At 66.5% G+C, this 57342-nt stretch carries 47 protein-coding genes (1 of these 47 only partly in view); 21 read left to right on the top strand and 26 right to left on the bottom strand.

The window, feature by feature from the left end:
- The 5 genes from GRF61_RS00230 to GRF61_RS00210 form a co-directional block, all read right to left on the bottom strand.
- On the bottom strand, positions 1-5082 hold the 5' portion of the coding sequence (locus tag GRF61_RS00230; RefSeq protein ID WP_169148738.1) for a hemagglutinin repeat-containing protein. Its footprint begins 1743 nt before the window's first position; the window shows 5082 of its 6825 coding nt (coding positions 1-5082); it begins with the start codon at positions 5080-5082; its stop codon lies beyond the left edge, outside the window.
- A 16-nt stretch (positions 5083-5098) separates the two neighbouring features.
- Positions 5099-6823 carry a ShlB/FhaC/HecB family hemolysin secretion/activation protein gene (locus tag GRF61_RS00225; protein ID WP_169148737.1) on the bottom strand — a complete coding sequence of 575 codons (1725 nt, stop codon included), beginning with the start codon at positions 6821-6823 and terminating at the stop codon, positions 5099-5101.
- A gap of 183 nt (positions 6824-7006) precedes the next feature.
- Positions 7007-7705 (bottom strand): response regulator transcription factor, encoded by a 699-nt coding sequence (locus tag GRF61_RS00220; protein WP_169148736.1) that lies wholly within the window; start codon positions 7703-7705, stop codon positions 7007-7009.
- Positions 7702-9618: a sensor histidine kinase gene (locus tag GRF61_RS00215; RefSeq protein WP_169148735.1), complete on the bottom strand. Its 1917-nt coding sequence runs from the start codon at positions 9616-9618 to the stop codon at positions 7702-7704. Before GRF61_RS00215 ends, GRF61_RS00220 begins: the two co-directional genes overlap by 4 nt.
- A 331-nt stretch (positions 9619-9949) precedes the next feature.
- On the bottom strand, positions 9950-10528 hold the full coding sequence (locus GRF61_RS00210) for a flavin reductase family protein (RefSeq protein WP_169148734.1): 579 nt from the start codon (positions 10526-10528) through the stop codon (positions 9950-9952).
- 81 nt (positions 10529-10609) lie between these two features.
- Between GRF61_RS00210 and GRF61_RS00205 the strand changes: the two genes are divergently transcribed.
- Both GRF61_RS00205 and GRF61_RS00200 read left to right on the top strand, forming a co-directional pair.
- Complete coding sequence (locus GRF61_RS00205; protein WP_169148733.1) at positions 10610-11677, top strand: PHB depolymerase family esterase; 1068 nt, start codon at positions 10610-10612, stop codon at positions 11675-11677.
- A gap of 247 nt (positions 11678-11924) precedes the next feature.
- Entirely contained in the window at positions 11925-12875 is a 951-nt protein-coding gene (locus tag GRF61_RS00200; RefSeq protein WP_169148732.1) for an AEC family transporter, read from the top strand.
- Between the two features lie 10 nt (positions 12876-12885).
- Here the strand turns inward: GRF61_RS00200 and GRF61_RS00195 are convergent, their stop codons facing one another.
- Complete coding sequence (locus GRF61_RS00195; RefSeq protein WP_169148731.1) at positions 12886-14715, bottom strand: SLC13 family permease; 1830 nt, start codon at positions 14713-14715, stop codon at positions 12886-12888.
- Between the two features lie 384 nt (positions 14716-15099).
- Here GRF61_RS00195 and GRF61_RS00190 point away from each other — a divergent pair, with 384 nt between their 5' ends.
- From GRF61_RS00190 to GRF61_RS00180, 3 genes are all read left to right on the top strand, one after another.
- Positions 15100-15453: a hypothetical protein gene (locus tag GRF61_RS00190; RefSeq protein WP_169148730.1), complete on the top strand. Its 354-nt coding sequence runs from the start codon at positions 15100-15102 to the stop codon at positions 15451-15453.
- 325 nt (positions 15454-15778) lie between these two features.
- Complete coding sequence (trmA, locus tag GRF61_RS00185; protein ID WP_169148729.1) at positions 15779-16867, top strand: tRNA (uridine(54)-C5)-methyltransferase TrmA; 1089 nt, start codon at positions 15779-15781, stop codon at positions 16865-16867.
- Between the two features lie 255 nt (positions 16868-17122).
- Positions 17123-17677 carry a flavodoxin gene (locus GRF61_RS00180; protein ID WP_169148728.1) on the top strand — a complete coding sequence of 185 codons (555 nt, stop codon included), beginning with the start codon at positions 17123-17125 and terminating at the stop codon, positions 17675-17677.
- A gap of 106 nt (positions 17678-17783) precedes the next feature.
- On the opposite strand, the gene GRF61_RS00175 is transcribed toward GRF61_RS00180, so the two are convergent.
- A complete protein-coding gene (locus GRF61_RS00175; protein ID WP_169148727.1) occupies positions 17784-18425 on the bottom strand; it encodes an RluA family pseudouridine synthase in 642 nt (213 codons plus the stop codon).
- A gap of 212 nt (positions 18426-18637) precedes the next feature.
- On the opposite strand from GRF61_RS00175, the gene GRF61_RS00170 reads away from it, so the two are divergent.
- Together GRF61_RS00170 and GRF61_RS00165 are read left to right on the top strand one after the other, a co-directional pair.
- The gene (locus tag GRF61_RS00170) at positions 18638-19090 is read left to right on the top strand and encodes a YaiI/YqxD family protein (RefSeq protein WP_169148726.1); all 453 of its coding nucleotides are present in this window, start codon (positions 18638-18640) and stop codon (positions 19088-19090) included.
- Between the two features lie 108 nt (positions 19091-19198).
- The gene (locus GRF61_RS00165; RefSeq protein WP_348982322.1) at positions 19199-19588 is read left to right on the top strand and encodes a GNAT family N-acetyltransferase; all 390 of its coding nucleotides are present in this window, start codon (positions 19199-19201) and stop codon (positions 19586-19588) included.
- Positions 19589-19644: 56 nt separating this feature from the next.
- On the opposite strand, the gene GRF61_RS00160 is transcribed toward GRF61_RS00165, so the two are convergent.
- Positions 19645-20253 carry a type I restriction endonuclease gene (locus GRF61_RS00160; protein WP_211165646.1) on the bottom strand — a complete coding sequence of 203 codons (609 nt, stop codon included), beginning with the start codon at positions 20251-20253 and terminating at the stop codon, positions 19645-19647.
- A gap of 31 nt (positions 20254-20284) precedes the next feature.
- On the opposite strand from GRF61_RS00160, the gene GRF61_RS24510 reads away from it, so the two are divergent.
- On the top strand, positions 20285-20482 hold the full coding sequence (locus GRF61_RS24510) for a hypothetical protein (protein WP_211165645.1): 198 nt from the start codon (positions 20285-20287) through the stop codon (positions 20480-20482).
- Between the two features lie 63 nt (positions 20483-20545).
- On the opposite strand, the gene GRF61_RS00155 is transcribed toward GRF61_RS24510, so the two are convergent.
- From GRF61_RS00155 to dnaA, 7 genes are all read right to left on the bottom strand, one after another.
- Positions 20546-22051 carry a hypothetical protein gene (locus GRF61_RS00155; protein WP_169148725.1) on the bottom strand — a complete coding sequence of 502 codons (1506 nt, stop codon included), beginning with the start codon at positions 22049-22051 and terminating at the stop codon, positions 20546-20548.
- A gap of 182 nt (positions 22052-22233) precedes the next feature.
- Positions 22234-23781 carry a hypothetical protein gene (locus tag GRF61_RS00150; protein WP_169148724.1) on the bottom strand — a complete coding sequence of 516 codons (1548 nt, stop codon included), beginning with the start codon at positions 23779-23781 and terminating at the stop codon, positions 22234-22236.
- A complete protein-coding gene (locus GRF61_RS00145; RefSeq protein WP_169148723.1) occupies positions 23778-25178 on the bottom strand; it encodes a toll/interleukin-1 receptor domain-containing protein in 1401 nt (466 codons plus the stop codon). The genes GRF61_RS00150 and GRF61_RS00145 overlap by 4 nt, the downstream gene beginning before the upstream one ends.
- Positions 25179-25418: 240 nt before the next feature.
- Positions 25419-29975: an AAA domain-containing protein gene (locus GRF61_RS00140; RefSeq protein ID WP_169148722.1), complete on the bottom strand. Its 4557-nt coding sequence runs from the start codon at positions 29973-29975 to the stop codon at positions 25419-25421.
- A gap of 377 nt (positions 29976-30352) precedes the next feature.
- On the bottom strand, positions 30353-32842 hold the full coding sequence (gene gyrB / locus GRF61_RS00135; protein ID WP_169148721.1) for a DNA topoisomerase (ATP-hydrolyzing) subunit B: 2490 nt from the start codon (positions 32840-32842) through the stop codon (positions 30353-30355).
- Between the two features lie 176 nt (positions 32843-33018).
- Positions 33019-34131 carry a DNA polymerase III subunit beta gene (gene dnaN / locus GRF61_RS00130; RefSeq protein WP_169148720.1) on the bottom strand — a complete coding sequence of 371 codons (1113 nt, stop codon included), beginning with the start codon at positions 34129-34131 and terminating at the stop codon, positions 33019-33021.
- A 41-nt stretch (positions 34132-34172) separates the two neighbouring features.
- Positions 34173-35660: a chromosomal replication initiator protein DnaA gene (gene dnaA / locus GRF61_RS00125; RefSeq protein ID WP_348982321.1), complete on the bottom strand. Its 1488-nt coding sequence runs from the start codon at positions 35658-35660 to the stop codon at positions 34173-34175.
- A gap of 292 nt (positions 35661-35952) precedes the next feature.
- Between dnaA and rpmH the strand changes: the two genes are divergently transcribed.
- From rpmH to mnmE, 5 genes are read left to right on the top strand one after another with little or no spacing between them, the layout of a single operon-like run.
- Positions 35953-36087: a 50S ribosomal protein L34 gene (rpmH, locus tag GRF61_RS00120; RefSeq protein WP_002926183.1), complete on the top strand. Its 135-nt coding sequence runs from the start codon at positions 35953-35955 to the stop codon at positions 36085-36087.
- The gene (gene rnpA / locus GRF61_RS00115) at positions 36047-36451 is read left to right on the top strand and encodes a ribonuclease P protein component (protein WP_342773529.1); all 405 of its coding nucleotides are present in this window, start codon (positions 36047-36049) and stop codon (positions 36449-36451) included. The genes rpmH and rnpA overlap by 41 nt, the downstream gene beginning before the upstream one ends.
- Positions 36448-36657, top strand: a complete 210-nt coding sequence (gene yidD / locus GRF61_RS00110; protein WP_133594944.1) for a membrane protein insertion efficiency factor YidD — start codon at positions 36448-36450, stop codon at positions 36655-36657. The genes rnpA and yidD overlap by 4 nt, the downstream gene beginning before the upstream one ends.
- 26 nt (positions 36658-36683) lie before the next feature.
- Positions 36684-38339: a membrane protein insertase YidC gene (yidC, locus tag GRF61_RS00105; RefSeq protein ID WP_169148718.1), complete on the top strand. Its 1656-nt coding sequence runs from the start codon at positions 36684-36686 to the stop codon at positions 38337-38339.
- On the top strand, positions 38308-39660 hold the full coding sequence (mnmE, locus tag GRF61_RS00100) for a tRNA uridine-5-carboxymethylaminomethyl(34) synthesis GTPase MnmE (protein ID WP_169148717.1): 1353 nt from the start codon (positions 38308-38310) through the stop codon (positions 39658-39660). The genes yidC and mnmE overlap by 32 nt, the downstream gene beginning before the upstream one ends.
- Before the next feature lie 33 nt (positions 39661-39693).
- On the opposite strand, the gene GRF61_RS00095 is transcribed toward mnmE, so the two are convergent.
- From GRF61_RS00095 to GRF61_RS00070, 6 genes are all read right to left on the bottom strand, one after another.
- Complete coding sequence (locus tag GRF61_RS00095) at positions 39694-40254, bottom strand: flavin reductase family protein (protein ID WP_169148716.1); 561 nt, start codon at positions 40252-40254, stop codon at positions 39694-39696.
- A complete protein-coding gene (locus GRF61_RS00090; RefSeq protein WP_169148715.1) occupies positions 40251-41612 on the bottom strand; it encodes an MFS transporter in 1362 nt (453 codons plus the stop codon). The genes GRF61_RS00095 and GRF61_RS00090 overlap by 4 nt, the downstream gene beginning before the upstream one ends.
- Before the next feature lie 167 nt (positions 41613-41779).
- A complete protein-coding gene (gene ada, locus GRF61_RS00085; RefSeq protein ID WP_169148714.1) occupies positions 41780-42874 on the bottom strand; it encodes a bifunctional DNA-binding transcriptional regulator/O6-methylguanine-DNA methyltransferase Ada in 1095 nt (364 codons plus the stop codon).
- A gap of 31 nt (positions 42875-42905) precedes the next feature.
- Positions 42906-43583, bottom strand: coding sequence for a DNA-3-methyladenine glycosylase (locus tag GRF61_RS00080; RefSeq protein WP_169148713.1), 678 nt, complete (start codon positions 43581-43583; stop codon positions 42906-42908).
- Between the two features lie 15 nt (positions 43584-43598).
- Positions 43599-44258, bottom strand: a complete 660-nt coding sequence (gene alkB / locus GRF61_RS00075) for a DNA oxidative demethylase AlkB (RefSeq protein WP_211165642.1) — start codon at positions 44256-44258, stop codon at positions 43599-43601.
- Positions 44243-44797 (bottom strand): methylated-DNA--[protein]-cysteine S-methyltransferase, encoded by a 555-nt coding sequence (locus GRF61_RS00070; protein ID WP_169148712.1) that lies wholly within the window; start codon positions 44795-44797, stop codon positions 44243-44245. Before GRF61_RS00070 ends, alkB begins: the two co-directional genes overlap by 16 nt.
- Positions 44798-44982: 185 nt before the next feature.
- Between GRF61_RS00070 and GRF61_RS00065 the strand changes: the two genes are divergently transcribed.
- The 8 genes from GRF61_RS00065 to GRF61_RS00030 all read left to right on the top strand — a co-directional run bounded on the left by GRF61_RS00065 (position 44983) and on the right by GRF61_RS00030 (position 53291).
- Positions 44983-45753, top strand: a complete 771-nt coding sequence (locus GRF61_RS00065; protein ID WP_169148711.1) for a methyltransferase domain-containing protein — start codon at positions 44983-44985, stop codon at positions 45751-45753.
- A gap of 24 nt (positions 45754-45777) precedes the next feature.
- Positions 45778-46545 carry a TSUP family transporter gene (locus GRF61_RS00060; protein ID WP_169148710.1) on the top strand — a complete coding sequence of 256 codons (768 nt, stop codon included), beginning with the start codon at positions 45778-45780 and terminating at the stop codon, positions 46543-46545.
- 100 nt (positions 46546-46645) lie between these two features.
- Entirely contained in the window at positions 46646-47038 is a 393-nt protein-coding gene (gene speD, locus GRF61_RS00055) for an adenosylmethionine decarboxylase (RefSeq protein ID WP_169148709.1), read from the top strand.
- Complete coding sequence (gene speE, locus GRF61_RS00050; RefSeq protein ID WP_169148708.1) at positions 47035-47922, top strand: polyamine aminopropyltransferase; 888 nt, start codon at positions 47035-47037, stop codon at positions 47920-47922. Before speD ends, speE begins: the two co-directional genes overlap by 4 nt.
- Positions 47923-48071: 149 nt before the next feature.
- Positions 48072-49322 carry a 16S rRNA (cytosine(967)-C(5))-methyltransferase RsmB gene (rsmB, locus tag GRF61_RS00045; protein WP_248281040.1) on the top strand — a complete coding sequence of 417 codons (1251 nt, stop codon included), beginning with the start codon at positions 48072-48074 and terminating at the stop codon, positions 49320-49322.
- The gene (locus GRF61_RS00040; protein WP_133594930.1) at positions 49282-49905 is read left to right on the top strand and encodes a DUF4390 domain-containing protein; all 624 of its coding nucleotides are present in this window, start codon (positions 49282-49284) and stop codon (positions 49903-49905) included. The genes rsmB and GRF61_RS00040 overlap by 41 nt, the downstream gene beginning before the upstream one ends.
- Positions 49902-52040: an ATP-binding protein gene (locus GRF61_RS00035; RefSeq protein ID WP_169148706.1), complete on the top strand. Its 2139-nt coding sequence runs from the start codon at positions 49902-49904 to the stop codon at positions 52038-52040. The genes GRF61_RS00040 and GRF61_RS00035 overlap by 4 nt, the downstream gene beginning before the upstream one ends.
- A 3-nt stretch (positions 52041-52043) precedes the next feature.
- Positions 52044-53291 (top strand): response regulator, encoded by a 1248-nt coding sequence (locus tag GRF61_RS00030; RefSeq protein ID WP_169148705.1) that lies wholly within the window; start codon positions 52044-52046, stop codon positions 53289-53291.
- 38 nt (positions 53292-53329) lie between these two features.
- Here GRF61_RS00030 and GRF61_RS00025 read toward each other — a convergent pair whose 3' ends face one another.
- The 5 genes from GRF61_RS00025 to GRF61_RS00005 form a co-directional block, all read right to left on the bottom strand.
- Positions 53330-54682, bottom strand: coding sequence for a tetratricopeptide repeat protein (locus GRF61_RS00025; protein ID WP_169148704.1), 1353 nt, complete (start codon positions 54680-54682; stop codon positions 53330-53332).
- A 73-nt stretch (positions 54683-54755) separates the two neighbouring features.
- Complete coding sequence (locus tag GRF61_RS00020) at positions 54756-55253, bottom strand: hypothetical protein (protein ID WP_169148703.1); 498 nt, start codon at positions 55251-55253, stop codon at positions 54756-54758.
- Positions 55250-56374, bottom strand: a complete 1125-nt coding sequence (locus GRF61_RS00015; RefSeq protein WP_169148702.1) for a M35 family metallo-endopeptidase — start codon at positions 56372-56374, stop codon at positions 55250-55252. The genes GRF61_RS00020 and GRF61_RS00015 overlap by 4 nt, the downstream gene beginning before the upstream one ends.
- Positions 56375-56540: 166 nt before the next feature.
- On the bottom strand, positions 56541-57017 hold the full coding sequence (locus tag GRF61_RS00010; protein ID WP_169148701.1) for a hypothetical protein: 477 nt from the start codon (positions 57015-57017) through the stop codon (positions 56541-56543).
- An 8-nt stretch (positions 57018-57025) separates the two neighbouring features.
- The coding region (locus GRF61_RS00005; RefSeq protein WP_169148700.1) for a hypothetical protein at positions 57026-57342 on the bottom strand (317 nt) is incomplete at its 5' end.

Genomic DNA, 57342 nt, shown 5'->3' with positions numbered 1-57342 from the left:
CGCGGTAGTGGTCTGGTCAACACCCGAGGTCTTGGAGTTGCTGGCGGTGAGGCCCACACCCACGCCGACTTCGGCCTTGGCTTCGGCGCTGCCCTCGGCGCCGCCCGCCTGGCTGGCCGAGCCCTTGGCACCGGCGCTCGCGCTGGCGCTGCCTTCCACGTAGAGGCCGGCGGTGGTGGTGTTGCTGCTGTAGGTGCTGGTGTGCACATCCTGCGCGGCGGTCACCGAGATGTCCTTGGCGTCGACGTTCATGTCGCCGCCGGAGGCCACGTTGGAGCCCTGCACGTTCACCTGGTTGGTGGCGGTGATGTTCATGTTGCCGCCGGACTTCAGCACCGAACCCTGGTTGACGATGTCCAGTTCGCTGCTCTTTTCGGACTGGGTGCGCAGGCCGATGGTCGTGGACGACGAGGCGTTGGCCGAGGCTTCCGCGCTGGCATCGCCGCTGGCGCCGGCCAGCCCGGCACTGCCATTGGCACCCGCCTTCGCGCCCGCATCCGCCTGGCTGTCGGTGAAGAAGCCGAGCGAGGTGGTTTCGGTGGTGGTGGTGCTGGTGTGGATGTCCTGCGCGGCGAGGATGTTCACATTCTCGGCCTTCACATCCAGGTTGCCGCCGGCGGACACTTCGGCGCCCTTCAGGGTGACGTCCTGTTCGGCCTTGATGGTGGCGTTGCCGCCGATGTTCAGCGTGGCGGCGCGGTTGGTCACGTCCAGGGTGTTGGTCTGGGTGACCTGGGTCTGCATCAGGTTGACCTGGCTGCTGTTGCTGGCCGAGGCCGCCGCGCTGGCGCTGGCCGAGGCTTCGGTGCCGCCGGCGCTGGCGCCCGCCTTGGCCGCCGCTTCCGAGTCGCCGGAAGAGCTGGTCGACAGGAAGGTGGTGGTCTCGGTGCGGGTGCTGCTGGTGTGCACATCCTGGCCGGCCAGCACCTGCACGTTCTTGGCTTCGATGTTGCCGTCGCCGGCGACGTTCACATCCGAACCCTGGATGGTCATCGTCTCGCCCGCCTTCAGGTTGGCGTTGCCGCCGACGTTGAGGGTGGAGGCGACGTTGGTGCCGTCGAAGGTGTCGGTGGTGGTCTTGGTGCTGCCATACACGCCGCCGCCGACGCCCACGCCGGACTGGGAGCTGGAGGTGCTGGTGGACACCGTGTCCTGGCGGGAGACGATGTTGAGGTTGCCGCCGGCGTCGATGTCGGCATCGCCGCCGATGTTGGCGGTGCTGCCGGCCAGCGTGGTGTCGCCGCCGCTCTTGATCTTCAGGTTGCCGCCGGTCTCCAGGTTGGAGCCGATGTTGGTGACGGTGGTGGTGCTGGTGCTGGAGCTGGAACTGCTCAGGAAGCCGCTGGACTTGCTCGCGCTGGAGGTGGTGGTCTTGTCCTGCACGGTGTCGAAGGTGACGTCGCCACCGGCCGCCAGCGAGGCATCGCCGCCGGCCTTCACGTCGGCGCCGAGCACGGTGATGTTCTTGGCCGCGTCCAGCGACAGGTCGCCAGTGGCTTCGATGCCGCCGGTCTTGCCGATCACCGTGTTGTAGGACTGTTCGTTGCCGGTGCCCTGGGTGTAGGTCTGGTTGACGATGTTGCCTTCGGTGGAGGTCACCGAGACGTTGCCGCCCTTGATCGTGCCGCTGGTGTTGGTGATGTCGCCGGTGGCCTCGATGTTCAGGTTGCCGCTGCCGGCGATGGTGCCGCCGGTGTTGGCGACGGTGTCGGCCTTGATCTTGGTGTTGGTGGCGACGATGACCGCGCCGGTCTCGATGCCCTCGCGGGTGCTCTGCGCCAGGTAGACCTGCGGGGTCAGCACCTTGACGCCGTTCACCACGGTTTCGACCATCCACACGATGTCTTCGGTGAGTCCGGCCAGTTGCGCCGCGGTCGGCGCCACGCCATAGCTCAGGCCCAGCTTGGTGCCTTCGTTGTACGCGTTGTCGTACAGCGCCTGCAGCTGCGCGGCTTCGTTTTCCTGGCCCTTGAGCAGGTTGTTGCCGGTGGCGGCGATCAGCTGCTGGCGGACGAGGTTGGCTTCGTAGTTGGCGTCGCCCAGCTTCTTGGTGGTGACGTCCGGGTTGTAGCCGTAGCGCACCGACAGGTAGTCGGAGGCGACGAAGTTGGAGCCGACCGCGAACAGCGGGTTGGTCTCGATCAGGTACTCGGAATCCGGATTCTTGCTGGTGACGAAGTAACCGTTCGGATTGGTCGGCAGGCTGAAGACAAGGCCGCCGAGGTTCACCGTGCCGGGGCTGCTCGCCGTGGAGACCGTGGGCGCGGTGGCCGCGCCGCGCACGGTATCGCTGACCGAGGTCGGGAAGGGCGAGCCTTCGTTGTTCAGCGCGCCGCCGGTGAAGGTGAGGTTGGTGGCGTGGATGCCGGCGCCGTAGTTGGCGATCACCGTGTAGGAAACCGGCTGGCGGCCGGCGTCGGCGACCGACTTGGCGTCGCCATAGCTGCCGACCTGCACCCAGCCGGAGCCCGGATTGTAAGTGTCATAGTTCTCGCCGCCGGCATCGTTCGGATGAGGCGCAGAGGCGTTGCCATTGATGCGTGCCCAGTAGGCGTACTCATAGTTGGCGCAGCTGACCAGGACGGTGAAGGTGCAGTCGGAGATGTAGATCCACTGCTTCTTGAAGTCGTACTCGTAGAGCGAGAAATCCTGGTTGGTGAAGGTGCCGGTACCGGTGATGGCGACGGTGGGCGCGGAGATCAGCGCCATGACGTTGGAGCCGCTGGCGCCGTAGTTCAGGTCGATGCGGGTGCCGGAGATGATCTGCGCCTTCTGCGTCGGCACGGTGCCGACCAGGGACTCGACCACGTGCACCGTGCTTTCCTTCACCGCGATGTCGGAGCCGCCATAGCCCGGGCCGCTCTCTTCCCACAGGTAGGCCAGGGTGCTGTCCCCGCCCACGTCCGTCAGCGTCTCGCTCTTGGTCGGCAGCGCGCCGCCGGTGATGTTCTGGAAGCTGTTGGTGACGCCAATGTCGATGTTGCCCAGCGCGACGATGGCGTTGGCGTTGATGAAGTCCTTGCTGCGCGCGGTGAAGCTGCCGTTGCTGTCTATCGTGCCGCTGGCGGTGTTGTTGATGGTGCCGTTGTTGGCGGTCAGGTTCAGCGCCTGGCCGGCGTAGAAGGCGCCGTCGTTGATGATGTTGAGGCCGCTGGTGACGCCCAGGGTGCTCAGCGAGGAAATGCCGCCGGTGCCGGTGTTGGCCAGGCTGCCGGCGTTGATGGTGAAGTTCCCGGCGTTGTGGATGGCGCCGCGGTTGATCAGCGCGCCGCTGACGGTGATGGTGGAGGCGGCGTTGGCGGCGCTGCCGAGCAGCATCACCGCGCTGGCGACGTCGTTGGTCAGCGAGGCCAGCTGCAGGGTGGAGCCGTTGGTGGCCTGGATGCGGCCGGCGTTGGTCAGCGTGGTGCCGCCGTTCAGGATCAGGGTGTCGCCGTTGATGCTGGCGCTGGCTTCGTTGTTCAGCGTGGTGGAGGTGAGCGCCAGCTCTGCATCCGAGGAGATCAGGCCGCCGCTGCGGTTGGTGACGGTGACCAGGTCGAGGTCGGCATTGCCCGTGGCATAGACGGTGCCGTAGTTGTTCAGGCTGTTGCCGTCGAAGTCCAGGGTGTTGGCGCTGCTGATCTTGCTGCCGGCGTCGATGCGGGTGCCGCCGGTGACGGCGATCTGCGCCGCGTTGCTGGAGCTGATTTCGCTGTTGCCGGTGAGCACCAGGGCTTCGCTGCCGCCGCTGGAGACGGTGAGCGTCAGCTTGCGGGTGGCCGCGCTGCTGTCGCTGCCGGCGTAGAGCTTGGCGCCGTCGGCGCGCACGGTGGTGGCTTCGGCGCTCAGGTTGTTGCCGGCGCCCCAGCTGGAGCCGGTGATGTCTGCGGCGTTGGCGATGTCGATGGTCGCATCGCGCTTGGCGAAGCGGCTGCCGCCGCTGGAGATGTCGTTGAGGCTGGCGGCGACGAGGTCGAGGTCGCGGCCGGCATAGAGTTCGGCGGAGGCGAGCTTGACGCCGCCGGTGATGTCCAGCGTGAGGTCGCGGTCGGCGCTCAGCTTGGCGTTGTCGCCGTTCAGGAACAGCGCATCGGCGTTGGCGGCGGTGGTGGTGACGGCGAGGTCGCGCGCGGCGCTGATGGACGACTGGATCTCGATCTTGCCGGCGGCGGTCAGGGTGAAGTCGTCGCCGGTGGCGGCGACGTCGCCGCGCATGTTTACCCCGATGCCGTCTTCGGTGGCGACCAGGCGGATGCGGTTGGCGTACATGCCGCCGAGCGCGGTGGAGTCGATGGCGTAGCTGGGCGCGTCGTCGGTGGCGGCGACTTGGCCGGTCACCTGGCGGTTCACATAGCTCCAGCGGTTGGTGCCGGTGAAGATGCCGACGTCCTGGCCGTTGAGCTTGCCGTCGAGCACCACGTTGCGGGTCACCAGGTCCAGCACCTGCTGGGCGGTGGCGTCCAGGCCGTTGCCGGACACCAGGATGTCGCCGCGGCTGACGGCGAAGCCGGCGACGCTGCCGTCGGCGTTGAAGCCCGGCGTGCCGGTGGTCAGGGTGACGCGGTCGGTGTTGATGAAGCCGCAGCCGGAGCAGGTGATGCCGTAGGGGTTGGCGACGATGACATCGGCCTTGCCGCCGACCACTTCGGTGTAGCCGGCCAGCGTGCTGCGGCGGGTGGACACCACCTCGTTCAGGATGACGGTGGCTTCCTTGGCGAGGTTGAGGTTGGCCATGACCTGGCCGGCGAGCTGGGACTGGCGGGCAACCTGGTCGGAGTTGCCGTTGTTCAGCACCAGGCCGTTGGTTTCGACGTCGTAGCGGGTGTACTGGTTGTGCGACACGCCGGCGGCGTTGGCGGTGTTGATGTTCACCACCGGCACGCCGTTGGGCGAGATGAAGGCGTTGGTGTTGCCGCCGGTGGGCACCACCGTGGTGGCGGGGTTCACCTGGGCGAGCACGGTGCCGGCGCTGCCCAGCAGCACGGCGGCGGCGAGCAGCTTCTTGGCGCTCTTGCCCTTGCCGCGGCCGCGGGCGGTTTCGGCGGCGACGACGAAGCAGCGGTGGAGTTCGCTCCAGATCAGGCGGTAGGCGTGGTTCATGGCGAGTTCTCCGTTATCAGATGGCGTAGGTGAGGCGGAACCAGGTCTGGTAACCCTCGCTATGGAATTGGTGCGGCGCGGAAATCGGGTGGGTGGTGAACAGTTCCCAGTTCAGGCCCTTCCACGCCACCGAGGCGCCGACGGCGGCGCCGGTCATGCTGCCTTCGGGAATTTCGGCGGTGCGGTTCCACACCCGGCCGGTGTCGAGGCCGACGAAGAAGCGGGTGTTGAAGCTCTGGTTGCCGACGGCAACCGGCTTGCGCATCGACAGTTCGTTGCGCCAGTAGTAGCCGTGGTCGCCGGACAGGTTGTTGTCGGTGAAGCCGCGCACCGAGTAGAGGCCGCCGATGGTGATCTGCTCGGAGCCGTACAGGGTGTGCATGGCCACCTGGCCGGTCACCGAGCTGGTGAACAGGAAATTCTCTTCCAGCGCGCGGAAGGGGCGGGTGTAGTCCAGGCTGTAGCGCCACTTGTCGAACTGGGCGCGCGGCGCCCAGTCGGGCAGGTTGTCGGCATCCTGCAGCGCGCTGAGCTGGTGCAGGCCCTTGGAGTAGCCGATGGTGATGGCGAACACGCCGCCGGCCAGGGCAGTGGAGAAATTGGTGTCCAGGTCGAGGATGGTGAGCTTGCGCGAGCTCACGCCCAGCAGCTGGCCGGCGAGGTAGCTGCGGGTTTCCTTGGCGGTGATGGCGGCGCCGACGCCGAAGCGGCTCACCTGGTCGCGGTAGGCGACGTGGTCCAGCCGCAGCGAGGTGTTGTCGCTGATGCCGTTGGCCTTGAGCACCTGGCCGCCGGCGGTGTAGAGCCGCGAGGTGTATTCGGACTGGCTGGTGGTGAAGGTCAGCAGGCTGTAGCCGAAGGGGATGGAGGCGAAGAAGCTGTCGCTGATCGACTTGGTGCGGGCATCCGGGTCCGGCACCGCCTCGCGGTGGGTGGCCATGATGAATTCGTTGAGGCCGAACAGGCTGTCGGCGCTCACGGTGAAGCCGTACTGGTGGCGGCCGGTGGAGCGCGAGCCCTGGTTGTCCACCGTGAAGCTGGCGTGCAGCGGGTAGCTGGAGGCGTTGCGGATCACCACCGTGCTGGCGCCGCTCTCGCTGCCGGGGCGGATGTCCATGCTGGCGTTGTTGGACTGCAGGCGGTTCAGCTGGTCTATGCCCTGTTCCAGGTCGCGCAGGTCGAGGATGTCGCCTTCGACGCCGGGAAAGGCGGTGACCAGCGAGGCGCGGCCGTTCTCGTCCTCGAACATGATCTTCTCGACCTTGCCTTCCACCACCAGGATCTCGAGGCGGCCCTTGGTCAGGTCCTGCGGCGGCAGGTAGGCGCGGGTGGTGACGTAGCCGCGGTCGATGTAGTCCTTGGTGATCTCCGCCAGCAGGCGCTCGATCTCGACCACGCCCAGGCACTGGCCGACGAACTGGCTGGTGATCTCGTCGCGCTTCATCGCCCACATCTTGTCGGCGCCGGTGATGACGATCTCGTTGATGTCGCGGCACTTGGCGCCCAGCGCCGGCACCTTGATCTCCGGCGTCAGCTGGCGGGTGTCGGTGCCGCCCGGCGGCAGCTGGCGCAAGGCGTCCTCACGGTCGCGCTGGATGCGGTCCTGCTCCTGGCGCTGCAGCTGCTCCGCCTGGCGACGGGCGTTCTCCAGGTCGGCGGCCGACTGGGCGTAGGCAGCGGTGCTGCCGAAGGCGCAGCAGATGGCTGCGGCGATGGTGATGCGCTTGGCGGTGAGTTGCATTGCCCCTTGCTTCCTCGTGGCGAATTCGAGCGGCTCCCGGAAATGGAAGCCTGCGGTCTGCGGGCAATGCTAAGGAGTCAGAATTTGTCAAAGCTGACCAAATCTGACGAATTGCGTGAATTATTGTCACGGTCGCCGGAAAGGCGACGGATGGGGCGCCGTCCGGGGGCGGGAAGCCTCCCCTCAGACGCGTTGCAGCGGCGCGGCGAAGATGTAGCCCTGGCCGCGCAGTGCGCGCAGCGGGTTGTCGCCCCCGCTGCCGGCCTCGGCGCCGGTGGCGAGGCAGTCGGCCAGCTTGCGGCGCAAGCGGCTGATGAGGGTTTCCAGCCGGCGTTCGTCGTAGGCGAGGTAGTCCGCCCCCAGCGCTTCGATGAGGCTGCGGCGGCTGGCCTTGTGGTCCTCGGCGTCGGCCAGGGTGCCGAGGATGGCGCACTCCAGGCCGGACAGCGCGATCTCGCCGGCCGGCCCGTGCAGGCGCAGCTGGCGGGTGTTGAGGCGCCAGCCGGGGTTGCGCTCCAGGCCGAGGCGGCGGGCCAGGCTCTTGATCGCCGCCGCCAGCTCGCGCATGTCCACCGGCTTGCCCAGATACACGTCCGCACCGCCTTCCAGGCCGGTGATGCGTTCTTCCGTGCCGCTGCGGGCGGTGAGCATCAGGATGCCCATGGCCGGCCGGCTGCGGCGCAGGCGGCGGGCGATGGAGAGGCCGTCTTCGCCGGGCAGGCCGAGGTCTAGCACCAGCACGTCGCAGCCGCGGCCGGCGAGGCTGGCGTCCAGCTCGACGCCGTTGCCGACGCCGGCGACGTCGAAGCCTTCGCGTTCGAGATTGAAGACGACGTCGTCGAGCAGGTCGGCGTTGTCCTCGACCACGGTGATGCAGATCATGCGTTCTCCAGGGTGGGATGCAGGGGCAGGCAGATGCGGAACAGGGCGCCGCCGCCGGGCCGCGTCTCCACCGCGGCGCTGCCGCCATGCACGTTGGCGATGCGGCGCACCAGGTAGAGGCCGAGGCCGGCGCCGGGAATGTCGCCGAGGCCGGTGCCGCGCACATAGCGCTCGAACACCTCCTCCCGCAGGTTCTCGGCGATGCCGGGGCCGCGGTCCATCACCTCGACGGCCGCCATGGCGCCGGCACCGGTGCCGGACAGCCCGGTGGCGATCACCACCGGGCTGCCGGGCGGGCCGTATTTGAAGGCATTGTCGATCAGGTTGACCAGGGCCACCCGCAGCAGCGCCGGGTCGCACTGCAGGGGCGGCAGCGCACCGCTGCGCAGCTGCACCCGGCCGTCGGCGGCGCCGTACTCGGCGGCGATGCGCTCCACCAGGGCGTTGAGGTCCACCGCCTCGCGGCGCGGGGCGAGGCGGTCGTCGTCCACCCGGTCGTGGGTCAGGAACTGCTCCACCAGGCCGTTGATGCGGCGCACCGCGCGGCGGATGCGGTCGTGGCGGCGGGCGACGTCCGGCGGGGCGCCGCCCAGCAGGTGGGCGAGGGACTGCACCGCGCCGTCTATCATCGCCAGCGGCGTCTTCAGCTCATGCGACAGCATGGCGAGGAACTTGCCCTGCTCCTGGCGGGCGTGGCGCTCGTTCTCCAGCTCGCGCTGGGTCATCGCCACCCGCTGCAGGGCCTCGCGGCGTTCCTCGTCGATGGCGCGGGCGCGGGCGGCCACCGCCAGGTGCATCACCAGCACGCTGCACATGATGCCCATCTGGTTGCCATAGACGATCCACAGATTGCCCGGCAACACGCCCAGCATGGTCAGGGTGGCGGCGAACACGCCGAACATGCCGGCGCAGTAGGCGAGGAAGACGAGCACGCCGCCCACCTGGCCGCGCCGCCACATCCGCGCCGCCAGCCAGGTGCACAGCAGGCTCATCGCCGTCACGTACCACAGCAGCTTGCCGGCGAGCAGGGTGTAGTGGCCGGTGAATACCGCAGGGATGACCAGCAGCGGCAGCAGGCACAGCCCGTGGAACAGCCAGTTCAGCACCGGCCGGTTGCGGTCCACCAGCAGCAGGCGGCGGAAAAAAGGCGCGCCGGAGGCGATCACCAGCGGTCCGCCGGCGCTCACCCAGGCGTCGGTCACCGCCGGATGGCCGGGCAGGAAATACTCCGCCGCCAGGCCGTTGGAGCCGTAGAAGAACACCCCGGTGACGGCGAGGTAGAGCAGGTAGTGGCCGGTGAGGCGGTCGCGCACCGTCGCCCACTGCAGCAGGTTCAGCAGCAACACGGCGAACAGCAGGCCGTAGTAGATGCCGAGGGCGCCGTACTCGCTGCGCTTGGCGAGCTGGAATTCGTCCGGCTGCCACAGCTCCAGCGCCACCAGCGAGGTGCTGGTGGTCTGCAGCCGCAGGTAATACACCTGCCGCCCGGCCTCCGGCGGGTGAAGGCGGAAGACGAAGCCGCGGTAGGCCACCTCGCGGGCGGCGAAGGGCTGGCGGTCGCCGGCGCGGCGCTCGCCATAGCCGCCGCCGGGCAGGGCTTCGTACAGGCGCAGGTCGTCCAGGTAGGGCGGCTGCACTTCCAGCCATTGCTCGCCGCCGGCGGTGGTATCCACCGCGATGCGCAGCCAGCGCACCTCCATGCTGTAGCCGGCCGACAGGCTGGTGCCGCGCAGCAGCTGGAAGCGGCCGGCGGCGGCCGGAGCGCTCACCGTGTCTATGGTCTCGCTGCCGGCGCTGTCCACCAGCACCGCCACTTCCGCGATGCGCCCGGCCGCCTGCGCCTGCGCGCCGCCGAGCAGCAGCGCCAGCAGACAGGCAGCGAGCCAGGGGCGGAAGTTGAGGGCGGAGCGCACGGGACGGGTAGCGGGGCAGGATGGAGGAAGGGCAAAAGCGGGGCGTAATTTACCCGAGCGTGTAAGGATTTCCATCCAACTCCGACACGCAGGATGCGCTGCGCTAGCGGCGGAAATCGCCCGGCCCGCCGTGGAGCTGGGGCCCCACAACCGCCCAGCTCCGCGGACTTACCTCCCCTCTCCCCTCGCGGGAGAGCGGCCGGGGGAGAGGGGGCCGCCGCGCGGGACTACAACGTCGCCGCCCCTTGCAGGAGAAGCCGCGCTTCGCTTTCTCCGCCTACGCCCCACGAGGGGAGAGGCAGTCCGCCTCGCCGCTGGTCCGCGGTTCAACTCAGCTGCGCCCAGGCACTTCGAAGGCTTCCCCGGTGACGAAGAAATGCCCTCCGGCCACATGGTGGATGGTGCGCTGTGCCGGGCTGGGAAATTGCCAGTGGCTGTCGGGGAAGACTTCGGCCTCGGCCCAGGCGGCGATCACCTCGCCGAGGAAGAGGTCGTAACGCTGCTGGATGTGCGGTTCGGGAATGAGTCTGCATTCCAGCCAGGCCACGCAGCCGGCCACCAGCGGCGCGGCCACCTTGGCGGCGGGGTAGCTCTCCAGCCCGAGTTCGGCGAATTTGTCGCCGTCGTGGCCGGTGGTGGAGCCTATTTTCACCACGGTGGCGGCCATCGCCCGCGACGGCAGGCCGATGACGAATTCGCCGGAGGCTTCCAGCAGCTCGCGGGTGTAGGTGCTGCGGTCTATCACCACCGCGATCTTGGGCGGCTCGAAGTCCAGGGTCATGTTCCAGGCCGCCGCCATGACATTGCGGCGACCGCCGTGGGCGCTGGACACCAGCACCGTGGGGCCGTGGTTGAGCAGGCGATGGGCCTTGGGCAGGGGGACCGGAACGATGTTGGAGGGAAGCGACATGGGCGTGGCCTCGGGCGGGGGTGATGGGAGCGGATTATCAGCGGAAAGCGTGCCCGGCGCGGCGCTCGCGGGGGACTGCCCATGAGGCGCAAGCGCGGCCGCTGGATAGGCGCCTGGTTCGACCTCGCCCGCAGCGGCGCGCGCGCCGCCGAACAGCTGAGCCGCGTCGGCGGGCGGGCAAGCGCCAGCCGCGGCAAGGCGCTGCGCAAGGCGGCGACGCACCTGGCCAGCGGCGTGGTGACGCCGTCCGCGCCGGCGCCCGCCACCGCCAAGGTGCGCGGCGGCGGCCGCTGGGTGGAGGGCCGCTGGGGCCTGGGGCCGCTGGCGATGCGCCACTACCGCCTCTACCTGCCGCCCGGCGCCAGCCTGCGCCGGCCGCTGCCCCTGCTGATGCTGCTGCACGGCTGCGGCCAGGACGCCGCCAGCTTCGCCACCGCCACCGGGGTGGCGGCGGTGGCGCGTGCCGCCGGTTTCGCTGCGCTACTGCCGGAGCAGGCGCGGGAGGCGAATCCGCAGCGCTGCTGGAACTGGTTCCGCGGCGAGGCGGTGCTGCGTGCCGAGGAGGCGATGCTGATGGCCATCGTCGACCATGTCTGCAACCTGCATCCGCTGCGGCGCGACCGCCTGTTCGTGCTCGGCCTTTCCGCCGGCGGCGCGATGGCGGCCAGCCTGGCGCTGGCCTACCCCGGCCGCATCGCCGCCGCCGGCAGCCATTCCGGTGCCGCGCCCTGCGCCGCCGGCAATTCCACCGAGGGCCTGCAGGCGATGCGCGGCCGCCGCGCGCCGGACCTCGCCCGCGCCCGCCGCCAGCTCGCCGGCAAGCTGCCGCCGCCGCTGATCCTGATCCACGGCGAAGCCGACCGCAGCGTGGCGCCGGCCAACGCCGAGGCCACCGCCCAGCTGTGGCGGGAGCTGGCAGCGGCGCAGCGGTTGAAGGTGAGCGCGCCGCGCACCGCCCGCAGCGGCCGCCGCCATCCTGCCACCGTGGCCGACTGGGGCTGTGCCGGCCGGCCCTATCTGCGCCTGGTGCGCATCGCCGGCCTGGGCCACGCCTGGAGCGGCGGCCACCGCCAGCAGGCTTTCTCCGATCCGCAGGGGCCGGATGCGCTGAAGCTGGCGTGGCGCTTCTTTCAGCGCTGCGTGGACTGAGGGCGGGGCGGCCTGAACGGCGGCCAGAGCATCGCCGGCGCCAGGCGGGCAGAGAGCAGGGGCGGTTTGCTTGCTTCCACGACGCACAGATTGCGGCACGGGGCGGAACAGTGCCGGCAAGTGGCCGCCATGCCGTCTGGATGAACGCGGTTTCGCCGCGTCTTTTTCCCAGGCCGCCGAGCATTGTTCCCGCCGGAGCCGGCGCGTAGAGTTGCGCCCTTTGTCGCAGCGGCGGGCGGTAGCGGTCATGGCGGAGTTCTTCGGCGTCCTGGGTTTTTCCTTCACCGTCACCGGGCCCATCTTCGTGCTGCTGGGGCTGGGCGTGCTGCTGATGCGCACCGGCATGCTCACCGATGCCTTCGTCGCCGTCGGCTCGCGGCTGGTGTTCACCATCGCCCTGCCGACGCTGATGTTCCTCGCCATCGCCCGCACCCGCATCGAGGATTCCGCCAACCCGGCGCTGATCGCCTTCGGCCTGGGGATGACGCTGGCGGTCTATCTGTTCATGGAATGGGTGGCCAGGGTGTTCGTGCAGCCGGCGCGCGACCGTGGCGTGGTGGTGCAGGGCGCCTTCCGCTCCAACATGGGCATCATCGGCCTGGCCTATTGCGTGAACGCCTATGGCGAGGCCGGGCTGGCGGCGGCTTCGCTGTACATGGGCATGGTCACCATCCTGTTCAACGTGCTGGCGGTGGTCACCCTCAGCCGCTCGCTGCACAAGAGCCAGGGGGTGGGGCGCATGCTCAAAGGCATCGTCACCAATCCGCTGATCATCGGCATCGTGCTGGCGCTGCCGGTGTCCTGGCTGCAAGTGCCGCTGCCGAAAGTGATGATGCAGGCCGGCAAGTACGTGGGCGACCTCTCTCTGCCGTTGGCGCTGCTATGCACCGGCGCCTCGCTGGACTTCAAGAGCCTGCGCGCCGAGATGGGCAACACGCTGATCTCCACCCTGGGCAAGCTGGTGCTGGTGCCGCTGCTGTTCACCCTGGGCGCGATGGCGCTGGGCTTCCGCGGCATCGAGCTGGGCATCGTCATGCTGATGGCCTCGGCGCCCACCGCGGCGGCCAGCTATGTGATGGTGCGCGCCATGGGCGGCAACGCCACGCTGGCGGCCAACACCATCGCCCTCACCACGCTGGGCTCGCTGCTGTGTACCAGCGTGGGGGTGATGGTGCTGCGCGGGCTGGGAATGATGTGAAGGCGTTGCGCTAGAGCGGAAACAGCCACGGCAGCACCAGGATGCTCAGCGCCATCACCAGCGCCGTGAAGGGCACGCCCACCCTCACATAGTCCATGAAGTGGTACTTGCCCGGCCCCAGCACAAGGGTGTTCACCGGCGAGGACACCGGCGTCATGAAGGCGGCGGAGGCGGCGATGGCGACCGTCATCGCGAAGGGCAGCGGCGAGGCGCCGACCTGGCTGGCGGTGGCGACGGCGATGGGTGCCATCAGCACCGCGGTGGCGGTGTTGGAGATGAACAGGCCGACCACCGCGGTGAGCAGGAACAGCGCCGTCAGCAACATGCGTGGCGAGCCGTCGCCGGCGACCTCCAGCAGGCCGCCGACGATGAGGTCTATGCCGCCCGTTTTCTGCAGCGCGGTGGCGAAGGGCAGCATGCCGACGATGAGGATGAGGCTCTGCCAGTTGATGGCGCGGTAGGCGCTGTCCAGGTCGATGCAGCGGAAGGCGCCCATCAGCAGGCAGCCGAGGAAGGCGGCGATGACGTTGGGCACCGCGCCGCTGATCATCAGCGCCACCGTGAAGGCCAGCGTGGCCAGGGCGAAGGGCGCGCGGCGGGCGGCGGGCGCGGCCTCGTCGATTTCCGCCGGCAGGCTGAGCACCAGGAAGTCGTGGCCCTGCGCCTGCAGCAGGCGGATGGCCTTCCAGGTGCCTGCCACCAGCAGGGTGTCGCCGACGCGCAGCTTCTTGCCGAGGAAATCCGCCACCGCGCCGCGGCGCCGGCGCAGGCCGACGACGTTGAGGCCGTGCTGGGAGCGGAAGCCCAGCTCCAGCACCGTCTTGCCGATGAGGCTGGAGTCCGGCGGCACCGACACTTCGGCCAGGCCGAGGTCGCGCGACTGGTCGGTGAAGTAGTCGCCCTTGAAGGCGCGCGGCTGCAGGTGCATGGACTCGCAGAAGTGGCTGAGGTCGGTCTCCGCCTGCAGGAAGTCCACCAGGATGACGTCGCCGGCGAGGATCTCGCGGCTGGCGCCCGGGTTGAGCAGGATGGGGCGGAAGTGGCGCTGGCGTTCCACGCCGACCACGTTGGCGCCGAAGCGGCTGCGCAGGTGCAGCTCGCCCAGGGTATGGCCGACCAGCGGCGAGCCGTGGCCCACATGCAGCCGGCGGGCGCGGCCGGCGAGGCCATAGTCGCGCACCAGGTCGCGCAGGCGGCGGCGCGGGCGGGCGGCGGCGCCGGCGCCGTGGCGGCTGCGGTCCAGCCAGCGCCGCGCCACCAGCATGTAGCCCACGCCCATCACCAACACCAGCAGGCCCATCGGGGTGAAGGAGAAGAAGCCGAAGCCGCTGTGGCCGGTGCGCGCCAGCTCGCTGTTCACCACCAAGTTGGGCGGCGTGGCGACCAGGGTGAGCATGCCGCTGATGAGGCCGGCGAAGGAGAGCGGCATCATCAGCCGGCCGGGGGAGATGTCCAGCCGGGCGGCGACGCTGAGCGCCACCGGGATGAAGATGGCGACCACGCCGGTGGAGCTCATGATCGAACCCAGCCCGGCCACCGCCAGCATCAGCAGCACCAGCAGCCGGGTTTCGTCGCTGCCGGCGCGCGCCACCAGCCAGTCGCCCACCCGGTAGGCGATGCCGGTGCGCACCAGCCCTTCGCCGATGACGAAGAAGGCGGCGATCAGCAGCACGCTGGGCTCGCTGAAGCCGGCCAGCGCCTCCGGCACCGTCAGGATGCCGCCCAGCACCAGCGCCACCAGCGCGATCATCGCCACTACGTCCATGCGCGGCCGGTTGACGATGAAGGCGACCACGCAGGCCGCCAGCAGACCGAACACCAGCAGGATGTCGGTGCTCATGCGGCGGTCCTCCGCGGGGGCGGCGATTGTCGGGCCGCGTGCGCCGGATGGCTGGCACGGGAATGGCCGCCGGTTCCAGGCAGGGGTTCGGCGGCGGCCGCAGGGGCGGAGAGCGGGGCAGGGAGCAGGGCGCGATGCAGCGTCATGGAGGCGGAAGGTGGAAGGCGGGAAAAAGGCGGAGCCACGGGGCGGAACGCCGCATATTGCCGGCGCCCGGCTGGCCCAGGCAATGCCCGGCGAATCCGCCGCCGGGGCGTCTGGCGGCCGGCCGCGCGCCGATGCGAGCATGGCGGCAATCGGTTACGGTAGGAATCTTTTCCGCCGTCAGGGCTCTGACTCCTTACATTTTTTCATCGCAGCGCTGACGCTGCCGCAAGGAAACCCATGTATTCACAGCAAAGAAACGCCTTCTACGAACGCCTCTCCCGTCCCCAGGGCGGCCCGCCCAGCCTGCTGCAGAAGATCGTCGCGGTGCTGAGCACGCTGGCCCTGTTCGCGGTGTCGCTGATGTTCTCGGTGGTCTTCTTCGCCATCGTCCTCACCCTGGGCGCCGTCGCCTGGGGCTACCTGTGGTGGAAGACCCGCGCGGTGCGCCGCCAGATGCGCGAACGCGCCGCGGCGGCCGGTGCAGCAGCGGGCAGCGCCCAGCGTGGCCGTGGCCCGGCGGATGGCGCCGGCGGCGGCATGGTGATCGAGGGCGAGGTGATCCGGGAGGTGCGGGAGGATGAGCGGCGCTGAGGCCGGCGCCGGCTTCGCGCCGTATCCTGATGCACCAGGCTGAGCGCCGCGCCCGCGGCGCTTGTCTTTTCCCCGGACGATGCGCCTGCTTCCTTCCCCGCCAGGCGTAGCCCGCCCCAAAGCTTTCCGGCGCGTACTTCTCCTTCCGCCCGCAGCGGCACGGAGCTCCCGGACGCGGTGAAACCCTGGCGCCGGGGCTTTCCTCCCGCCGCGCCATCCCTGAGCAGTTCTTCCGCGGCCGCCGCGCCGCTACGCGGTATAGTCCGCCCCTCGCCGCGCCGGCCTCGCCTCGCGCGGCGCCCTCTTCTCATCTTCCTGCTTCGCCATGCCGCTGCCCCAGATAGATCCCGCGAACTACGCCGCCCAACTCGCCGACAAGGTGTCCCGCTACAAGCAGGATTTCGCCGCTTACGGGCTGCCGGAGCCGGAGGTGTTCGCCTCCGCGCCGCTGCACTACCGGCTGCGGGCGGAGTTCCGCATCTGGCATCACGATGGCCGCATCGACTACGCCATGTTCGACCCTGCAGCGCCCAAGACGCCGGTGCTGCTGGCGGATTTCCCGCCCGCGGCGGCGCCGATCGCGCGCGCCATGCCCCTGCTGCGCGACGCGGTGCAGGGCGTGGAGGCGCTGAAGCGCAAGCTGTTCCAGGTGGAATTCCTGGCGACGTTGAGCGGCGAACTGCTGGTGAGCCTGGTCTATCACCGGCCGCTGGACGAGGCCTGGGAAGCGGCGGCGCGGGCGCTGGCGGCGGAGCTGGGCGTGCTCATCATCGGCCGCAGCCGCAAGCAGAAGATCGTGCTGGAGCGGGACTGGCTGCTGGAATCCTTCGAGCTGGATGGCCGCCAGCTGCGCTACCAGCAGTTCGAAGGCAGCTTCACCCAGCCCAACGGCGAGGTGAACCGCCACATGCTGCGCTGGGCGCGCGCGCAGGCGGCCAACCTCGGCGGCGATCTGCTGGAGCTGTACTGCGGCAACGGCAACTTCACCGTGGCGCTGGCGCCGCTGTTCGGCCGCGTGCTGGCGACCGAGATGAGCAAGACCTCGGTGGCGGCGGCGCGTTACAACCTGGAAGCCAACGGGGTGGACAACGTCACCCTGGTGCGGATGGCGAGCGAGGAGCTGAGCGACGCCTTCGCCGGCGGCCGCGAGTACCGCCGCCTGCAGGGCGTGGAGCTGGCCGGCTACCGCTTCTCCACGCTGTTCGTCGACCCGCCGCGCAGCGGACTGGACGCGGCCACGCTGGCGCTGGCGGCCGGCTTCGACCGCATCCTCTACATCTCCTGCAATCCGCAGACGCTGCGCGACAACGTTGCCGCGCTGCAGGCCAGCCACCGCATCGCCGCCGCCGCCGCCTTCGACCAGTTCCCCTACACCCACCACCTGGAGTGCGGCGTGCTGCTGGCGCGGCGCTGAACCGGGCCTTTTCTCCGCCGGTGGGTGCCGGCTTCTCCCTGTTTCTCCGCGCCGGCGCGGGCCGGTACGCCTCTTGCGATGACCGGCTGGCAGACGCAGCCGGTCGAACGTCGACGCGCGCCAGCGCCGGCCCTGCCTGGCTTTCCAGCCGGCGGCGGGGCGCCCGCGCATGTGCGGCACGCGACAAAGCCGCCGGCGTGGTCGCATCCGCAACCCTGCGTCCTGCACCCGACCACTCAAGGGACGCCCACCACCATGGACAAGATCGGCATCTTCTTCGGCACCGAAACCGGCACCACCCGCCTCATCGCCAAGAAAATCCACAAGAAGCTGGGCGACGAGATCGCCGCCAAGCCGCTCAACGTGACCCGCATCGAACCGGCCGAGATGCTGCAGTACGACGCCCTCATCCTCGGCACGCCCAGCTACGGCAACGAGCAGATCCCCGGCCTCGCCGCCGGCTGCCTGGAGCCGAACTGGCAGGAATTCCTGGTGAAGCTGGACAAGCACACCGACTTCTCCGGCAAGCGCATCGCCCTCTTCGGCCTGGGTGCGCAGGAGCGCTACTCGGAACGCTTCTGCAGCTCGCTAATGCGGCTGTACGAGGTGTTCAAAGGCTACGGCGCCGAGATCGTCGCCGACGACTGGCCCACCGAGGGCTACACCTTCCAGCAGTCGGCGGCGGTGAAGGACGGCCGCTTCGTCGGCCTGGTGATCGACGAGCGCACCCAGGGCATGTACACCAACGACCGCATCGACACCTGGGTGGCGAAGGTGAAGCCGCTGCTGCTGGAGAAGGTGGCGGCCTGAGGGCGGATGCCGCCGCGCCCTTGGCGCGGCTTCGGTGCGCGCATGCCCTCACTTCAGCCCCATCGCTTCCGTACCGGGGTGGCGCGGCCGCCCTCCGCCAGTCCAGTCAGAACGGCGCCGGGCTGCTGAACTGCATCGGCGTGCGTTTTTCCGGGTGGATGAAGCTGATCGCGGTCGCGTGCAGGCACATCCGTTCGGAGTGCGCTGCCAGTTCGGGCGGGGCGTAGAGCGGGTCGCCGACGATGGGGTGGCCGAGGGCCTGCAGATGCACCCGTAGCTGGTGGGAGCGGCCGGTGAGGGGCTTCAGCGTGAGGCGGGTGGTGGCGGAGTCGCCCGCGCCTTGGCGGCTGTCCACCGTGTAGCGGGTGAGGGCGCTGCGGCCTGCGGCGTGGTCTACCCGCTGGCGCGGGCGATTGTCCGGGTCGGGGCCCAGCGGCAGGGCGATCTCGCCGCTGTCGGCGGCGACATGGCCGTAGACGCGGGCGATGTAAGTTTTGCCTATCACCCGCTGTTCGAAGGCGAGGCTGAGCCGGCGCAGCATCTCCAGCCCGCGCGCCAGCAGCACCAGGCCGGAGGTGGCGGCGTCCAGGCGATGGACGATGAGCGCGTCCGGGTATTGCGCCTGTACCAGCGTCACCAGGCTGTCGCGCTGGGCGGCAGCGCCACCCGCGGGCACCGACAGCAGCCCGGCGGGCTTGTCGGCGACGATCAGGGCCTCGTCGACATGGAGAAGGGCGAGCTCGGGCATCGGCGGGAGAGGCGTGGCGTGGCGAGGCGGCGGATTCTACGTTGCGGTGGCGTACCCGGCGAGGCACACGGCGCCCCGCCGGGTACGCCAGGGCGACCGCTGCTGCAAGGCCCGGCCGGCGCCTTTGCCCTCCGCCGCCTTCCCGTCGCACAATGCCGGCCCCGCCTGCGCAATGCCGGCGGCCCCCACTCCACCCGCACACAAGGCGCGCCATGCACATCTGGGTCGATGCCGACGCCTGCCCCGGCGTCATCAAGGACATCCTGTTCCGCTCCGCCGAGCGCACCGGCTACCCGCTCACGCTGGTCGCCAACCAGTTCCTGCGCGTGCCCTCATTTCCCCACGTCCGCATGATCCAGGTGCCCGGCGGCTTCGACGAGGCGGACAAGTACATCGTCGCCAACGTGCAGGCCGGCGAACTGGTGATCACCGCCGACATCCCGCTGGCCGCCGACGTCGTCGCCAAGGATGCCCACGCCCTCTCGCCGCGCGGCGAGCTCTACGGCAAGGAGAACATCCGCGAGTTGCTGGACATGCGCAACTTCATGGACACCCTGCGCAGCAGCGGCATGGAAACCGGCGGCCCACCCAAGTTCTCCACCGCCGATCGCCAGGCCTTCGCCAACCGCCTGGACGGCCTGCTGCGCAGGACCGCCCGGCGCTGAGCGGCGGCCCGGCCAGCCGGCCCCAGCACGATCCTGCTCATCCGCAAGGCCACGCCCGCCGACATCCCGGCGCTGTTCGAGATCCGCAGCAGCGTGAGGGAGAACCGCATGTCCCGCGCCGAACTCGCCGCCCTCGGCATCACGCGGGCGACGCTGGCAGACATGCTGGCCGGCGACGGCCGCGGCTGGGTGGCGGAAGCGTCTGGCCAAGTCCTCGCCTTCGCCATGGCCAATGCCGCCCAGGCCACCGTATTCGCCCTCTTCGTCCATCCCGACCACGAAGGCCGTGGCCTGGGCCGCCGGTTGATGGCAGAGGCGGAGCGCTGGCTGTTCGCGTGCGGCTGCGCGGAAATCTGGCTGGTGACCGACAGCAACCGGGAGGTGCGTGCGAACGGCTTCTATCGGCGGCTGGGCTGGCTGGAGGGCGGGATGGAGGAAGACGGGCAGGTGAGGTTCATCAAGCGCCAGCCGGCGGTGGGTTTATGTGCGGGCCGGTGAGCTCGCGCGGGCCTTGAGCGATTCATAGAGTTGCGCTGGCCCGAGCAGGATGTCTTTCAGCCCCTCGCGTAGGCGGTGGCGAAGCCCTGGGGGTTCGGCGCGTTGCCCGCCCCGCCCGCGTTGCCACGGTTGAAGGGCAGGAAGAAGCTATCCTTGCCGGCCAGCCGGGTGCTCATCATCACCTCGGACTGGCTCACCGCGAAGTGCACCAGCGCCCCGCCGGGGAAGCCCAGCAGCGGCTCCAGCATGCCGCCCTTGGGCTGCGGGTGGCGGTCGTAGCGGTACTGGTCGTCCGCATCCCGCACGCTCTGGGTGAAGTTGCTCTTCAGTTCGGCCGTGGCCACCGCGATGCCATTGAGGAAGAGCACCAGATCCAGCGCTTCCTTCGGGTTGTTGGGCGAGTGACACACCTGGCGCACCACGCGCAGGCGGTTGGCGGCGTACTTCGCCTGGGTTGCAGGGTTGATGGCCAGTGCCGGCTTGAACTGCGCCAGCATCAGCGGCTCCTTCAGCCCCAGCATTTCCACGCCCCGGCGCAGCACATCCAGCGTGCCGCGGTCCGGCAGGTTCAGGCTCTTGCGCATGCGCTCGGCCAGCACCTGCGGCAGGGCTGCGCCGTGGGTCTTGGTGAGCCGCTGGAAGCTCTCTGGCTGCGTCTCTTCCACCCAGGCCAGAAGGTCGGGCAGGAAGAGGCCGTTGGCGCGGTCGAACTGTGCCGCATTGCCTTCGGGCGTACAGCCAGCCGTTGGCCGCGAGGTGGGCGCAGATTTCGGCTTCGAAGTGGTGTTCCTGATGCAGATCCATCAACACATCTCCCTCAAGCGCGCCAACACCACACCGGCACGCTCCGGCTTTGCGATCAGGCCGGGCAAGACATCAAGAAAAGCGCTCTGAGTTAGCAGGCCTGCTTCTTCCCTTAACTCCTGACTTCGCCAAGTTAAGGAAAAGTTGTTTCCCTTAACTTACACTGAGTGGGTGGCGGAGGAAGTGTTGCTGCAATGTGTCAGCCACGGCCTTCTCCTTGAAACGGTTTGCGACCGCCAAAACATCCTGCCCGTTTTTCCATCGAATCGGAAATTTTGTACGCCTTTTCTGTTCAGCATGAAGTAGCTGGAGGGCTTCTTCAGTAAATGTCCCCGAGGTCCAAAGTTCGAACGAAATGGTTGCTTCGCTGAAGCGCTCTTGCGTCCGCAAATACGCCTGCATCACAGCCACTTTGCCCAACCAAACACGAACATCCTCATCCGTAATAAATCCGCCGGGCTCCTTGCCTTTGCATTCGATTGCTGTGCATTCAGCATTCATTGCCGCAACCTTGAGGACATCAATATCGGCTTGCTTACCACTCCCCGGGTCCTTTGCACGGACACCCATGCTGATAGAAACGGAGTCGCGGCGCACAAGATATGCCGCCAGCAGCTCAAACAGTGGGCCTCTCAAATTCCTCGCTCGACCTTCAATTTCACTCAGGCTACTGACCAGCCTTGTTAGGCGCTCAGGAGAGTCCGCAGAAGCATATGAAGCCGCACGATTCAATGTCTGTACCAAGGACTTCAGGCCATCACCAACGGCGCGTCCAAAAAGCCTACTTGGTGTTGCCATCATTATTCCTGCTGCATGACCAGTAGTAAGTGCGGGGCCTGTGAAGCCGTCTGCTACTAGAATCGGAAAAACGCTCCCTCCTGTTAGCGTTGCATGAAGAGCATGTGCTTTCCTGATGAAATATCGAACCTGATGCTCATCAAGAATCCCCTCAGAAAATACGTCCGCTACCATGAAGCCAAGAGGCCGATTTCCTTTTGTTCCACGCCGAAGAGGCAAGAGGTAACTAGGGCCAGCTAGGTCAAATTTGAATTGCTGGATTGGCTCAAGACCTTCCTCGCCGCGAATGCGAATCTGGTTGTACGACGCCGTTCCTATGTTCTTTGCCCATTCTCTTAGTCCATCTAGAATGACTCCCTCTGCAATCCCACGAGCGCGAATACCGTCGATGTCGGCATAGCCAATTTCAGCGCGCGCAATAGCTACAATGGACTGGTCATTGTTATCAAGATTAATGCTCAGCAAACCTGCTGAAACCAAACGCTCTAAAGCAGTTTCAGCTGTGACTTGCTTTTTGACAGGGCGCTCTGTGGCACCGCTTATCACTGAAAATTCCTGACGGCTGACTGCGCCACGCCGAGCCAGAACACCGTCTAAAGCGATGCCATATACCGAGCCAGTAGTGCGAAGAGCATTATGCAGCGCCTGCCAGAATCTCTCTTCCTTGCGCTGCTTCTCGAGGTAAATGAACCCCGCCCCTTTTGGAAACAAGGGAACTGGAAATGTGCGAACGGGAGGTTGTTTTCTAGACAACCGCTTACGTGCAGCATCAGACGATATTCCTTGCGTAGTCAGCCAGGATGCAACTTCTGAAGTCAGGTGCGGCCCTTCGGATTCGAGGTAGTCACTGATACTTAGCATGGTAGGTGTGTCACACAGCTTAATTTATAACCAATACTACCCACTTCCGGTCTGTTTTTTTGTTGTTCAGATAGGTTGAATAAATTCAATGAGTTAAGAAGTGATTTTGGAAAAATTTCTCTATCCTCATGTCCAGAAACGTGTCCAACGGCTGGACCGAATGGCCGGAACCTATGGCGTACCTAGATGTAGAACTTGAATGGCAGCATCGGCTCGTGGTTTTGAGGTGCTGCGACCAAGATGTCACCGATGGCATCCGCAAATCGGATAGTTACTGGCGACCGGTCGTTAAAAAGACACGTATTGAAGTTGATTTTGGACAACGCCAACACATCGCGCAGTACCGTTTCAAGCTCAACTTCCCCACGGCGGATACTCACCTGCATGGGATTTGGGGTGTCGGGGCCCATATAAGTACCAAGCCGAGGCACAAATCCTGACGTCCACAAAAAGGCAGAGTTCTTGCTCGTTACCATTGCGGTTCCACGGATGACCGGATACTCGCCGGACCTGAAGAGCTTGAGATGGTCCCAGGCATCCGCAATCTGAACGCCGACAACATTCGTATTGGTGCCTTCACAGGCAGCCTCGAAGCCCGACCATTCGTCATCATTGAACGACGACTTGGCATGGATGAACAGTTCGGCCGGTTCACGCCCATGTTTGCGTTTGTACTCTGCAAGCACAGTACCGGCTAAGCGCGTGGCTGAAGCAGAATCGAGATGGTATTGCTTCGTGTCGGGATGAAACCACGGGCCAAGAGCGCCACGAAAAACCACTCCCTCACCGTCGGACAAAAACATTTGTGCGGCACACACAGAGTGGCGAGAAGCGTCTTCTTCAGTCTGTTTCTTGTAGACAAGGCCAACATAACAGACTCCCGGCCTCATGGACGCTATCTGCCAAGGTCGCCCACCACTCTTGTAGTACGAGCCGGAGCACAGCTTCCACGCAAGGGTGGCGGGGTCTTCTACTTGGCGTTTCGGCTGACCATTCGCCTTCAGAAAGTCTCCCGGCGCAAGAGTGCTTTCCCTCACTAGCTGCGTCACCACCTTGTGGTCCAGAAGGCGCGACTTTAGCTGCCGCCTGAAATTCTTCTCGTACTTGTAGACCTCTGCTTCTTCCTCGGCGTCACCGAACAATGTGGGCTGAGTCGTCAGTTTCAGAGCATCCCGCTCCCTCAGCAGTACCTTACCGGCGACCCGTTCTGACTTCGGTACCACCGATTGCGGTCGTCCGAGTTCGTAGATGAACTCGGGAATAACGACATACCAGAAGCTGGGAGGGTCTTCATCCCTTCGCTGCACGTCGATAAGGCGCTCCACATAAACATCTACAACTGCCTTAATGGCTTCATGACGGTTTGCGATATGAATGCGCCTATGTAGGTCATTTTCGTCGATGTCATCGATGACGTAACTGGGCGTTGCGGACCATACAGAATGAAAAGCTTCCGAGAAGCCCGGGAAAGGAACGTGGTGCGGTTCGATAAGTTTCGCCCCTCGCCGCGGAGGAGGCGCCGATATGAACGACGACACCTCTGTTGCCCAGCGGCTGAATCGCTCTAATCCGATTTTTGTCCCGATGAAACCATAGCGGATGGGGCGCGGGTTCTGCACAGCATCAACCGGGCCATACAGATAAAGGCCATCACGCGAATACTCTAGTTCTTGACCGTAGCGAAACTCCAACCGTGGTTCGTCAATATAGACAAGCTTAGGGCGACTCATTGTTCGTCCTCCCCAGCCCCATCGTCGCTCCAACTTTCCGGCGGAATGTCTGGGTCGTCCTCGTCAATTGGAATCTCTTCACCCTCAAGAACCGTGACTGGACAGCTGAATTGCATGGGAGGCACAGCAAGCGACAAAAACTCGTCGGCTGCGACTGACAATCGAAGCTCCGATTTTCCTTCAGACAGCCACCACAGGTATGCACAAAGCATGTCTCGCCAGCGCGCATTGCGCCATCCCTTGGCAAACGACCGCCGCAAGGTGTGCGAGCGCTTGGAGTCTTCAATTGCATCTAGACCGTTCTGGCTGAATACCAGGCGCGGCGATAAACGCAGGTGCCATAGGGGAGAAGCGCGAAGTTGCGCATTCAGTGCATAGTGCCAGTGGACCCCGCGTTTGCCAGAGTGTCCGACGATTTGGCGGGACCCACGTCGAAAATTCCAGTCAAACCGCACTTGGCCAATCGGTGCCGATTTGATGTCACCCCACCAACTAAGGCGTTTGTTAGCCCCCAAGACCCCCTTCAGCCCTCTGGTCTTACAGAAGGCATCAAACGCTTGGCTTCCGAGGTCCGAGTACATTCGTTTCGAATGGTATGCATCGATTCCGTATTCGGGCCACCCGTCCTGCAGAAATTTCGCCGTCGAAATCGAGCCCATTTCCTTAGCAGGTAGCTCCGGACCAAGACTTCCATCGCCGTCAGGCTTCGAAAATGTAATGACGCCAGTGCGAAACGGCACCACAGGAAACTTATGGCACAACCGATTTTGGAAGGGCTCCAAGGGCACGCCGACGGGCGCTTCGCAATAGCGGACGAGGTCAGGCTGATTTACCACCTCCAGCCAGTTAGAAACCAGCGGTTCCGAACGTTCGACGAGTTTGTCTGAACCCACTGTATGCGCCACGAGCCATGTATCCATCGCACCAGGAGTAGCTTGGGGAATGCCTTGGTCGCGAAGTAGCGCAACCAACTCGGCAAGTCCGCGTGCCCAGCTCGCCTTGAAGTCTATGTACTGTGCATGCGCGATTCGAAACGGAGCGTCGTAGGCTTCTAGCCTGAGTGGGATGATGAAGGCTGCGTCATCGAGCTTCTTGGACAGGTCGATGCCAATTTCAATTTCATTCCGAACACCTTGCTTTTCCAAGCCATTTGGCGTGCAGACCAAGAGCATCTTGACCGCTCTCTTTCTCAGCGCTGCTTCGAGTTCGCGGGCCCAGTCGATGCCTCCGTGCAAACGCATGACGTCAGCCCAGACCTCGTAGCCCATAGCTGTGAGCTTGGCGCCCAACCACCGTACGAAATGATTGTCCTCCGGCGTGGCATGGGAGATGAACAACGCAGTGCGGCTGGGTTCGGGAAGTTTGCCGTCTTCGGTATCCACATCGTGTGTAGCCATACAGCGATTCTCTCCTTAAGCTGACAAGCTTGTACCTAGGCTATTTGGCCGAAGAAATTGTCGAAAATAGTGCCGATGCGAAGGGCTGGAATATCGACCGACATCCCAATACAGAACCCGGAGAACTTGAAGCGCACGGCGCCGAACTTCACTCTGCGAGATAAGCGGGGACCCATACGTCCCCTTGATGTTTGTTGTACCCTTCGGTCGAGGGCTTTTTTTGACGGCATAGGGTGGGGTTCACGCTCTAGTTGAAGCAATGGCCGCCTCCAATGCGTCGACCACTGGGTCATTTGCAGCTTTCGCAGCCTGCTCAGCTCGCCACGTGCGAGTCTCGACAAGAGACGGAATGCGCTCGATAGCACCAATTGGCTCGATTCCCATGGCAGCCAATCGGTCGAGCAAGTCCCGCAGCACTTCATCCTTTCGAAGCGACCAGGTCGAAGCGAAGCAGCGCCAGAACACCCATCCGGCCCGCTCCAACACGCGCTGCCTGCTCATGTCGGCGGCCCAGCGGTCCGGCCCGTGGAACTCGTCTCCGTCGCACTCGATGGCTAAGCGACAGTCGTCCGCGCCCTCCACCACCATGTCGATGCGGAACGAGCCCGCTTTGACTTGTGGCACGACGCGATAGCCCCGACTAAACAGCGCGGTGTAGACCTCTTTCTCGAAGCCCGATTCGCAATCGTCGATGAGGCTCGTGGTCTCTTCGATGCTTCCGTCCAGGGGCTTGGTGAAGTGCTCCAGCATCCCGCGACGCAGGTCCAGATGGGAGAGGTCTGCCAGTTGGACGGAGCGCACGAGGTACATGCGGTCTCGCGCCCGACTAGCCGCGACGTTGAATCGCTGTTCGAAGGTATTGCCGGACAACGCCTTGCAGTTCCCCGGGTCAACGACCATGGAAAGGAACATGATGTCCCGCTCGCTCCCCTGAAACAGTCGCGCATCTCCGCATTCAAACTTACGGTGCAGCAGCTCCATGGCGCTCACGCGAGAGCGAACCAGCGTGTCAATGTGCTTCGCCTGGTCCGGACCCAGCAGCGACACAACACCAATCGTCCTTCCGGCAAACTTCGGGTCAGAGACCAGCGCGGCAATTTCTTCGGAGATAGCCAGGGCCTCGAGACGGTTCTCATCCTTGACTCCGCGCTTGCCACCTTCGACGTAGATGTCAATCAGCGGCGGGTCGAGGCGCTCAGAGGCCTTAGGGATACGCAGCGGCTGAATGAACCCGTCGTAGAACCGATTGCTGTAGGCAATGATGGGCGGCACGCAGCGGAAGTGCTCCCGCAGCATCACCTTCTGGGCGGCAAACACCGTCGAGGCGACGTCGTAGAGGGACTTCTCAGGCGTCAGGACCGTGGCGAACGGCTGGTCGGACAGGAAGCGGTCCTTCAGCTCCTGGATGCGCACCGCTGACATAAAGCCTCCATCCGGAGAGACCTGCTTGTCGTCGCCAACTACCAGAATCTTCTTACCGCGCAAAACGGCCGGCAGCGCCCACAGGTCCGACTGGCTAGCCTCGTCCACGATGACCAGGTCGAAGCACCCCAGCTGCGATGGCAGCGTCTCCGAGACCTTTGCATGACTCATTACCCAGCATGGGACCGCGCCCTGTGCATCGTTCATCGCCTTCTGGGCGTCTCGTCGATGCCGGGTCGCATTGGGGCCGGTGCCCATTCCTATGCGCCGTACGGCCGTGCGGTAGGTTTCCAACGCCGACAGCACCTTCGGAGAAGCCCCCAGCTTGGTGGATAGCCAAGCTGACTTGGACACAAGGTCCTCGTACAGACGAGCCAAGCCTACTTCGAGGTCCCGCCGGCGCGCAGCCAGCGTTCGAAACTCCTCTCGGGCTTCTATGGAGTCCAAGTGGTTCTTGACCCGTGCCCAGTTCCAGGCGTCGCGCCACGTGGTCGGTATTGCCTTGTCATCGCCGGAGGCCTCCACCGGAATGCTTCGAATACGCGCGGCCAGCTTCTGCCCACCAGCACGTTCGACTTGGCCTGCCAGCTGGTTGACCACAGAGAGGTCGTGGGCGAGGCCTTCAATGCGACGAACCTCACTAACCAGCTCTGCATACTGCGCCACAGCGCGTTCAACCGGCAGACGCGCAGCACCGAGGTCATTCTCGACGAAGACGCGCAACGCCTCTGAAGCCGGCCCGGAGGTTCCCGCGAGCTTTTCCTGAAGAGTCGCCAGTGAGGTAACCGCCTTGGCCAGGTCGGCACGCGTGAGATGGCAACGTAGATGTTGGTGCACCTCCGCGAGCTGTGCTGCGGACCCCTTCAGCTGTGCCGTCGGCACCTGAGCAAAAACGCGCTCGGCATGGGCCGGTAACTTGGCATCGAACTTCGTTGCTAGCTTGTGTGCCTTCAACGCGAGCGTCGTGACCTGCTCGATGTTGCGCAGGCTACTGACACCGCCGCGAACCGCCGGCATCGACAGCACTTCGGCGAACTCGTTCCAGCGAACACTGAAGGACAGCACCTGTGCATGGAGCTCGACGTAGCGCTGCACATGGCCCCAATCCTCCGCATTCACGGGGCTCAGGCCGGCAACCTTGATAGCCGCAACGTGCTCCTTCGCAGCACCAGCCCCAAACGCAATCATGGCGAACGGCTTGCCCGTGCTAGCACCGCGCGCAATGGCCTCTCGGGTCTTGACCGAGACGAGGGCTTCCTCGGGCGCTTCAACAGGACGCTTCAAGAACACCGCGCGCGCTTCAGTTAGGGCCTCGACCTCGCCGGCAAGCGCCTCCAAGGCTTCACGTTCGCTTTGGAATGTCGGCAAGCCACATTTCTTGCGAAGCTGGTCCGTCCAGACCTCGCCGGTTGCTTCAAGTTCATAGGCGAGCTGCTGAGCCTGCGCTACAAGGGCCAGGAGACTACGCGCACCATCAAGAACATCCGGTGTAGAAGCCCGAAGGGCAAGCAGGCGACCCTGAGCCTCGGTTTCTTCGATTTCCCGCATGTCGACCAAGGCCTGGTGCAGCTGGCCAACTTCTGCGGCTAATAGCAATCCTGCGCTCGAGGGCACGCGTGCGGAGGCATAGACCAGGTCCCGGCCAAGGCGTCGTCTGGCTTCGCGAAGAGTCGCGGCCTGTTCGCCAGTCAGTGGCGGGGCATTATCCGGAATGAGCGAAATGGTGTCATTGAACCAACCATACTGCTCATTACCATGGAGCACGAGCTCGGCCATCTTCTGGGCTCGCATCGGGACGCCATCGACTTCAATGTCAGACAGCTGCGACTGAGCGATTTCATCGACACGGCGGTCGATGGCCGCGAGCTCTACGTGCGCGCGCTCGATGGCGCTCTGGAAAGTGCGAATCTGTTCCCGGACGACCTCTGGGTTCAACTGGGACACGTTGTGGATGATGGCTTCAATCGACGACTGGAACTGCCGCATCCCTTCGCGGTCACCAGCCAGCAATGCCACCGTTAGCGGCTGCACTTCCTTGGGAATCTTCGACTGCAGGACTTCAAGGGCCTGTTCGCCCTTCGAGGTCACGAGAACCTTCCGGCCAGTAGCCAAGTAATGGCAGATGATATTAGCGATGGTGTGGGTCTTACCTGTGCCCGGAGGCCCTTGCACCGCGACTCCATCGGAGCGCTCAAGCTGCTCAACGATGGTCACCTGCTCCTGGTTATACGGCAGGGGGAAGTACAGCTCACGCGGCTCACCCTTTGCGCAGCCGGTGTAGCCAGAAAGTCCCCGGAATGCCACCGGTTCGTAGACCATTTGCTGGTCCGACGGAGGTGTAACCAAGGCCAGCGGGCCGAGCGGAATCTCGCAGTTGGCAGCAAGACGCCCCTTGAGGCGCTGGATGTCTTCGTGCAAGTAGTTGTTCGGCCGAGGGCGGGAAAGGACCGCCCAGCAGTCACTAACCTGCAGTTCATCGGTCGGTGTCGGGAACGTTTTGGCATCGTTCATGAACCGGCCCTTTTCATGCAGGTTCCCAGCGACCAACTTCAGCAGATGTTCGTAACTGCCAGGGTCAAACGGAGTTACGGGGCGGTCAACTCCCTTGGCAAGGGCCTCACGTGCTGCGCGCTCAACGTCTGCCGTGCTTGAGAGTTGGCAGGCAGAGAATGCATCGAATTCGAAGCGCGGGTCGACAGACCTAGGGCGCAGCACAATGGCCAGCGTCGTCTCGTCTAAGGCCAGTTCCATAGCCTGGGTCAGAAGCGGGTACAGGAAGTCGACCCGCGTGCTGCCGGCTCGCTCCTCGTAGTTCAGTTTCCAGGCGGCAATGCCTACACCCCAAACCAGCTCGTGCGGCTTGGCGGTCTCTTCTGATTCCAACTGGTGCTTGATGGCGAACAGGTCGCCGTAGAGGGAAATTGTTTTGCGGCGCGGAATCTCGCCCGCCGCCCAAGCTGACCACAGGGGCGCGTACTGCGCCAAAATTTCTTGGGCCGAGGACCGCCACCGAGCTTCGACTGTAGGCATTTGGTCCGCGAGCTTCGTCTGGCTTTCCGCCAAGATGCGGCTTTTAAGCGTTGTCTCGTCAATCCGCGGCACGGCACCTTCTGGGTTGTCACTGACGACGATGACTCCCTTCCACTGTTCCGCGGGTAACGCCGGCGGAGCCTTCGCCTCTAGCCGTGCCACGCGCATCCAAATATGGTCGCCATCCAGCTTGATGTCGAAATCAACGCGAGGAAGTCCTTGAAGGTCTGACTGCCTCTTCAGAAAGCCCTTGTAGCCCTGTAGCTTGAAGCCACGAGGGTCGATTTCTTTGTCTTGCTCCAAGACGTAGTCTAGGAGTTTGTTCAGCAAGCTGTTTGGGCTCATCAGCCCTCCTATTTATGACGCGCTGGTCCATTTTTTCTATGGATGGCGAGGTAAGCAAATTACATTTGATGCGTTGACCGTCAATGCTCGGGTCATCGGCCTCAATAGGTACGACCCAGGATTGGAAGGCTTTGAGAATAAGTTTTTTGTAATAACAATGCTGTACGAAAAACCAATTCAAAAATGCCTCGACGCTGTGCGAATTCCGCTCAGGCGGGCAAGTAAAAAGCAAACGGCCACCCAAGGTGGCCGTTTATTTGTTCTACCGGACGCCAGACTGCTCAAATGCCAGCCTTGCTATCGAAAAGCGGAAATTCATAGTTTTCTCGGTTTATGCGTCCGTTTTTCTCAGGTTATGCATTCACCTACAACAAGCCTCACACATCGATGTTCTGCGCATACAGCGCATTGCTTTCGATGAACGCCCGGCGCGGTTCGACGTTATCCCCCATCAGCGTGGTGAAGATCTCGTCGGCGGCGATGGCGTCGTCGATCTGCACGCGCAGCAGGCGGCGCACGGCGGGGTCCATGGTGGTTTCCCACAGCTGCTCGGGGTTCATTTCGCCCAGGCCTTTGTAGCGCTGCTTGCTGAGGCCGCGTTCGACTTCGTTGAGCAGCCAGCCGATGGCGTCGGCGAAGCGGGTGACGCTCTGGCGCTTTTCGCCGCGGCGGATTTCGGCGCCGGTGCCGATGAGGCCGGCGATGGAGGCGCTGGCGGTGCGGATGCTGCGGTAGTCGCCGGAGACGAGGAAGGCTTGCTCGATCCAGCCGAACTTGAGGTTGCCGTGGTGCAGGCGCTCGACGGTGAGGCGCCAGGCTTCGGTTTCCTCATGGTATTCGGCGTAGATGCGCAGGCCTTCCGGCAGCTGCGGCTGGATGCGTGCGGCGGAGGCGCGGGCGGCGGCTTCGTCGTCCAGGCTGATCTCGATGTCGTGGGCGAGCATGGCCTGCAGCACTTCGGGGTCGATGTAGCTGGCGAGGCGGCGGATGACGGCTTCGGCGAGCAGGTAGCTGCGGGCGAGGCCGCCGAGGGCTTCGTCGACGATGGGGTCGGCGCCTTCACGCGGGGTGAGGGCGGCGCCGTCCAGGGCGAGCTTGAGCAGGTGGCCGTTGAGCTCGTGGTCGTCCTTGATGTAGAGCTCCGTCTTGCCATGCTTGATCTTGTACAGGGGCGGCTGGGCGATGTAGATGTGGCCGCGCTCCACCAGTTCGGGCATCTGGCGGTAGAAGAAGGTGAGCAGCAGGGTGCGGATGTGGGCGCCGTCCACGTCGGCGTCGGTCATCAGGATGATGCGGTGGTAGCGCAGCTTCTCGGGCTTGTAGTCATCCTTGCCGATGCTGGTGCCGAGCGCGGTGATGAGGGTGGCGATTTCCTGGCTTTGCAGCAGCTTGTCGAAGCGGGCTTTCTCGACGTTGAGGATCTTGCCCTTGAGCGGCAGGATCGCCTGGAACTTGCGGTCGCGGCCCTGCTTGGCGGAGCCGCCGGCGGAGTCACCCTCGACGAGGTAGAGCTCGCACAGGGAGGGATCCTTCTCCTGGCAGTCGGCGAGCTTGCCGGGCAGGCCGACGCCGTCGAGCACGCCCTTGCGGCGGGTCATTTCGCGGGCCTTGCGGGCGGCGTCGCGGGCGCGGGCGGCTTCGACGATCTTGTTGCAGATGGTCTTGGCGTCGAGCGGGTTCTCGAGCAGGAAGTCGGAGAGCTTGTTGGCGACGACTTCTTCGACCGCCGGGCGGGCTTCGGAGGAGACCAGCTTCATCTTGGTCTGGCTGGCGAACTTGGGGTCCGGCATCTTGACCGACAGCACGCAGGCGAGGCCTTCACGCATGTCGTCGCCGGTGATGTCCACCTTGGCCTTCTTGGCGATCTCGTTCTCTTCGATGTACTTGTTGATGACGCGGGTCATCGCGGCGCGCAGGCCGGTGAGGTGGGTGCCGCCGTCGGCCTGCGGGATGTTGTTGGTGTAGCAGAGAACCTGTTCGGCGTAGGAGTCGTTCCACTGCATGGCGACTTCGACCGAGAGTTCGGCTTCGCCGGCGCCGGTGGGGATGCGGGTGTTGCCGGCCGCGTAGAAGACGTTGGGATGCAGGACGGTCTTGGTGCGGTTGATGTACTCGACGAAGCCCCTCACGCCGCCGGCGAAGGCGAAGTCTTCTTCCTTGCCGGTGCGCTGGTCGACCAGGCGGATCTTGACGCCGTTGTTGAGGAAGGAGAGTTCGCGCAGGCGCTTGGCGAGGATCTCGTAGTGATACTCGACGGTGCCGAAGATTTCCTCGTCGGCCAGGTAGTGCACTTCAGTGCCACGCTTGCTGGTTTCGCCGAGCACCTTGAGCGGGCTGACCTCGACGCCGTCCACCACATCGATGACGCGGTCCTGCGGGGCGCCGCGGTTGAACTCCATGAAGTGCTTCTTGCCGTCGCGGCGGATGGTGAGGCGCAGCCACTTGGAGAGCGCGTTCACGCAGGAGACGCCGACGCCGTGCAGGCCGCCAGACACCTTGTAGCTGTTCTGGTTGAACTTGCCGCCGGCGTGCAGTACGCACATGACGATTTCGGCCGCGGAGCGCTTGGGCTCGTGCTTGTCGTCCATCTTGACGCCGACCGGGATGCCGCGGCCGTTGTCGGTGACGGAGATGGAGTTGTCGGCGTGGATGGTGATGACGATGTCGTCGCAGTGGCCGGCCAGAGCTTCGTCGATGGCGTTGTCCACCACTTCGAACACCATGTGGTGCAGGCCGGTGCCGTCGGAAGTGTCGCCGATGTACATGCCGGGGCGTTTCCGCACCGCTTCCAGGCCTTCGAGCTGCTGAATGCTGGATTCGTCGTAGTCGTTGCCGGCGGGGGCGGGCGTGTTTTGCGGTTCGGACATGGTCATCTCGGGTAATTCAAAAAGAACGCTTGCTGCTGGGACAACAAAGTTGCGGCGGGAAGGGGCGCAGAAACCGTGGCGAGCCCGCCCTGGCTGGCCGGCGCAGCCCAGCCGTGCTGTCGTACGGCGGGCAATGCGGAGACGGGACGGGCGGGCGCAGGTTTATGCGCTCTTCCTCAGATGCGCATCGGCATCACGACGTACTTGAACTGCTCGTTGCCGGGCAGGGTGATGAGGGCGCTGGAGTTGCCGTCGTTGAAGCGCCATTCCACCGTTTCGGAGGAAAGGTTGTTCAGCACGTCGAGCAGGTAGGTGACGTTGAAGCCGATGTCCAGCGTGTCGCCGTGATAGTCGATCTCCAGCTCGTCCTGCGCTTCTTCCTGTTCGGAGTTGGAACTGATGACCTTGAGCGCGCCTTCGCCCAGGACCAGGCGCACGCCGCGGAACTTCTCGTTGGTGAGAATGGCGGCGCGCTGCAACGAGGCCAGCAGCGGCAGGCGCTCGAAGGTGACGAGCTTGGGGTGGTTCTGCGGGATCACGCGCTCGTAGTCGGGGAACTTGCCGTCGATGAGCTTGGTGACGAGTTCGATGGGGCCGAAGCGGAACACCGCCTGGTTGCCGGCGAGGATGATTTCCAGCGGGTCGTCACTGTCGGCGAGCTGGCGGGCCAGCTCCAGCACGGTCTTGCGCGGCAGGATGGCTTCGGTGCGCTGGCCTTCGGGCGCCGGCACGGCGAGGTCGCTGGCGGCGTAGGCGAGGCGGTGGCCGTCGGTGGCGACCATGCGCAGCTCGCTGCCGTCGGCGATCAGCAGCAGGCCGTTGAGGTAGTAGCGGATGTCCTGCTGCGCCATGGAGTAGGACACCTGGGCGAGCTGGCGCTTGAAGGTGCGCTGCGGCACGGTGAGGCGCACGGCGTCGCCGTCGGGCAGGTTCATGCGCGGGTAGTCGGCCGCCGGCAGGGTCTGCAGCTGGAAGCGGCTCTTGCCGGCCTTCACCGTGAGGCGCTTGTCGTCCAGGGTGAGGTTGATGTCGGTGTCCGGCAGGGCGCGCAGGATGTCCTGCAGCTTGCGCGCGCCGACGGTGATGGCGGTGTCTTCGCCGCCGATGTGGCCGCCGGTGGTGGTGCGGATCTGGATCTCGATGTCGGTGGCCAGCAGGGTGAGCTGGTCACCGTGCTTCTCGATCAGCACGTTGGACAGGATGGGCAGGGTGTGGCGCTTTTCGACGATGCCGGCAACCGACTGCAGCGGAGCGAGGAGCGCATCGCGGGTAGTGTTGAGCAGGAGCATGGCGTCAGGTGGAAAAGTGGTTGATCGGGAAGTCGTGAGGCTCAGCCGCGCAGCACCTGGGTGAGCACGTGTACATCATGGTTCAGCTGGTGGTCGGCCAGGCGCAGTTCGGTGATGGTGCGGCAGGCGTGCAGTACGGTGGTATGGTCGCGGCCGCCGAAGGCTTCGCCGATGGCGGGCAGCGACATCGGCGTGAGTTCCTTGGCGAGCCACATGGCCACCTGGCGCGGCCGCGCGATGACGCGGGTGCGCTTCTTGGAATGCATGTCGGCGACCTTGATTTTGTAGTAGTCGGCCACCGTCTTCTGGATGTGCTCGATGGAGAGCTGGCGGTTGTGGGCGTTGAGCAGATCCTTCAGCGCATCCTTGGCCACTTCCAGCGAGATGCCGCGGCCGTGGAAGCGGGCGTAGGCCACCACCTTGTTCAGCGCGCCTTCGAGCTCGCGCACGTTGGAGCGCAGGTTCTTGGCGATGAGGAAGGCGACGTCGTCGTCCACTTCCACCCGCAGCGCCTCGGCCTTCTTCTTCAGGATGGCCACCCGCATTTCCAGTTCGGGCGGCTCGATCTGCACGGTGAGACCCCAGTCGAAGCGGGAAATCAGCCGGTCTTCCAGGCCCTGGATGTCCTTGGGGTAGGTGTCGCAGGTGATGACGATCTGCTTGCGCGCCTCGGTGAGGGCGTTGAAGGCGTGGAAGAACTCTTCCTGGGTCCGGTTCTTGTTGTTGAAGAACTGGATGTCGTCGATCAGCAGCAGGTCCAGCGAGCGGTAGTAGCGCTTGAAGGCGTCGAAGCTCTTCTGCTGGTAGGCGCGCACCACGTCGGCGTAGTAGTCCTCGACGTGTACATAGCGGATCACCGCGCGCGGGTTCTGCCGGTACACCGCGTTGCCGATGGCGTGGATCAGGTGGGTCTTGCCCAGGCCGACGCCGCCATAGACGAACAGCGGGTTGTAGGAGGTGCCGGGGTTCTGCGCCACCTGCATGGCCGCCGCGCGGGCGAGATCGTTGGCACGGCCGGTGACCAGGGTGTCGAAGGTGAAGTCGGCGTTGAGGCGGGTCTTGTCGTAGGCGAGGTCGGCCGGAGACGAGGGTTCGGGTTCGCTGGGACGCACCAGGACCGCAGGCGCGGCAGCGGCCGGCGGCATGGCGGCGCTGCGGCTTTCCCGCTGCGGGGCTTCCGCGCTGGTCGCGCTTGCGCTGGCGGGGGCCTGGCTGCCATTGTTTCCGCTGCCGTTCATCGGCGCGGCGGTGGCCGGCTTCACCGTGCGCGCGGCACCTGGCGCGGGCAGCTGCAGATCCAGCTGCAAGGGCATGGCGTGGAATTCTTCACCCAGTTCGCTGATCCGGCGCAGGTAGCGCTCGCGCACCCATTGCAGGACGAAACGGTTGGGCGCGGTGAGGGTGAGGGCGGGGCCGTCGTCGCACTGGCCCTCGCTGGCATGCAGCGTCTTGATCCAGGTATTGAACTGCTGTTGCGGCAGTTCCTGTTCAAGGCGCGACAGGCAGAAGGACCAGAAATCTTGATTCACGGAGCGGACGGTTTGTGTTTGCGACACGATACTCGAAAAACACGCCCGCCCCGCGCCGGTAGGGCGCTGGACAGGCGGGCTGGCAGCCGGATGGCTTGTTGTCGGATGTGCTTGCCGGGCGGCGGTGTGGGCTCGTGGCCCGATCGCCCCTCCTTGCTTCGGCGAAGCGCGCAAGCAGGGGATTCTACCTCCGGGGGGCGGACTTATCCACAGCCCCGGGGAAAAATTGTTCTTGACAAACATGGGATTATCAAATTAAATCCCGCGTTTGACCTCACACCGGTAGCCGATCATGAAACGCACTTACCAACCCTCCGTCGTCCGTCGCAAGCGCACTCACGGTTTCCTGGTCCGCATGAAGACCCGTGGCGGTCGTGCGGTGATCCGTGCCCGTCGTGCCAAGGGCCGTCATCGCCTCGCCGTCTGAGGTGACGGAACCGGCGGGCGCCGACGAGCGATTCCGCAGCGCGTACAGATTGCACAAAACGGATGAGTTCTCATCCGTTTTTGCTTTTCGGCGGGCCCTGCGCGGCAAGTACTACATGCTGCACTACCGGCCCAACGATCTCGGCACCGCCCGCCTGGCGGTAGTGGTTGCCAAGAAGCTGGCCAAGCGCGCCAATGTGCGCAATCTGGTGAAGCGCATCGCGCGCGAGATCTTTCGCCGCGAACGCGTCAACCTGCCGGCCGCCGACCTCATCGCCCGCCTGCATGCGCCGGTGGCGCTGGCAACGCGGGCCGACCTCAACCGCGATCTGCGGCAATTGCTGGAGCGGCTGCCACGGCCATGAAGACTGTGCTGCTCGGTTTCCTGCGCTTCTATCGCTACGCCATCAGCCCGATGCTGGGGCGCAACTGCCGTTTCCACCCCAGCTGTTCCGAGTACGCGATCGAGGCCGTGCAGCGTCACGGCGCCTTGCGCGGCGGCTGGCTGGCCGCGCGCCGGGTGGGGCGATGCCATCCTTTTCACCCAGGCGGGTATGATCCCGTTCCCTGACCAACGTCCGCACGAACACGACCCCGATGGATCAACGCCGCCTCATCCTCTTCCTCGTCTTTGCCTTCTCCATCGTGATGCTGTGGGAAGGCTGGATCAAGCATAACCAGCCTGCTCCCGTCGCCCAAACCCCGGCAGCGTCCACTGCGGGAGACATCGGCGCGGTGCCGACGCCCAGCGCCGGCCTGGGTGCGACGCCCACGCCGGCCGTGCCGGGCGAGCAGGCCGCGCCCTCCGGCGCACCGCGCATGGTGGTCATCACCGATGCGGTGCGCGCCGAGATCTCCGCCAGCGGCGGCGACATCGTCCGCCTCGAGCTGGAAAACCACAAGGCGAGCGACGACAAGACGCGCAACTTCGTGCTGCTGGACGATGGTGGCCGCCACCTCTACAACGCCCAGACCGGCCTGATTGGCGACGGCCTGCCCAACCACAAGACGGTGTTCGAGCTGCCCGCCGCCGAGCTGGCGCTGAAGGACGGCGAGGACAGCCTGGTGGTGCGCCTGCAGGCGCCGGAGCAGAACGGCGTCAAGGTCACCAAGGTGATGACCTTCCGCCGCGGCAGCTACCTGGTGGACGTGGCCTACGAGATCGACAACGGTAGCGCTCAGGCGCTGGCGCCGCACGCCTACTTCCAGCTCACCCGCGACGGCCAGCCGGCCGAGCAGGTGCAGGCTTTCGGCGTGCATACCTTCACCGGCCCGGCTTTCTATACCGAGGCGGAGAAGTTCCACAAAGTCCAGTTCGAGGACATCGAGAAGAACAAGGCCAAGTTCCCCAAGAACGCCAGCGATGGCTGGGTGGCCATGGTGCAGCACTACTTCGTCGGCGCCTGGCTGCCGGCGGCTGGCGTGGAGCGCGAGTTCTTCGCTCGCAAGGTGGGCACCGACCTCTACTCCGCCGGCGTGATCCTGCCGGTGGCCGAGATCGCTCCGGGCGCCAGCGGCAAGGTGGATGCAAACCTCTATGTCGGTCCGCAGGAGCAGGACAAGCTGAAGGACATCGCGCCCGGCCTGGATCTGGTGGTGGACTACGGCTGGCTGACCGTGATCGCCGCGCCGCTGTTCTGGGTGCTGTCCTGGTTCCACCAGCTGACCGGCAACTGGGGCTGGGCCATCATCCTGGTCACCGTCACCATCAAGCTGCTGTTCTTCCCGCTGTCGGCCGCGAGCTACAAGTCCATGGCCAAGATGCGGGTGCTGGCGCCGCGCCTGCAGCGCATGAAGGAGCTGTACGGCAACGACAAGGCCAAGATGCAGCAGGAGATGATGAGTCTCTACCGCAACGAGAAGATCAACCCGCTCGGCGGCTGCCTGCCCATCCTGGTCCAGATCCCGGTGTTCATCGCCCTGTACTGGGTGCTGCTGGGCAGCGTCGAGATGCGCCACGCGCCGTGGCTGGGCTGGATCCAGGATCTGGCTGCGAAGGACCCCTACTTCATCCTGCCTGTCATCATGGGTGTTTCCATGCTGGTGCAGATGAAGCTCAACCCGACGCCGCCCGATCCCATCCAGGCCAAGGTGATGATGGCCATGCCCATCGTCTTCACCTTCATGTTCCTGTGGTTCCCGTCCGGCCTCGTGCTGTACTGGGTGGTGAACAACTGCCTGTCCATTGCCCAGCAATGGCAGATCACGCGGATGATCGAGGGTGGCAAGTCCGGCTCCGGCAAGCCTGCCTGACACCATCGCCGCCATCGCGACGGCGCCGGGCCGGGGAGGCATCGGCGTCGTTCGCGTCTCGGGCACCGGCCTCGCCGGCTTCGCCCGCGCGCTCACCGGGCGCGAGCCCCGGCCGCGCATCGCCGCCTTCGCCCGCTTCCTGGATGGCGAAGGCGAAGCGATGGACGAAGGCCTGCTGCTCTACTTCCCTGGTCCCGCTTCCTTCACCGGCGAGGACGTCATCGAACTCCAGGGCCACGGCGGCCCGGTGGTCATGCAGATGCTGCTGGACCGCTGCCTCGCCCTTGGCGCCCGCCTCGCCCAGCCGGGCGAATTCACCCGCCGCGCTTTCCTCAACGGCAAGCTGGACCTCGCCCAGGCCGAGAGCGTCGCCGACCTGATCGAGGCTTCCACCGCCGCCGCCGCGCGTTCCGCGGTGCGCTCCTTGTCCGGCCGCTTCTCGGAAGAGGTGCACCGCATCCGCGACGGCCTGATCGACCTGCGCATGCTGGTCGAGGCGACGCTGGATTTCCCGGAAGAGGAAATCGACTTCCTCGAGAAGGCGAGGGCGCTGCCGCGGCTGGCCGCCATCCGCGCCGACCTCGAAGGCGTGCTCGACCGTGCCCGCCAGGGCGCGCTGCTGCGCAGCGGCCTCAACGTGGTGCTGGTGGGCGAGCCCAACGTCGGCAAATCCAGCCTGCTCAACCAGCTCGCCGGCGAGGAGCGCGCCATCGTCACCGACGTTGCCGGCACGACTCGCGACGCACTGCGCGAAACCATCCAGATCGAAGGCATCCCGCTGCACATCATCGACACCGCTGGCCTGCGCGACACCAGCGATGTGGTGGAGCAGATCGGCATCGCCCGCACCTGGCAGGAGATCGGCCGGGCCGACGTGATCCTGCGCCTGGTCGAGGCGGATGGCGCGCTGGGGGGCGAGGACATCGACGCCCGCCTGCCGGCCGGCGTGGAACGCATCGTGGTCGAGAACAAGATAGACCTGCATGGCCGCCTGCCCGGCCGGCGGGAGCAGGATGGCCGGGTGTGGCTGTCTCTTTCGGCCAAGCGCGGCGAAGGCGTGGCACTGCTGCGGCGCGAGCTGCTGCGGGTGGCCGGCTGGCACGCCCACGGCGAGGACGTGATCCTCGCCCGGGAGCGCCATCTGGGCGCCCTGCGCAGTGCGCTGACCCATGTGGAGACCGCGCCGGGCCAGGTGATGGCGCTGGAGCTGTTCGCAGAGGAGCTGCGGCTGGCCCACGACGCCCTGTCCGAGATCACCGGCGAGTTCACTGCCGACGATCTGCTGGGCGTGATCTTCTCCCGCTTCTGCATCGGCAAGTAAGCACTGGGTGGCGGCGCCGGCCACCCCTTCCCCCTACAGCATTTCCGGCTTGAACAGTCCCCTGCGGCTGATGATCTTGCCGGCGACCATGAAGACGCCGTCGCCGGTGTAGTGCAGCGTTTCCGGATGGGTCGGGGATTCGGCCACGTGCGCCTTCATCACTTCGAAGATGAAGAAGTTGTACTTCTCCACCAGGGCGTCGTCATGCAGCCTGCACTCGAAGCAGGCGTGGCATTCCTGGATCAGCGGCGCGCCGACCTTCTCGGCTGGCGCGGCGGTGAGCCCGAAGCGGGCGAACTTGTCGATCTGCGCGCCCGAGCTGTTGCCTATCTTCACCACGGTGTCGGTGAGCGCGGTGGTGGGCAGGTTGATCACGCATTCGCCGCTGTCGCGGATCATCCGGTGGCTGTGGTTGCCGGCGGAGATCATGCAGCCGACCAGGGAAGGGACGAACTCCAGCACTGTGTGCCAGCCCAGTGTCATGACATTGGTCTGGTCGCCGAGGCGGGAGGAGAGCAGCACGACGGGGCCGGGCTCGAGGTAGCGCCGGACTTCGCCGACCGGGAAATCCTTCTTGCGTGGGTGGGGACTCATGGGCGTTCTCCTGGCAGGGCGGCGGTTGTGGTGGGCCCGGACAAGAGGGGCTGCGGGGCCTCCAGGCGACCTTGTTGCCGGCCTAGCGTCCAGCCTGTGCCGGCCCACAGCAAGGCCAGCACCGCGCCCGCGGACATGGCCAGCGCCGGCTGCTCGGCGAGCAGGTCCAGCCCGCGTTTCAGCCAGCCGCTGAGGGCGTCGCCGCCGCGGTAGACGACGGTGTCGATGAAGTTCTTGCCCTTGTACTTCTCCTCGGGCGCGAGCACGGTGTAGAGCATTTCCCGGCCGGGGCGCACCAGGGCGTACTCACCCGCGCGGCGCACCACCATCACCACCACGAAGACGGCAAACACCGGTGCTGCCGCCAGCCACAGGAAGCCGGCGGCGATGATCAGCGGTACCGCGGTGAGCAGCACGCCTATGCCCAGCCGGTGGGCGATACGGCCGGTGAGGAAGAGCTGGGTGAGGATGGCCAGTGTCTGTACCACCGCGTCGATCAGGCCGAAGACCTGGGTCTGGCGGTTGCGGTCGGGGAAGGTCTCCGCGACGAGCCGCGCCTGCTCGAAGTAGAGGAAGGTGCTGACGCTGGACAGCAGCAGCACGAAAATCGCGATGCCGAGCAGATAGGGCGAGCGGAGCACTCCGGCCGCGCCGGTGAAGGGCTGGCCGCCGAGCGGGCGGTCCCGGGCCAGGTTCGCGGCTGCCTGGCTCTCGGCCTGTTCACCGGCCTGGAAGGGGTGGCGGTCGCGCCAGTGATGCAGCCAGCCGGCGGCAGCGGCGGAGGCGGTGAGGAGGAGGGCGGAGAGCAGCAGCAAGCCGGCATGGCCGAGGGGGGAGACCAGCAGGGCGCCGAGCAGCGGCCCGGCGAGTCCGCCCAGGCTGGCGCCGCCGGCGATGAGGGCGAACAGGCGCTTGGCCTGGTGGCTGCTGAAGACGTCCGCCATCATGCTCCAGGCCAGTGATACTGCCATCAGGTTGAACACCGAAAGCCAGATGTAGAAGCCGCGGGCCAGCCACAGCGCGTCCGGCCAGCGGGCGAGGCCGGCGGCAAAGGCCAGCAGGTTGAGCACGAAGAAGCCGTAGGTCCAGCGTGCGATCCGGCGGCGGGGAACGCGGGAGGCGAGCCAGCCGAACAGGGGCAGGGCGGCGAGGGTGGCCAGAAAGGTGCCGGTGAACAGCCATTGCAGGTTGTCCACGCCACCGGCGACTCCCATGGTTTCGCGCACCGGCCGCAACATGAAGTAGCCGGTGAAGAGCAGGAAGAACAGCAGCAGCCCGGCGAGCACTGCCGGCGTTTCGGCGGGCTCGAGATTGAAGAGGCGGGCGAGCGCGGGAGCGCGCTGGGCAGGCGGGGGCATCGGCGGACCTCGGCGGTTCTGTGGCTGACCGGTGAGCGAGGCAGGCGGTTCCGTGCGGGCGATCGGCTGCGGCTCGCAGGCCCGCGGACTGCGTGCCCGGCCGGGGGAGCGTGGAAGCCACGGGCCGTGTCCGGCATCCACGCTTGGGGCCCTTGCCGCGGCCCCGCTTACTCCTCTCGTGTCTGTGCCTCCCGCGTCAGCAAAGCCTGCTTGCGCTCCACGCCCCAGCGATAGCCGGAGAGCTGGCCGTCATGGCGGACCACCCGGTGGCAGGGGATGGCGATCGCCAGCATGTTGCTGGCGCAGGCGCGCGCCACCGCCCGTACCGCCTTGGGGGCGCCGATGCGGGCGGCGATCTCCGCGTAACTGGCGGTACTGCCGGGCGGAATCTGCTGCAGCGCCTGCCATACCCGATGCTGGAAGGCAGTGCCCTGTACGTCGAGCGGCAGGCGCAGGCCCAGCGCCGGCTGTTCGACGAAGCCGACGACTTCGGCCACCAGGCGCTCGAATCCGCTGTCGCCGCCGATCAGCCTGGCTTTGGGGAAGCGGTCTTGCAGCTGGTGCGCGAGCAGCTCCGGGTCGTCACCCAGCAGGATGGCGCACAGCCCACGCTGGCTTTGCGCGACCAGAATGGCTCCCAGGCTGCATTGGCCGATGGCGAAGCGGATCTCTGCCTGGCGGCCGCCATCGCGGTACTCCAGTGGTCGCATGCCGAGCAGCGCCTCGGCCTGGTCGTAGAAGCGGCTGCTGGAGTTGAAGCCGGCCGCATAGATAGCCTGGGTGACGCTGTCGCTCGCCGGGCTGGCGAGGCCGGCGCGCAGCTTGCGGGCGCGGGCGGCCTGGGCATAGGCGCGCGGGGTGAGGCCAGTCTCCGCCTTGAACTGGCGGTGGAAATGGAAAGGGCTGAGGCCGGCGCTGGCGGCGAGGGCGTCCAGCCGCGGCGGGGTGTCGGCGGTATCCATCAGCCGGCAGGCTTCGGCGATCAGCGCAGAGCGGCGAGCCTCCGCCATGCTGCGGTCCGCGCTGGCGCGGCGGCTGGGACGGTAGCCGGCCGCCTCGGCCTCGGCCGCAGTGGCGAAGAAGACCACGTTCTCCCGCCGCGGCAGGCGGGCGGAGGCGCTGGGGCGGGCATAGACACCGGTGGTCTTCACCGCATAGACGAAATGGCCATCCGCGGCGGCATCGCGTGCCTGCACCGCGGCCCAGCGGCTGTCCTCGCTGGCGTAGGGCGAGGTGGTGGGAGAAGAGGGAAGGGGCTTCATGGCGGGTTCCCGGCGGTGTGCGTCCATGGGCTCATCCTGCCGGCGTCGCCGGCGGCGTGCCACCGGCTTCTTGCTGTTGAACTCCGGCAGGCTTGGGGACGCGCCACAGATACCAGGCGGCGACGCTGCGATGCGGTTGCCAGGCCAGGCCGATGTCGCGCATCAGCCGTGGCGTGGGGGCTTTTTCCAGCCCCTTGAGCCGGCGATAGCCTTCGCGCACGCCATAGTCGTCCACTGGCAGCACGTCCAGCCGCTCCAGGGTGAAGATCAGCATCATCTCCACTGTCCACCGGCCTACGCCGCGCAGGGCTACCAGTTGCTGGATCAGGGCCTCGTCAGCAAGCTCGCGCGCGCGGGCGAGGTCCGGGATGCGCCCCTCCAGCGCGGCTTGGGCGATGCCGCGTATGGTGGCCAGTTTGCTGGCGGAGAGGCCGCAGCGGCGCTGCAACTCGGGGTCGGTGGCGAGCAGCTCGGCGGGGCGGGGGAAGGCGCTGTCGGGGTAGAGGGCGATGAGCCGGCCGAGGATGGCTTCCGCCGCGCGGGCGTGGAGTTGCTGGTAGGCGATGGCGCGCACCAGCGCCTCGTAAGGCTCGCGGGTGGCGATGGTCCGCAGCTCGCAGGGGCCGACGGTGTGCACCAGGCGGGCCCAGTCGGCATCCAGGCCGGCGAGGTAGCGGGCGGCTTCGAGGTAGGCGGGTTTGATGGACATGTTGCGGCGGCTCTTTCAGCCGGCTTTGCGGAAGGTGAGGTTGTAACGCAGGCTGCCGGTGGCCGGGTGCGGCTGATCCTTGAGCGGCAGGATGCCGTGGTAGCGCAAGCGGTCTTCGCCGCCCCAGACGGCGACGTCGCCGTGCAGCAGGGGAATGCGGGCGGCCTTGTCATTGCGCGCGTGGCCGCCGAACAGGAAGACGGCGCCCATGCCGAGGGAGACCGAGACGATGGGGGCTGAGAAGTCGCGCTCGTTGCGATCCTGGTGCAGGGACAGCCGGCTGCCCGGCGGATAGCGGTTGAGCAGACAGGCGTCCGGTATGAATCCGGGGAAGCCGGCCGCCTCGGCGGCTTGCGCTGCAAGGGAAAGCAGCGGCAGGGGCATGGGCGGCCAGGCCTGGCCGGTGAGTGGGTCCCGCGGGGTGTAGCGATAGCCGCTGGCATCCGAAGTCCAGCCCAGCGCCCCGCAGTTGTTCAGCGCCACCGACATGGTGAAGCCGCCGGGCGTGCGCATCTGGCGGAAAGGGGACTGCGCCCTTATCCGGGCTATTGCGGTTAGCAGCTCATCGGCCTGCGCCAGCGCGAAGCCGCGTAACAGCCAGGCATGCTGGCCCAGTTGTTCCCGGCTGGATTGGGTGGCATCGCCGAAGAGGGGGAGGGTCAGGTTGGCAGGCATGGTGCGTGGCGCTCCCGTTCGAGCAGCATGGCCTTGCGTGCCGGGCCCCAGCGATAGCCGCTGATGGTGCTGTCGCTGCGCAGTATTCGGTGGCAGGGCACCACCACCGCGAGCCGGTTTGCGGCACAGGCGTTTGCAACCGCGCGCACGGCGTTTTCCAGCCCGAGGCTTCGGGCGAGTTGGGTATAGCTGCGCGTCTGGCCTGCCGGGATGGCGCACAGCGTCTGCCAGACGCGCTGCTGCAACGGCGTACCGGCGGCTTCGAGTTGCAGCGGGAACGGTGTCCACGGTTGATCCAGGTGCGTAGCGAGTTGCGGGAGCGCGTGGCGGAAATCCCCGGGGTTCTCCTGTGGATGGGCAAGGGGAAAGTAGGTGCGAAGCTCGGCGAGCAGGGCGCGCTCCTCATCGCCGATCAGCACCGCGCATAGCCCGTGCTTTCCCAGGGCCACAATGAAGCGCCCGAGGGCACACCGGCCGTAGGCATAGGACAGGGGGCCGGCGTGGCGAGCCGAGGCGGGGAGCAGGTGTAGCCGGGGCATGGCATGAATCTCGGGGTTACGCTCCTGGAGTCTAGCGCCTGTAAGTGCGGCTGGAACGCCGTTGCTTGCGGTCAAATTCTGTTCCCGCGGAACGGCGGCGCATCGCGGCGGGCCTCCATCAGAGCCGCTTGCTATAGTTGGAGAAACCCTGTCTACGGGCGTTTCCGACTGCGGAGGATGTTTTCATGGGCTGGGATCCTGAGCGCTATCTGCAGTTCGACAACTTGCGGCTCAGGCCGGCGCTGGATCTGATCGCCCGCATTCCCGCGGTGCAGCCGCTGCGGGTGGTGGATCTCGGCTGCGGGCCCGGGAACGTGACCATGCTGTTGAAGGAGCGTTGGCCGGCGGCGGACGTGCTGGGGATAGACAGCTCCACCGAGATGCTGGCCAGGGCCGGCGCCGAGCACCCCGGCATGCGTTGGGAGCAGGCGGATGCACGCTTGTGGCAGGCGGACGCAGAAGTAGATGTTCTCTTCTCCAACGCGGCACTGCACTGGTTGGACGACCACACCACGCTATTCGCGCATCTCTCATCCCAGCTGGGCATGCGCGGCATTCTGGCGGTGCAGATACCCGCGAATTTCGATGCGCCATCGCACCAGGCGATCCGTGGCCTTGCCGGATCCCGCGCCTGGCGTGAGCGACTCGCCGACAGTCGCATGGGCGCGGTGGAGGGGGCTGGTTTCTACTACTCGCTGTTGAGCGCCCGTTTCCATATCGTCGATGTCTGGGAGACGGTTTATTGGCAGCGGCTGACTGGCGATAATCCCATCCTGAACTGGTTGAGTGGTACGACGCTGGTGCCTTATTTTTCTCGACTCGGCGAGGATGAGAGGCGGGCTTTCTGCACTGAGCTCGGCGAGATGTTGAAGGCAGCCTACCCGGTCAGCCCGGATGGCAGTGTACTTTTCCCCTTCCGCCGCCTGTTCATGGTGGCGCGCAATCCGCAGCGTTGAGGCGCTGTTTCACGTGGAACAAGGATGGATCCGGATTTTCTTTTGGGCGCATTGGGGCTGGCTGCCTTCTGCGCTGGCTTTGTTGATGCCGTGGTTGGGGGCGGGGGCCTGATCCAGATACCCGCGCTGTTTGCCGCCTTCCCATGGGCTTCGCCGGCAACGCTGTTCGGAACAAACAAGCTCGCCAGCATCGTGGGCACCAGCAGCGCGGCGGTCCAGTACGCACGGCGAGTGAGCATACCGTGGCGGGTGGCGCTGCCGGGAGCGTTCGCCGCGCTGATCGGTTCCTGGTATGGCGCCAAGGCGGTGGCTTATCTGCCGCCCACCATACTTCGTCCCCTGATCCTTGTCCTGCTGGTACTGGTGGCCATCTACACCTTCATGCGCAAGGATCTGGGCACAGTGTCGACAGAGCCGGCGCACGGCGGGCGCTCCGTGGCGATCGCGCTCGGCATCGGCGGCGTGATCGGTTTCTACGACGGTTTTTTTGGACCCGGTACCGGCAGCTTTCTCATCTTCCTGTTCATCCGCCTGCTGGGGATGGATTTCCTGCGCGCCTCGGTGACCGCCAAGATCCTCAACGTCGCGACTAACCTGGCGGCCATCGCCTACTTCGTCAATAACGTGAATCTGCTATGGCAGGTCGCCGCAGTAATGGCGGTGTGCAATCTCAGCGGTGCGGTGACTGGCTCGCGGGCAGCGCTCAAGCACGGGTCAGGCTTCGTGCGGAAGATGTTCCTGTGCGTGGTCAGCATACTGATCGCCAAGCTGGCCTACGACACCTTCGGCTGAGCCGCTTCGGCTGTTCCACGTGGAACAAGTCGATATGTTCGGGCAAATGTGAAGGCGGTGCTAGAATCGACCGCTTTCCGTGACCGTACCGAACCTGGCAATGAATGGACTTCATCTGATTGCCGATCTCTACCGTTGCGGCGGCGAGGCAGTCGCACTCAGCGAGCGAGAGGCGCTTGAAACCCTGTGCGTGAAGGAATGCCGCGATGCCGGCCTGACGCCACTGGGGGCTTATTTCTACCAGTTCCTGGATGACGCGGGCGAGCCGGCCGGCGTGACCGGCACGGTGGTGCTCGCGGAGTCCCACCTGGCCATCCACACCTGGCCGGAGACCGGCGACGTCACCCTGGACGTCTACGTCTGCAACTACTCCCGCGATAACAGCGAGCGCGCCCGTAGCGTCTATCGCAGGGTGATAGACGCGATGCAGCCGGAGGATATCGCCGAGCATGCGGTGAATCGCGGCCGCGAGCCGGCGGAGATCGAGGCATGAGCATGCTCCTGCTGCCGGAAGTGGAGGGCGTGCTGGCCGAATACCTGTCGGACGACGCCGGCTATTTCGTCGCCGGCGGCCAGCTGCTCGAACGTGGCCGCTCCGAATTCCAGCGCTACGAGGTCTGGGATACCCCGCGCTTCGGCAAGCTGTTCCGCCTGGATGGCTGCTTCATGACCTCCGAGCGGGACGAGTTCTACTACCACGAGAACCTGATCCAGGTGCCCGCGCTGGCCCATCCCGGGCCGCGCAGTGCCCTCATCATCGGCGGCGGCGATGGTGGCTCGGCCGAGGAACTGTTCAAGCATCCGGGTATGGAGCGGGTGCTGATGGTGGAGCTGGACGGCAAGGTGGTGGAGATCGCCCGCCGCTACCTGGGCGAAGTGCATCACGGCGCGCTGGACGATCCCCGGCTCGAGATCCGCATCGGCGACGGCCTCGCCTATGTGGAGCGGGACGGGCCAGCCAGCGGTGAGCGTTTTGATCTCGTCGTGCTGGACCTCACCGACCCGGTCGGGCCAGCGGAAGCCCTCTACAGCGAAGCCTTCTTCCACGGCTGCCGCCGCCTGCTCGCGCCCGGTGGTGCGTTGACCCTGCACATCGGCGCGCCGGTGTTCCAGCCAGAGCGGGTGGCCGGGCTGGTGCGCGGTCTGCGACAGGTCTTCACCCATGTGAGCCCGTATTTTCTCTACATTCCGCTCTATGGCAGCCTGTGGGGCATGGCCTGCGCCTCGGATACGCTGCAGCCGGCGGCATTGAGCGCGGCGCAGGTCGATGCGGGTATCGCCCAACGGCAGCTGGGGCGGCTTCAGCACTACAATGGCGCCGTTCACTGCGCCCAGTTCGCGCTTCCCAATCACTTGCGTACCTTGCTCGCCGAATGAAGCGGGGAGGGCGGACGCAACCAGCTCCCCCAGTCTCCATCGTGCCCTCTCCCTCCGCTCCACGCGGCAGCGCCCAGCGTGACGCCCGTAATTTCCCGCCTCGGCGGCAAGCGTCTGCGCTGCCGCCGCAGGACAGTCTGGCCTACGCCATGTTGCAGGCTGCCCAACTGGTGGCCGGCGTGCTCGAAGGCGGCAATCTCACCGACGCCTATGAAAAGCTGCTGAAGGCCCAGCCCGACTGGGCCGACGCTACCCGGGGCGCGGTGCGCGATCTCGCCTGGAGTACCTTGCGCGATTACGGCCGCGGCGATGCGGTGCTCGGCCACCTGGTGCCCAAGCTGCCGCCGCCGTTCATCCATGGGCTGCTGCTGGTGGCGCTGTGCCGGCTGGCACAGCGGCCGGAGCAGGCGCATACCGTGGTCGATCAGGCGGTGAATGCCGCGGCGGCATTGATGCCGGGGCTGAAGGGCATGGTCAACGGCGTGCTGCGCAATGTGCTGCGCCAGGCGGAGGCGGTGCGCGGCTGGCAGGCGGAGGATGAGGAGTCGCGCTACGCCCACCCGCGCTGGTGGATCGCCGAAGTCCGCGCGGCCCATCCCCAGGATTGGGAAGCGGTGCTGGCCGCCGGCGGCAGCCACCCGCCGATGTCGCTGCGCATCAACCGCCGTCGTGCGGCGGTGGAAGGGGAGGCCGGGCAGCTGGCCGCGGCCGGGCTGCCCGGCAGGTTGCTGGAGCATGGCGCGCTGCTGCTGGAGCGGCCGGTGGCGGTCGGCCGCTTGCCAGGCTATGCCGAGGGCCGGCTGTCGGTGCAGGATGCCGGAGCCCAGTGGGCTGCCCGCCTGCTGGCGCCGCGCGCCGGCGAGCGGGTGCTGGATGCCTGCGCCGCGCCCGGCGGCAAGGCGGCCCATCTGCTGGAAAGCGCCGACATCGATCTGCTGGCGCTGGAGCTGGAGCCGCAGCGCACCGCCCGCATCCAGGCGAACCTGGAGCGCCTCGGCCTGCGGGCCAGGGTGAAGACCGCCGATTGCCGCGACGTGGACGGCTGGTGGGATGGCCGCCCCTTCGACCGCATCCTGGCCGACGTACCCTGCTCCGCCTCCGGCGTGGTGCGCCGCCACCCCGACATAAAGTGGCTGCGGCGCAAGGAAGACATTGCCGCCTTCGCCGAGCAGCAGGCCGCCATCCTGGACGCGCTTTGGCGCACGCTGGCCCCCGGTGGCACAATGCTCTACGTCACCTGCTCGGTCTTCGACGCTGAAAATGGCGCCCAGGTCGAGCGTTTCCTTGCCCGCCACATGGATGCCGAACGCCTGCCCATAGACGGGCGCCCCGCATTCCAGCTGCTACCGAACGCCGAACATGACGGCTTCTATTACGCCTTGCTGCGCAAGTCGGCCTGATCGTCTGCGCGGTCGCCTGCGGGCGGCCCTCGCCGCGCTGCTGCTCGTCGTCCTCGCTCTCGCCAGCCCGCTCGCCGCGGCGGATGACGCCACCATCACCGGTGCCGAGATCGTCGCCGACGATGGCAGCTACGTGCTCAACGCCGACATCGACTTCGAACTCAACCCCCGGCTGGCGGACGCGGTGACGCGGGGCGTGTCGCTCTACTTCGTCGCCGAGGTGCAAATCGAGCGGCCGCGCTGGTACTGGTTCAACGCCACCGTGGTGGACCGCCAGCTCAACTACCGCCTCTATTACCACGCCATCACCCGCAGCTACCGCCTCTCCATCGGCCGCTTCCACCAGAACTTCGATTCGCTGGAGGCCGCGGTGCGCACCATGCAGCGCATCCGCAACTGGCAGGTCGCCAACGGCGACGAGCTGCAGGCCGGCGTTTCCCACCAGGTTTCGCTGCGCTTCCGCCTGGACACCAGCCAGCTGCCCAAGCCTTTCCAGGTGACCGCGCTGGGCAGCCGCGACTGGACCTTGGCCTCCGACTGGGTGCGCTGGACCTTCCTGCCCGGGATCCCCGCCTTCCGATGAAACGCATCGCGCTCGTCATCATCGCCGCGCTGGCCGGGATCTCGCTGTTCCTGCTCACTACCGCGAGCGCGAACACCGAACTCTTCGCCAGCGGCTACCCCTATCTGCTCGCCCTCAACGGCGTGCTCACGGTGGCGCTCGCCGGCCTGGTGGCGGTGCAACTGCGTTCGCTGTGGCGCGAGTACCGCAGCCGCCAGTTCGGCTCCCGTCTCAAGTACCGGCTGATGCTGATGTTCGCGCTGATGGCGCTGGTGCCGGGCGTGCTGGTGTATGCGGTATCGCTGCAGTTCGTGGTGCGCAGCATCGAATCCTGGTTCGACGTGCGGGTGGACTCCGCGCTGGAGGGCGGCATCGCCCTCGGCCAGAACGCGCTGGATTACCTCGTCAGCCAGGTGGATGCCAAGGCCGCCGACATGGCGTTGGACCTGGAGGATGCCGAGATGGTCGCGCCCACCCGACTCAACCGCCTGCGCGAGTTCGCCCAGGTCGGCAGCGCCACCGTGATCTCGGCCACCGGCCAGATCATCGCCACCGCCTCGGATGGCGCGGCCGTCGATGGCGTGCCCCAGCTGGTGCCCGATCTGCCCACCTCCGCGCAGCTGCGCCAGGCGCGCCAGAGCCGCTCCTTCCACGCGGTGGATACCCGCGCCGACGGCCGGCTGGTGATCCGGGTGCTGGTGCCGATTCCCACCCGCTCGCTGGCCGGCGAGCCGCACCTGCTGCAACTCACCCAGCCGGTGCCGGAGACCTTCGCCCGCCACGCCGAGGCGGTGCAGGACGCCTACCGCGACTACCAGCAGCTCACCCTCAGCCGTACCGGCCTCAAGCGCATCTACACGCTGACGCTGACGCTCACCCTGCTGCTGGCGCTGCTCACCGCCGTCGCCGTCGCCTTCATCCTTGCCCGCCGGCTGGCGGCGCCGCTGCTCATTCTCGCCGAGGGCACCCAGGCGGTGGCGCAGGGCGACTACAGCCCGCGCCAGGCGCTGCCGGCGCGCGACGAGCTGGGCGTGCTCACCCAGTCCTTCAACCAGATGACGCGCCAGCTGGAGGACGCCCGCGCGGTGGCCGATCGCAACCGTGCGGCGGTGGAAGCGGCACGCGCCTACCTGGAGAGCGTGCTCGCCAACCTCTCCACCGGCGTGCTCGCCTTCGCCGCCGACGGCTCGTTGCGGGCCGCCAACCGGGGCGCGATGGAAATCCTCGCCGACGATCTCGCCGGCTTCGAAGACATTCCGCTGGCCGAATGGCCGCGCCACGCTGCCTTCCGCGATGCACTGCTGGCGGGCTTCGCCGGCCACGACAGCGACTGGCACGAGCAGATCGAAGTCTCGGTCAAGGACTGCCAGCCGCTCACCCTGCTGATCCACGGCTCCCGCCTGCCGGCCAATGGCGGCCTGGTGGTGGTGTTCGACGACATCTCCCGCCTCGTCGCCGCCCAGCGCACCGCCGCCTGGGGGGAAGTGGCGCGGCGGCTGGCGCACGAGATCAAGAACCCGCTCACGCCCATCCAGCTCTCCGCCGAGCGCCTGGCCTTCAAGCTGGCCGACCGGCTGGACCCGGAAGGGCGGGAGATGCTGGAGCGTTCCACCCAGACCATCGTCAACCAGGTGGAGTCAATGAAGAACCTGGTGAACGCTTTCCGCGACTACGCCCGCCTGCCGGTGCCCATGCTGGGCGAGCTGGACCTGAACGCCCTGCTGCGCGAAGTACTGGGACTGTACGAGAGCGCCGCCATCCGCCTGCGGCTGGAGCTGGCGGTGGATCTGCCGCAGGTGCAGGGCGACGCCGCCCAGATGCGGCAGGTGATCCACAATATGCTGCAGAATGCCCAGGACGCGCTCGCCGGCCAGGAAGGCCAGGAGGCGGAAGTGGTGGTCATCACCCGGCGCGACGGCCCGCAGCAGGTCCAACTCATCTTCCGCGACAACGGCCCGGGCTTTCCCGAGGAAGTCCTGGCCCGCGCCTTCGAACCCTATTTCACCACCAAGTCCCGCGGCACCGGCCTCGGGCTGGCGATGGTGAAAAAGATCGTGGACGAGCATGGCGGCGACGTCCGGCTCGCCAATCGCGACAGCGGCGGCGCCGAAGTGCGCATCCGCCTGCGCGTTGCAGCAACCCGTGGTGACAATTGAACAATGGCAAAGATACTCATCGTTGACGACGAAATCGGCATCCGCGAGCTCCTGTCGGAGATCCTGCGCGACGAGGGCCACGACATCCAGCTCGCCGAGAACGCCGCCGCTGCCCGCGCTGCGCGCAACGCCAGCCGGCCGGACATGGTGCTGCTCGACATCTGGATGCCGGACACCGACGGCATCACGCTGCTGAAAGAGTGGTCCGCCGCCGGCCAGCTCACCATGCCGGTGGTGATGATGTCCGGCCACGGCACCATAGACACCGCGGTGGAGGCGACCCGCATCGGCGCCATCGACTACCTGGAAAAGCCGATCGCGCTGCAGAAGCTGCTGGCGGCGGTGAAGCGCGGCCTGCAGCGGCCTACCACCGCCGGCAGCGCCGCGCCGCTGACGCTGGCCTCTTTCGCCCGCTCGCTGCCGCTACGCGAGCTCAAGCGCCGGGTGGACCAGATCGCCGACAGCTCGCGGCTGCTGCTGCTACGGGTGGCCGCCGGCAGCCTCGCCGAACTCATCGCCCGCAGCGTGCAGCCGGCCGGCTCGGCCTGGCTGGACCTGGCGGCGGTCACGGTGCCGCTGGACATCTCCCAGCTGCAGGGTTGTGGCGGCGGCGTGCTCTACGTCGGCGAGTTGGGCCGGCTCTCCCGCGCCCAGCAGAAGAATCTCGCCTTCGCCGTCGAACGCCTGGAGCGCTACGACCTGCGGCTGGTGGCCGCCACCGACCGCAGCGCCGAGGCCCTGCTGGCGGAAGGCTGGGACGAGGCGCTGCTCGCCCGCCTGTTCGAGGTCAGCCTGGCGCCGCCCTCGCTGGCCGATGTGCGCGACGACCTGCCGGAGCTGGCATCGCAGATCCTGGTGCATCTGGCCGAAGGCGGCGAGGTGCCGCTGCGCCGCTTTTCCAGCGCCGCGCTGAACCATCTGCGCACCCTGCCGTGGCCGGGCGGCTACCTGGAACTGCGCGCGGCGGTGAAGTCTCTGGCGCTGGGCACGCTGGAAGAGGAGATCGGCCCGGCCGAGGTGCGCCGCCTGCTCGCGCCGATGCCGGACAGCGGCGCCGCCGGCATCCAGTTCGACCAGCCCCTGCGCGAGGCCCGGGAGGCCTTCGAGCGCATGTATTTCGAACACCACCTTCGGCTGGAGGGCGGCAACATGACCCGCCTGGCCGAGAAGACCGGGCTGGAGCGCACCCACCTCTACCGCAAGCTGAAGCAGCTCGGTCTGCAGGCCGGCCGCCGGCACGAAGAGGTTTGAGGCTGGCAGCCTGAACACGGCACCGCCCCGCGCTCATTTCAGCGCGAGGTGGCCGCTTTGCGTGCGCTGTACAGCAGGCCCGTCACCGGCTTGCCGCCCTCGGTGCGCAGCACGGCTTCCTCCACCAGGGGCGAGGTAAAGCCGGCGGCCTGCAAGGCCCGGCTGACATAGCCGGGGGCGTGGGTGTAACGGCCGCTGGGCTCCAGCCGGTAGCCGGCTGCATCCGCCGCGACCGCCATCTTTTCCACGGTGAAGACGAGGTGGCCGCCCACGCCCAGGGCTGCCGCCGCCGCGGCGCAGACCGTTTCCAGTGCGCCGAAGTAGCACAGCGTATCCGCCGACACCACCAGGTCGTAGCTGCCCGGCGCGGCATCCTGCAGGAAGCGGGTGAGCTCGGCCTTCACCAAGCGGTCGTAGGCGCCGCGGCCCTGGGCCTTGGTCAGCATCGGACCGGAGAGGTCGATGCCGATGAGTTCACGCGCATAAGGTGCGAGCAGTGGCCCGCACAAGCCGGTGCCGCAGCCGGCGTCCAGCACCGCAAGCCCGCGCTTGCCCTCGCCACAGGCCGCCGCCACCGCCTTCGCCACCAGCTCGGGCGCCTTGTAGGTCAGCGCCGCCAGCTTGGCGTCGAAGCTGTCGGCGAAGTTGTCGAACACGCTTTCCACGTAGATGTCGGTGGCGCGCTCGGGCACGTCCTCGCCGGTGCAGGCGGCGAGATGATGGCGGGCGGTGGGGTTGTCGGGCTCTTCTTCAACCCAGGCGCGGTAATAGGCGGCGGCCTCCTCCAGCCGCCCCAGCATGCAGTAGGCGTAGCCCAGCATCTTGCGGGCGGCCGGGTGCCTGGGCATCAGAGCGATGGTCTGGCAGTAGTGCTGCACCGCCTCTTCCACCCGCTCCATGCCGGCGAGGAGATTGCCGAGGTTGTTGTGTACATCGACGTTCTTCGGGTCCAGCGTGAGCGCGTGGCGATAGGCCGCCTCGGCCTCTTCCAGCCGCCCCTGCGCCCGCCGCAACACGCCGAGGTTGCCGAAGGGCAGCGGATCTTGCGGCGCCAGCGCGGTGCAGCGCTGGTAGGCCTCGCTGGCCTCGTCGATGCGGCCGAGATCCAGCAGGATGTTGCCCAGGTTGTTCCACACGCCCGCCGCCTCCGGCTGCAGGGCCAGGCTGCGCTGCATCAGCGCGATGGCTTCCTCTGCGTGGCCGCGCTGGTGGCGGGCGATGGCGAGAAAGTTGAGCGCCGCGGGGTGGTCGGGCAGCAGCGCCAGGATGCGCCGGTACAGCGTTTCGGCCGCGTCCAGCTCGCCGATGCGGTGCAGCCGGGTGGCATAGCCCAGTGCCTCGTCCGGCGTCATCTCGGTGGGCAGGGCTTCTTCGGATCGGGTGTTTTCCATGGTGCTTTCCTGCGGCCACGGCCGGGCGCGGGGATCTGTTGCGGGTTTCCGGGGCCGGATCGGCCCCGGCGGCTCAAGGCTTGGGTTTGGGCTTGGGCGGCGGGAAGGGCTGTTCGCTGCTCATTGCCGGGCCGCCGACATGGGTTACGTTGCGGCTGGCGAGATCGACACGATAGACGCCGCCGCTCTCGTTCTCGACCTCCAGCGCCTTGCCGCCGTCGGCCAGGCGCAGCGCGCGGAAATGCAGCCCCGGTTGGCTGAGGCCGCTGGCGCGGGTGTCCGGCAGGACATACACCCGCAGTCGCCACAGCCGGGTGCCGCTCGCCGCGTCCACGGCAACGAGGTAGCCGCCGGCCTGGTCGCCATTGCGTTCGTCGGTCTGGTCTTCCTGGTAACGCACGCCTTCATGGACGAGCGGCTGTACCTGCGGGGCGGGGGGACGGCTGGCGGACGGCGGCATGGACATGGCGGGAGTCTCCACGGGAAGGGGGCTGCTGGCGGCGGGGTTGGCGTGGGCGCAGGCCTGGATGAGGGCGCTGCCGGCGAGCGCGAGCAGGCTGGCCGTCTTCATATGATCTTGAGCGCGGTATTGCGCTCGCTTTCGGTCAGCGCGCCGGCACAGTCGGCACAGAAGAAGGCCCAGTTGTCGGCGTTGCGGATGGCCGCGCTGCCCGGGTAGCCGGCGTGCGGGCCGATGCCGTACCAGGCATAGCGGGCGTTGCCGATGTTGACGTCCTCCGTGCCGCACACCAGGTGGGTGAGCTCGTGGACCATGATGCGCGTCCAGTTCTTCTGCCCCTTCAGCACGTTGCCGGGGTGATCGACGAAGAAGGAGCGTTCGATGTAGACGACGTCCATGCCCTCGGCACGGCTGGCGAAGGTGAAGGCTTCGCTGTTGAGGAAGTTGATCTCGTCCGCGGTGCTGGCGCCGCGCAGCGGCACCCAGTCGGTGAGAACGAAATGGCCCTTGTTCAGCATGGCGATGATCTTCTTGAAGCCCTCCGCCAGCTTGCCGATGTAGATGTTCAGGTCGTTGATCTGCAGCGCCGGGTCGGCGAACCAGCGTTTCACGAGTTTCAAGGCGTCGATCTGTTTCGTGCCGGCGGCGCGATCATTCGCCTTGGCGGCAAGCGCCAGCACCATGCCGGTACGCTGGCACCAGCTCATGGCCTGCTGGATGGAGTTGGCGAGGTACTTTTTCTGCTCGCGCTGGAAGATCTCGTCGTCCGCCCGCAGCAGGACACGCGCGGCGATCTCGGTACTCACCCGGGCGTTGAAGTCGTCGCTAGGCCACTGCCGGAAGGTATTCGGCAAGGACAGCAGCCAGGTCTTGCGGTTGCCGGAGCGGTTCAGCAGATAGACATGGCGCAGCAGCTTGAGTGCAGCCAGGCGCATCTTGGTCTGCGCATCCATCGGATGGCCGCCATTGTCGGTCCAGGCGCCGACGGCACCCAGCATGCCCTTGTCTTCGGGTACCGCGGCGTGCCCGATGAGCTTGCCCTTGCCGCGCCGCGCCTGCTTGCGCAGCTCGTCCAGGCTGGCGGCATAGCCCGGGTCGAAGCCCTCGTCGGACATCAGCTTGCGCAGCCGCTTCACCAGCGGCTGCCATTCGTCCTGGTAAGCCTCCAGGCTGTTCAGCCAGCCCTTGGCGTAGTCGTATTCCGCTTTGAATTTCTGGTTCCAGTCGGTCATGTCGCTGTGATGTTTCCCTTGACGCCGAGCGGCGGTAGCGAACTCCCGGCCAGGATGGGCCGGGTGGTCCTCGGTGCCTTGCGGAAGGCGCTTCTCCGCTGGAGTGATGGACGAGCGGGTCGGAGGGGGGCAGTCCTCGACCGCGGTGGATGAGCCCTGCAGCCCGCTATTCCGTTTGCGTGGAACTTCGGCGGCCGTCGGGCTGCTTGCTCTTGCTTGAGGGCCTCGGCTCGCGGGTGGCGAGATCCAGCGTGTAGCGGCGCCCCAGTTCGTCCACGATCTCCAGCGTCTTGCCGCCGGGCCCGGCTCTCAAGCGGCGGATGAAGACATCCTGGACGTCCTCTTCCAGCGCCGGGTCGTAGCGGGTCTCGTAGATGCGTTGCAGCCACAGCTCCTGGCCGCTGACTGCGTCGATCGCGGCAACGTAGCCCCCTTCCTGGGGGAGGGAGCGGGAGCGGGTGCCGAGCGCCGCTTCGTAGCGGACTCCGGCGATGGTCACCGGCCGTACCGGCGCCGGGGCGACCCGCTTGGCCACCGGTGCGCCAGCCTCGTCGGCCGCTGGCATTCCGGCCTGGACGGCATGGCCGCCAGCCAGCATGGCGAGCAGGCCGAGGAGCATGAGTGGAGGACGAAGGGCGCGCATCGTGGCCCTCAACAGCTGGCCACGCTGCGGGTGGCCGGGTCGACCACGAAGCGTCGGCCGTTCTCGTCGGTCACCGTCAGCTTGCCCTTGGGGCCGGCCTTGAGTTCTTCGATGAAGACATCCTGCACATCCTCCTCCAGATCGTCATGGTAGGTGACCCGGTACACCTGCAGCAGCCACAGGGCACGGCCGCTGTCGGCGTCGAAGGCTTCGATGTAGCCGCCGTTCTGGCCCAGGCCGCGTTCGCGTCCCCAATGCACCGCCTCGAAGCGCAGGCCGTCCAGCGTTACCGCGGCCACCTCGGGCGGGCCGGTGCGCTTGGGGG

The sequence above is a fragment of the Azoarcus sp. TTM-91 genome (genome assembly GCF_012911025.1).
Lineage (GTDB): Bacteria > Pseudomonadota > Gammaproteobacteria > Burkholderiales > Rhodocyclaceae > Azoarcus.
This window is presented reverse-complemented; position numbering and strand designations above follow the sequence as displayed.

Excerpts from the sequence above, each read along its gene's own strand:
- GRF61_RS00040 (WP_133594930.1), top strand. The coding sequence starts at position 49,282 with ATGACGGCTTCTATTACGCCTTGCTGCGCAAGTCGGCCTGATCGTCTG.
- GRF61_RS00065 (WP_169148711.1), top strand. The coding sequence starts at position 44,983 with ATGGGCTGGGATCCTGAGCGCTATCTGCAGTTCGACAACTTGCGGCTC.
- GRF61_RS00035 (WP_169148706.1), top strand. The coding sequence starts at position 49,902 with ATGAAACGCATCGCGCTCGTCATCATCGCCGCGCTGGCCGGGATCTCG.
- GRF61_RS00150 (WP_169148724.1), bottom strand. The coding sequence starts at position 23,781 with ATGAGTCGCCCTAAGCTTGTCTATATTGACGAACCACGGTTGGAGTTT.
- GRF61_RS00030 (WP_169148705.1), top strand. The coding sequence starts at position 52,044 with ATGGCAAAGATACTCATCGTTGACGACGAAATCGGCATCCGCGAGCTC.
- GRF61_RS00060 (WP_169148710.1), top strand. The coding sequence starts at position 45,778 with ATGGATCCGGATTTTCTTTTGGGCGCATTGGGGCTGGCTGCCTTCTGC.
- GRF61_RS00010 (WP_169148701.1), bottom strand. The coding sequence starts at position 57,017 with ATGCGCGCCCTTCGTCCTCCACTCATGCTCCTCGGCCTGCTCGCCATG.
- GRF61_RS00165 (WP_348982322.1), top strand. The coding sequence starts at position 19,199 with ATGTCCCGCGCCGAACTCGCCGCCCTCGGCATCACGCGGGCGACGCTG.
- rpmH (WP_002926183.1), top strand. The coding sequence starts at position 35,953 with ATGAAACGCACTTACCAACCCTCCGTCGTCCGTCGCAAGCGCACTCAC.
- GRF61_RS00220 (WP_169148736.1), bottom strand. The coding sequence starts at position 7,705 with ATGATCTGCATCACCGTGGTCGAGGACAACGCCGACCTGCTCGACGAC.
- alkB (WP_211165642.1), bottom strand. The coding sequence starts at position 44,258 with ATGCCTGCCAACCTGACCCTCCCCCTCTTCGGCGATGCCACCCAATCC.
- GRF61_RS00145 (WP_169148723.1), bottom strand. The coding sequence starts at position 25,178 with ATGGCTACACACGATGTGGATACCGAAGACGGCAAACTTCCCGAACCC.
- GRF61_RS00155 (WP_169148725.1), bottom strand. The coding sequence starts at position 22,051 with ATGCTAAGTATCAGTGACTACCTCGAATCCGAAGGGCCGCACCTGACT.
- GRF61_RS00095 (WP_169148716.1), bottom strand. The coding sequence starts at position 40,254 with ATGAGTCCCCACCCACGCAAGAAGGATTTCCCGGTCGGCGAAGTCCGG.
- rsmB (WP_248281040.1), top strand. The coding sequence starts at position 48,072 with ATGTTGCAGGCTGCCCAACTGGTGGCCGGCGTGCTCGAAGGCGGCAAT.
- GRF61_RS00180 (WP_169148728.1), top strand. The coding sequence starts at position 17,123 with ATGGACAAGATCGGCATCTTCTTCGGCACCGAAACCGGCACCACCCGC.
- gyrB (WP_169148721.1), bottom strand. The coding sequence starts at position 32,842 with ATGTCCGAACCGCAAAACACGCCCGCCCCCGCCGGCAACGACTACGAC.
- GRF61_RS00190 (WP_169148730.1), top strand. The coding sequence starts at position 15,100 with ATGTATTCACAGCAAAGAAACGCCTTCTACGAACGCCTCTCCCGTCCC.
- GRF61_RS00080 (WP_169148713.1), bottom strand. The coding sequence starts at position 43,583 with ATGTCCATCAAACCCGCCTACCTCGAAGCCGCCCGCTACCTCGCCGGC.
- speD (WP_169148709.1), top strand. The coding sequence starts at position 46,646 with ATGAATGGACTTCATCTGATTGCCGATCTCTACCGTTGCGGCGGCGAG.
- GRF61_RS00205 (WP_169148733.1), top strand. The coding sequence starts at position 10,610 with ATGAGGCGCAAGCGCGGCCGCTGGATAGGCGCCTGGTTCGACCTCGCC.
- yidD (WP_133594944.1), top strand. The coding sequence starts at position 36,448 with ATGAAGACTGTGCTGCTCGGTTTCCTGCGCTTCTATCGCTACGCCATC.
- GRF61_RS00090 (WP_169148715.1), bottom strand. The coding sequence starts at position 41,612 with ATGCCCCCGCCTGCCCAGCGCGCTCCCGCGCTCGCCCGCCTCTTCAAT.
- GRF61_RS00170 (WP_169148726.1), top strand. The coding sequence starts at position 18,638 with ATGCACATCTGGGTCGATGCCGACGCCTGCCCCGGCGTCATCAAGGAC.
- GRF61_RS00140 (WP_169148722.1), bottom strand. The coding sequence starts at position 29,975 with ATGAGCCCAAACAGCTTGCTGAACAAACTCCTAGACTACGTCTTGGAG.
- yidC (WP_169148718.1), top strand. The coding sequence starts at position 36,684 with ATGGATCAACGCCGCCTCATCCTCTTCCTCGTCTTTGCCTTCTCCATC.
- GRF61_RS00225 (WP_169148737.1), bottom strand. The coding sequence starts at position 6,823 with ATGCAACTCACCGCCAAGCGCATCACCATCGCCGCAGCCATCTGCTGC.
- GRF61_RS00195 (WP_169148731.1), bottom strand. The coding sequence starts at position 14,715 with ATGAGCACCGACATCCTGCTGGTGTTCGGTCTGCTGGCGGCCTGCGTG.
- GRF61_RS00070 (WP_169148712.1), bottom strand. The coding sequence starts at position 44,797 with ATGCCCCGGCTACACCTGCTCCCCGCCTCGGCTCGCCACGCCGGCCCC.
- GRF61_RS00210 (WP_169148734.1), bottom strand. The coding sequence starts at position 10,528 with ATGTCGCTTCCCTCCAACATCGTTCCGGTCCCCCTGCCCAAGGCCCAT.
- trmA (WP_169148729.1), top strand. The coding sequence starts at position 15,779 with ATGCCGCTGCCCCAGATAGATCCCGCGAACTACGCCGCCCAACTCGCC.
- GRF61_RS00020 (WP_169148703.1), bottom strand. The coding sequence starts at position 55,253 with ATGAAGACGGCCAGCCTGCTCGCGCTCGCCGGCAGCGCCCTCATCCAG.
- speE (WP_169148708.1), top strand. The coding sequence starts at position 47,035 with ATGAGCATGCTCCTGCTGCCGGAAGTGGAGGGCGTGCTGGCCGAATAC.
- GRF61_RS00200 (WP_169148732.1), top strand. The coding sequence starts at position 11,925 with ATGGCGGAGTTCTTCGGCGTCCTGGGTTTTTCCTTCACCGTCACCGGG.
- dnaN (WP_169148720.1), bottom strand. The coding sequence starts at position 34,131 with ATGCTCCTGCTCAACACTACCCGCGATGCGCTCCTCGCTCCGCTGCAG.
- GRF61_RS00025 (WP_169148704.1), bottom strand. The coding sequence starts at position 54,682 with ATGGAAAACACCCGATCCGAAGAAGCCCTGCCCACCGAGATGACGCCG.
- GRF61_RS00015 (WP_169148702.1), bottom strand. The coding sequence starts at position 56,374 with ATGACCGACTGGAACCAGAAATTCAAAGCGGAATACGACTACGCCAAG.
- GRF61_RS00175 (WP_169148727.1), bottom strand. The coding sequence starts at position 18,425 with ATGCCCGAGCTCGCCCTTCTCCATGTCGACGAGGCCCTGATCGTCGCC.
- ada (WP_169148714.1), bottom strand. The coding sequence starts at position 42,874 with ATGAAGCCCCTTCCCTCTTCTCCCACCACCTCGCCCTACGCCAGCGAG.